A 56,708-nucleotide genomic window follows, 5' to 3' on the forward strand; every position below is an offset into this window, starting at 1 on the left:
CGCAGGAGATGGCCGAGCTGCTCGACCGGCTGGGCCGGGCCTCGCCGCGGCTGCAGCGCTGGTGCTCCGACCTGCAGGCCGCCCCCCGCGCGTTCGCGCTCAACGTCTCCAACGTGCCCGGCCCGAGGCAGCATGTCAGCGTGCTCGGCGTGGACGTCGAGGCGATCCACTCCATCGCGGAGGTGGGGGAGCGTCACGCGCTGCGTGCCGCGGTCGTCTCGGTCGGCGACCGGCTGTGCTTCGGTCTCTGCGCCGACCGCGGGGTGATCGGCGACCTGGACGTGCTGGCCGCAGCCATCGAGCAGGAGGCCGGGATCGTGGTCGAGGCGGCCGGGGCCCTCGCCGACCGGTGACCGGGCGCGGTATGCAGGTGGCCTGAGGACGGGGCGGCTGCGGGGGAGTGACGTGCGGGTCGTGGTGATCGGGGCCGGTGTGGTGGGGGCGGCCGTGGCCGTGGGACTGGCTGAGCGGGGGGCCGAGGTCACCGTGCTGGAGGCTGTCCGGCCCGGAGCGGGCACCACGGGCACGTCCTTCGCGTGGGTGAACTCGGCCAACAAGGAGCCGGAGCACTACCACGCGCTCAACCATGCCGGGGTGCGCGCGCACCACGCGTTCGCCGGGGAGCGGGCACCCTGGTTCTTTCCCACGGGGAACCTCGAGTGGGCGGTCACCGACCGGCATCGCTCGGCGCTCGCCGCGCGGATGGAGCGGTTGCACGGCCGGGACTATCCGGCGCGGTGGCTGACCGCGAGGCAGGCCCAGGAGCTGGAACCGGACCTGGCGGTGCCCGGCGACGACGCCGACTACGCGTTCTTCCCGGAGGAGGGGCACGCGCTGCCCCTGGTGCTGCTGGCCCGGCTGCTGGGCGAGGCCAGGGACCGCGGCGTCCAGGTGCGCGCCGGCAGCGCGGTCGTCGGTGTCGACCGCGCGGGGGCAGGTGCGGTGGTCACCTCCGTCGACGGCGTCCGTCACCCGGCCGACGTCGTCGTGAGCTGCAGCGGACGGCGGACGAGCGGCGTGGCCCGGTGGGCCGGGATCGACGTGCCGCTGGTCGACGCGAACAGGGCGGGCTCGGCGGCCGTGGGCTTCCTGGCCACCACCGAGCCGGTGGCGGTCCGGCTGTCGCGGGTGCTCACCGGGTCGCGCCTGGGCGTTCGCCCCGAGGGCGGTGGCCGGCTGCTGCTCCAGGGGCTGGATCTCGACGCGCGGGCAGATCCGGGCCGGCCTGTCGACGGCGCTGTCGCCGCCGAGCTGCTCGTCCGGCTGGCGGAGGTGCTGCCCGCCACCGCGGGCGTGCCGATGGCGGCCCTGCGGATCGGGCAGCGGGTGCTGCCGGCCGACGGGCTGACGGTCGCGGGCTTCTCCGACCCCGACGCCTGGTTCTACGTGGTGGCCACCCACAGCGGGATCACCCTCGCGCCGCTGCTGCGGCGGCTCGTCGCGGACGAGGTGTTCGGCGAGGAGTCGGCGTTGCTCACCCCGTTCCGCCCGGGCCGGTTCCGCGACGGCGCCGGGGCAGTCGCGCAACCGGCGCGGCAGCCCGGCGAGCAGTGACGGTCAGAAGACGAGGGTCCAGCCCTCGTCACCGGCCTGCTCCGCGGTGTAGGACACCCCGTCCACCTTCAGGCCCTGCGCGTCGAGCAGGGTGATCGTGCCGCCGCCGTTGCCCAGGGTGACCCCGTCGGTGGTCGGGACCACGAGGGTGGATCCGGCGGCGAGCGTCCCCGCGGGCACCGGACAGGTCCGCTGCGACCGGTCGGCGAGCCGCCAACCGGTGAGGTCGACGGGGGAGGGGGAGGCGTTGATCAGGGTGACGGTCTCCGCCTCCGGTGCGGGACCCACCGGGTTCACCAGCGCGGCGACGATCCGGGCCGCGGCGCCCCCGACCGTGGGGCGGGGTTCGGTGCCCGGGAGGGTGTGGCCGGTGGTGTCGTCGGTGTGCCACGCCTGGCTCTGGAAGGCCAGGAAGATCGCCACCCACCGGGACTCCGCCCCCCGGACCTCCGCGCCGAGGTGCAGGAGCAGCCCCCCGTCCTGCCACACCCCGTCGTCGCGCACGAACGACCCGCTGTTGCCCTGGTTCATGTGGACGTCGTGCACGCCGTTGCCGGGCCGGAACCCGAACACCTGGTCGGCTGTGCCCTCCGGGCCCCAGCGTTCCCCGAACACGTACGCCGCGGCCTGCGCGTCGGCGCGGGCGCGCAGGACGTAGTGGTCCAGCAGGTCGGCGAGGTCATTGTCCGGGCCGGTGACATCCGGGGGCAGCAGCCGCATGGCCGCCGGGTCGAACAGGTTGCCGCGGATGTAGTCGAGGTTCGCCCCGCCGGGACCCGACGGCAGTGCCGTCCAGCCCGACCCGGGCGCCGGCAGCGCGGCGGTGACCGGGTGGCGGAAGTCGTCCACGACGAGATAGCGCAGCTCGGAGGGCGCCTGCGCGGACTCCACGTTCACCGCCGCCCGGTAGTGCGTTCCCGCATCGTCGACGAGGTGGATCTGGTAGTGCGGGGAGTCCGACGAGCCTTCCCGGCGCGTGTCCACCACCCGTCCCGCCACCACGCCGTAGGACGTCAATGGCACCGCAGTCCCCCGTTCCGTCGAGCCGGTACCGGCGGGTCCGCCGGCCGCTCCTCCCGATCATGCCCGTCAGGAGACGGTGGCGGCGGGCGGCCTCCGCCACCCGGTGGCGGACGGCCGGGACGCGTGGTGGGCCGCGGTGCGGACGAGGTCGCGGGCCGGCCGCGCGGCGCCGTGCCCACGGATGGCCGGTGCCGACCACCAGGACGAGCTGGTCGTGGGCGACGGTCGATGCGTCGAGCCCGGGGGGAGTGTCCGGGCCCTCCACGAACCCGACGTCGGCGGCGCCGCTGCGGACGTCCGCGGCCGTGTCAGCTTGGTTGTGGGAGGTGAGCCGGACACTGGTGGCGGGGTGCTGCGCCCGGAACGCGGCCAGCCAGCCGGGCAGCAGGTACTCCGCGACGGTCAGGCTCGCCGTGACGCTCAGCCGGGACTCCCTCTGCACCCGGAGCGCGGCGAGTCCGGCGTCCAGGGCGTGTGCGGCGTCGATCGCGGGGCGGGCCCAGTCGACCACCAGCGAGCCCGCCGGGGTGAGCCGCGCGCCGCGTGGTGAGCGTTCGAGCAGCGTCACCCCGAGTGTGGCCTCCAGTGCCCGCAGGCGTGCGCTCACCGCGGGCTGGGAGATCCCGTGCCGGCGGGCGGCCTGGCCGATGCTGCCCGTCTCGGCCACCGAGATGAGCAGGTCGAAGGCCCCGAGATCCGCGACCCGGGCCGGCAGGGTCATAACCTCATCCCATGAGGTGTCGCCGCTGCGGCGCCTCCGGCGCGACGGATCAGTGCTGGTCGACCGCCAGGTCCGCCAGGTAGCGCTCCCGGAGCACGAACTTCTGGATCTTGCCGGACGAGGTCTGCGGGAAGGTCTCCAGGAACCGCCACACCCGCGGTGTCTTGTACGCGGCGAGGCTGCGCCGGCAGAACGCCGCCAGCTCGTCGGCACTCGGGTCCGAACCCGGGGTGGGGCGCACGAAGGCGGCCACCGTCTCGCCCATCTCCGGGTCGGGGAGGCCTACCACCGACACGTCGGCGACCTGCGGATGGGTGAACAGGAGATCCTCGATCTCCCGCGGGTAGATGTTCTCCCCGCCGCGGATGATCATGTCCTTCAGTCGGCCCTCGATGCGGAGGTAGCCGAGACCGTCCATGCTGCCGAGATCGCCGGTGTGCAGCCAGCCGTCGGCGTCCAGGGCGGCGGCAGTGGCCTCCGGGGCGTCGAAGTAGCCCCTCATGACCCCGTACCCGCGCGCGCAGACCTCACCGACGGTACCGAGCGCCACCGGCGCACCACTCGCCGGATCGCTGATGCGGACCTCGCAATGGGGCAGCGGGCGCCCCACCGTGGTGATCCAGTCCGGGTTCGGGTCGTGGGGCAGCGTGTGGGTGATGTAGGGCGAGGCCTCGGTCTGGCCGAAGCCGATGGTCACGGCGACATCCAGCTCCCGCTCCGCCCGGCGCACCAGCTCCGGCGGGACCGGTGCGCCGCCGAGGGTCGACAACCGCCAGCTCGACAGGTCCCGCGGCCGCGCCGACTGCTCGTCGAGCATCCGGATCAGCATCGTCGGCACGCTGAGCAGGATCGTGCCGCGCTCGGCCGCGAAGGCGTCCAGCATGACCCCCGCGTCGAAACCCGGTGGGAGGACGTGCATGCCGCCGGTCTGCATTGCCCCGAGCGTCGCGAGCCCGCAGCCCGCGGTGTGGAACATCGGCATCGGGTTGACCCAGACGTCGTCGGGGCCTGCGCCGTTCACCACGGCGTAGTACCGGCCGACGTTGACCAGGCCCCGGTGGGTGAGCTGGGCGCCCTTGGGGGTGCCCGTGGTGCCGGAGGTGTACTGGATCTGGGCGATGTCGCCGGGGTCCACGGACGGCAGGTCCCTTGCCCCGTCGCCGGACGCCAGGAACTCGTCCCAGCCCGAGAGGGCGACGACCTCACGCAGCGCGGGGAGCCCCGGGCGGGCCTCCTCGACGACCGGCAGCAGGTCGCGGCCGCGGTAGGTGTCCTGCACGAACATCCCGTCGCAGCGGGACTGGCCGAGCACGTGCCCCAGCTCGCCCACCTGGTAGGCCGGGTTGACCGTCACGAGGGTGAGGCCCGCGTACGCGGCGCCCATCTCCAGCAGCACCCACTCCGGGCGGTTCGCCGCCCACACGGCGACGTGCTCGCCCGGACGGAAGCGCTCCAGCATCGCGCGGGCCACCTGGCGCGCCTCCTGCCGCAGCTGGTCGAACGTCCATCGGCGCCCGGCGGTGTCCGGGCCGAACTCGACGAGTGCGGTTCGCGGTCCCCAGTCGGCGGCCGCCAGGTCGAGCGCTGCGCCGACGGTCAGCTCGCGGAGCGGATCGTCCTGCTCGCCCCGCGCGTACGACATCCCCGCCGACAGCCCGTTCCCACCCACGTCAACTCCTCGTCGCCGATGGCCGCGGGCGGACCCCCCGGTCGCCCGCCGCCATTCCTGGGAAAAGCACGAAATGGACATTGTGCGTGGCTGCGGACTCGCCGAGACCCCTCGGGCCACCGCCATAACAAACGTTATAGCACGGCGTGGCCGAGGCCCGTGAACTACTGCTGCAGGCCGCGCATCGCGACATCGACGCCGACGGCATACCGCGCGGCGAGGTCGGCGCGGGGGGCGTTGCCGGTCAGTTCGAGCATCACGAGCCCGTGCCCGGTCGCCCACAGGACGTGCGCGGCGGACTCGGCGTCCGTGACGAGCGGGTGCTGTTCCCCCCAGCGGCGCACCACCGCGATGAACCGCGCGTAGTTCTCGCGAGCCCGTGCGCGGATCTGCCCGGACGGCCGGGGGATCCCGGGCGGCTGGTGGCCGAACATCACCTGGAAGTAACCGGGATGGGCGAGCGCGACCTCGCGGTATGCGAGGCAGGTGTTGCGGACGTCCGCCTCGGGGTCGTCGGTGAACTGCCAGCTGTGCTGAGCGTCGCTCAGGCGCCGGTGTCCCTCGAGGTACAGCGCTTCGAGCAGCCCCTGCTTGCCGTCGAAGTAGTGGTAGACGGCCATCGTCGAGCATCCGGCAGCGGCGGCGATCCGGCGCACGACGAGCCCGCTGAGGCCCTCCGCCGCGAACAGGGCGGCCGCGGCGTCGAGCGTGGCCGCGCGAAGGTCGGCGGACTCGCGAGGCGGCCGGCTCCGGTCCTGCGGCGTGGTTGTCACCACCCGAACGTAACCGTGGCGGCCAGATGGGACATCACGTGACGGACATCGTCGGGCTGCGCCGCCCGCAACCACCCATCGCGGAACATTCCAGGAAATCAATCCCGGGTCTTGTCCCGGCGATCCTGACGAATACGGACATATGATCCGAAAGGGAGAGGGCGGCGGGCGGCGATAGAATGTGTGAGTGAAGCTGGGGGGCGAAACACTGGTGTGCCGTGCGCAATCTCGGACATCTCGGCGGCGGTCCTGATGTCCGCCGACGGAGCGCAGCTCTATCCCGCCGGTCCCGATCCGCGCCGGATGGCCGAACTGTGGTCCGCCGAGCTCGGCGGCCTCGATGTCACCTCGGCCACGGTCGCGGTCACTCTGCAGCGGCTGGCCCAGCACGTGGAACGCGCGGTCGTCGCGATCGCCCGCAGCCACCGCCTGGGTCCCGGCGATCTGAGGGTGCTGCTGGCGCTGCGCCGTGGAGGCCCTCCGTACGCGGTGAGCCCCACGGGGCTGTTCCGGCTCCTGCTGATCACCTCGGGTGCGGTCAGCAAGCAGGTCGACCGGCTCGTCGAGGTGGGCCTGGTGGCCCGCATGCCCGACCCGGAGAAGCTGCGCGGCCTGCTCGTCCGGCTCGAACCGGCGGGGTGCGCGGTCGCCGAGGCCGCGATGAAGGAGATGTCCACGTCGTTCGTGGGGCTCGAACGGCTGAGCGCCGAGCAGAAGCACGAGGTCCTCGACATGCTCGCCCGGCTCCAGGCCGTGATGGAGGGGGCCGCGGCGATGGAGGGCGCGGCGATGGAGGGCGCGGCGGCGCAGAGCGTGGCCGGCCCGGCGCCCGAGGGAGTGCACTGACCACCGGCCCCGCGTCGCGGCCGGGGATCAGCGCTCGCGGTCCTGTGTGCGCCCCGTCAGCGCAGTGCGGCGTTCCCGGCGTCCTGGGCCGCCCGTAACCCCTCCGCCACCGGCACCCGCCCGGCGAACACGTCGTTGAAGATCGGCTCGAACGCGGTCGAACCCGCGCCGAACTTGGGTCCGGAGGGCGCGGGGATGGTGTCGGTGCCCCCTGCGGCGCCGAAGTACCGGGTGTCGACGCCGCGTCCGGCCCAGTAGTCGCTGTAGCCCTGCTGCGCCGCGGTCACGGCGGGGAGGGCGGCGCCCTCCCCGCCGACGAACGAGGCCCCCTGCTCCGAGCCGAGCCAGCGCAGCACCCGCAGGATGGCGTCGCGGCGCGGGCTGTCGGCGTTGCCCGCGGCGATGACGCTGTTCACGACGCTGACGCGGCCGGCGGGCCCGGCGACCAGCGGGGCGATGCCCCAGGCGAAGGTGGCGCCGTCGTCGATGTTCTTGAGGTTGTAGGTGCCCGACTGGAACAGCGCCATCTTCCCCTGCAGGAACTGGTCGCGGCTGAAGTCGGGGTTGGTGTTGGTGGCGGCAGCGGGCGGGGCCACGTGGTGGGTGTTGATCAGGTCGACCAGGTAGGAGAAGGCCTGCTCGCTGCGGGGCTCGGTGAACGCGAACGTGTCGTCGGGGGCCTGGAAGCGGCCCCCGTTCTCGCCGATGAAGTTGTAGTAGATCGCCTGCAGGTCGCGCCCGGCGTTGAAGCCGTACTGCGTGACCGTGCCGGGGTCGAAGCCGGGCTGGTCGGCGGTGCGCCCCGCGGCGTCCCGCGTCAGCTTCTTCGCGGCGGGCAGGAACGTGTCGGCCGCCGGGTCGGTGGGGTTCCACGTCAGGTTCTGCGGGTCGACGCCCGCCGCCTCGACCATCGCCTTGTTGTAGTAGACGACGATGCGTCCGTCGGTGAGCGCCGGCACGCCCCACAACGTCCCGCCGCGGGTGTACTGCGCCACCGCGGCAGGCACCCAGCCGCCCACCTCGTCGGGCAGCGCCTTGCCGACGTCGATCAGCTTCCCGCCGTCGGCGAGCGCGCCGAAGTACAGCGCGTTGAGCCAGTAGATGTCGTCGGCGGTGCCGCTGGCGACGTCGAGGGTCAGACCCGTGAAGTAGTCGGTGTACGCCGCGGTGTTCACCTGCACCCGGATGTCCGGGTTCTGCCTGCTGAACTCCGCGAACGACTTCTCGTAGGCCGCGGCGACCTGGTCGTCCCACAGCCGGACCGTGACGGTGGTGACGCCGTCCGCGGCGGGCGGGTCGTCCGGGCCCGCGGGGGAGCAGGCGGCGAGCACGAACAGTGCGGCCGCCACGGCGGCCAGCCGGCGCAGTCTCATGGGTGCCACTCCTGTGTGTTCAGCGGAAGCCGGTGAGGGTGATCGAGCGGATGACGTGGCGCTGGAAGACCAGGAACAGCACCAGCAGCGGCAGGATCGCGACGGTGGTGGCGGCCATGACGATCGTCCAGTTGCCGTTGTACTGCGACTGCAGGCTCGCGGTGGCCACCGTCAGCACCTGCCACTGCCGGCCGGTGGTGATCACCAGCGGCCACAGGAAGCTGTTCCAGTGCGTGACCACGGTGATGATCGCCAGCGTCGCGAGGATCGGCCTGCTGATCGGGACCACGACGTGCGCCACGGTGCGCAGCGTGCCCGCGCCGTCGAGCTTCGCGGCGTCGAGCAGGTCGGCGGGGATGGTGCGGAAGTACTCGCGCAGCAGGAAGATCGCGTAGGGCGAGCCGAAGAGCTGGGGCAGCACCAGCGCCCAGAACGTGTTGCGCAGTCCGAGATCGGCGAACACCGCGTACAGCGGGATGATCGTGACGGCCTGGGGCACCATCAGCGTGGCCAGGTACACCCAGAACAGCGCGTCGCGCCCGGGGAAACGCAGCCGGGCGAACGCGTAGGCGGCGAACACCGAGAAGAGCAGCTGCCCGATCAGGATCACGGCCACGACCTGCGCGGTCACCACGATCGGCGACACGAAGTCGTAGCGGCCACCGAACAGCTCGCCGAAGTTCGCGACCGTCGGCGGGGCCGGCGGGGCAAGCACCTGCTGGGACGCGAACTGCAGCGGGGTCTTGAGCGCCGTCATCAGGCTGAGGAGGAACGGGGCCAGCGTGAGTACCGCCCCGAGGACGAGCAGCAGGTAGGCGGCTCCGTTGCGCAGGATTCGGGGCACGGTCACGGGGCGCTCACGTCGACAGGTCGTAGGTCGTGCGGCGGGAGAACCACCGCTGCTGCACGAGGGTGATCGCCACCAGCAGTACGAACAGCACCACGGCCATCACCGCCGCCTGCCCGACGGCGCGGGACTCGAACGCCTCGTAGTAGATCCGGCCGGCGACGACGTCGGTGACCCCCTGCGGGCCGCCCTTCGGGGTGAGCGCGTAGACCGAGTCGAAGACCTGGAAGGTCGAGATCACGCCGGTGACCAGCACGAAGAACAGCGTGGGACGCAACAGCGGCAGGGTGATCAGCCGGAACGTCTGCCACGGCCCCGCGCCGTCGAGCAGGGCGGCCTCCAGCAGCGTCGACGGGATCGCGCGCAGCCCGGCGACGAAGAACAGGGCGACGTACCCGACCTGCGTCCACACCGTGACGGCCGCGACGGAGGGCAGCGCGAGCACCGGGTCGCTCAGCCACTCAATGCGGTGCCCGATCAGGGCGTTCAGCGCGCCGTCGGTGGGGGCGAGGATCCAGCGCCACACCACCCCGAGCGCGAGCGGCGCGCAGATCCACGGCAGCACGTACAGCACCCGGAAGACCGCCGAGCCGCGCAGGCCCCGGTTGAGCAGCAGTGCCGCGCCGAGCCCCAGCACGGTCTGCGCCGGGATCACGATCGCCACGAACACGGCGGTGACGAGCAGCGACCGGGCGAACCGGCTGTCCTGCGCGACGGCCACCACGTTGTCGAGGCCGACGAACGTGCGGGGGCCGATCAGGTCCCAGCGCTGCAGGGCCAGCCACACCACGACCAGGATCGGCAGCACCAGGAACGCCGCCACGCCGAACAGGCTGGGTGCGAGCAGCAGGTAGGCCGTGTGGGTGTCGCGCGATCTCATGCCGAGGGTCCGTTCAGCCGGCTTCCCCGTGCGCCCATCCCGCCGGCCCACCCTGTCCTGCCGTCACTGTCGTCCCCCGAGCTGAGTCGTCACCGGAGCCGGATCCCCGGAGTCAAGATCGTCCCACCGCGGATGTCAAGAACCGCCCCCACCCCGTTGCAGCAAAGCCACGTTGACGCAAGCGGATTGGAGCAAAGTGGCTGTGCTGCAATCCGCCGGAGGGAGCTGGTCCACCCGGCACGCGTACGCATTCGTGTACCTTCTGGCTATGCGGCCGCCGGAAGTCCTGTCGTTCCGGGAGTTCCGCGCCGGCCTCGCCGCCACTCTCAAACGTGTCCAGAGCCCGGGCAACGGGCCCGTCTTCGTGGGTGCCCACCGCAGGCCGGAGGCGGTGGTCATGTCCGTCTCCCAGTACGAGGAGCTGGTGGCGGCCGCCGAGCGGCGCGACGCGGTGACCGAGGCGCTGGCGTCGGTCCGGGCCGAGGGCCTCGAGCCCGGCCCCGAGGTGCTGGGGATGTTCACCGCTCTGGCCGCGGGCGCCATGAGTACCGATGAGCTCCGCGAGCAGGTGTTGGCGCGCTATCCGCAGTGAGCTGGGACCCGTACCTCGATCTGGACACCGGGGTCCTGCGCAACCGCCTCGGGATCGGCGACCGTGAGGAGCTGGCGAGGGCCGAGGCAGCCCTGACGGCGTCGCGGCTCTACGACCTGCAGCGCGGCCACCTGCCGGGACGCTACGACCTCGAGCACCTGCGGTCCTTCCACCGCGTGATCTTCGGCGACGTGTACGACTGGGCCGGCGAGCTGCGCACCGTCTCGATCGGGCGCGGCGGCCTGTTCTGCCTGCCGCAGCGGCTCGTCCCGTTCGCGGAGGAGCTGTTCGGGCGGCTCGCCCGCGACCACCACCTGCGCGGACTGGACCGGGACACCTTCGTCGGCCGCCTCGCGGAGCTGCTGGGCGGGATCAACTTCCTGCACCCGTTCCGCGAGGGCAACGGTCGCACGCAGCGCGCCTTCGTCGCCCAGCTCGCCCGCGACGCCGGGTACCGCACCCGTTGGGCGCTGATGGACCCGGCGGCCAACGTGGCGGCGTCGGCGGCCGCGCTCCGCGGCGACACCGGGCCCCTGCGCGAGCTGCTCGACCAGCTGGTGGTCGGCCCCGCCGGCCCGGTGACGGACCCACCCCCACCGCCGCTCCCGTGAGACGGGCGACTCGCGGAGTGATCTCGGGCGACTCGCGCGCGTTTTCCGGGCGACTCGCGCGCAGTTTCCGGGCGACTCGCGGGGCCCCCGCGAGTCGCCCGCTGCGGCTGCGCGAGTCGCCCGGTTCGGTCCGGCGAGTCGCCCCCTCCGCGGGGCGTGCCGTCAGGTGAGGTGGTCGAAGTCGCCCCGGACCCAGCCGATGTGCCGGTCGGCCGAGCGCCGCACGACGGCGCGGGCGTCGGAGGCGATCATGGCCCCGAAGTTGCCGTAGAGCCGCTCGAACTCGAAGCCCTCGACGTGCTGGGCGACCCGCTCGACCACGGCGCCCGACAGCGGGATCCGGTTCGGGTAGCTGCGCATGAAGCTGACCGACGTGCGGTCCGGGTTGGGCATGATCGTGTCGCCGCTGAGCAGCACCCCCGTGCCGTCGGCCCCCGCCGCCCAGTGCGCGACCGCGCTGCCCGGGAAGTGGCCTCCCGGCTGGGTGAGCGTCAGCCCCGGGAGGAGCTCGAGCTTGCCCGACCATGCGCGGATCGCGGGGTCGGGCCGGGCGACCCACTCCATGTCGCGCTCCGCGACCAGCACCGGCGGACCGCCCAGCGCCCGGCTCCACTCCACCTGCACACCGAACATGTGCGGGTGGCTCGCCACGATCGCGACGACCTCGCCCAGCTCACGCACCCGCTGCACGGCGTCGTCGTCCAGGTAGCCGAGGGGGTCCCACAGGAGGTTGCCCGCCGGGGTGCGGACCAGCTTGGAGTGCTGCCCGATGCCGACGGCCGGGGCGCTCGTGAGGGAGTGCAGATCCGGCTCCAGCTCGGTGACCTCGACCCGGTGGCCGGCCGCGGCCAGCTCCTCCAGGGTGGTCCACAGCTGGCCGGCTGCGGGGACGTACTGACGTTCGTCGGCGCAGATCCGGCAGACCTCGACCGCCGCGGTGTGCTCGACCGCGCATGTCCGGCAGATCAAGAAACCCACGGGTGTCCCTCCTCGTCACCGCGACCATCGTGGTCCGTCGACCAGTCTGGTCTGCGTCAGCCGCCGTTCTCGCGCGGGGTGGACGGGGGCGGGAGCGTGGTGGGGGACGGGCGCAACCCGTCGATCAGCAGGGCGAGGTAGCGCCTGCGGTCGGCGCCGTCCGGGTCGCCGGGATGCACCGTGGCCAGGGCCATCATGGTGACGGCGGCCAGGTCACGGGGTAGCAGCTCCGGCCGGACGAGACCCGCGTCGGCGGCGCGCCGCAGGGGCCGGTCCATGGAGTGGACGAAGCGCTGCAGGCTCTCCACGTCCACCGCGTCGGTCTCGCGGGCGAGCGCGAGGACGACCCGGCGCTCGGCGAGCACGTCGACGGTGGCCTCGAGCGAGGTGACGAGGTCGCGCCACGGGTCGTCGGTCTCCACCGCCGTGGCGGGCTCGATCTCGGTGGCGACGACGTGCCGGAAGACGGCGCGTACGAGCTGCTCGCGGTTGCGGAAGCGCCGGTAGACCGTGGCCACCCCGACTCCGGCGCGCCGCGCCACCTCCTCGAGCGTGACGGCCGGCCCGACCTCCTCGAAGGCGCGGTCGGCCGCCACGACGATGCGTTCGTAGTTGCGCGCAGCGTCGGCGCGCAGGCCCTGCCCGTGCGTTGCCGTCATCCGCGCACGCTAACAACCACGCCGCCCGGCGTGTCGCCCTCAGTCCTCCAGCACGCGCAGCGCACCGGACGGGCACAGGGCGACGGCCTGCCGGGCCGCCTCGGCGTCCTGCGGTGGGACGTCCTCGACGAGTAGTTCGACGATACCGTCGTCGTCCTGGTCGTAGACGGCGGGCGCGGTGAGGACACACATCCCGGCCCCGATGCACGTACCGCGGTCCGCGGCGATCTTCATTCCGTCACTCCTGTTCGGTCGGTACGCCGCTCACCACGTGACGGGGAGCGAGCGCAGCCCGTAGATCGCGTTGAAGGTGTGGAAGTCGACCTGGTCGTCGGGCACGGCCAGGGCGAGGTCGGGGAAGCGCCGCAGCAGCGCCGGGAACGCGATGTGCATCTCCATCCGGGCCAGCGGGGCGCCGAGGCAGTGGTGCACACCGTGGCCGAACGCGACGTGACCGGGCGCGCCGCGGCCGATGTCCAGCCGGTCGGGGTCCTCGATGAACGACGGGTCGCGGTTGGCGGCGGGGAGCGCGAGGACCACCAGTTCCCCTGCCGGGATGGTCTGGCCGGCGATCTCCACCTCGGTGGTGGTGGTGCGCGGCACCCCGGAGTGCACGATCGAGATCCACCGCAGCAGCTCCTCGACGGCGGGGGACACCATGTCGGGCTCGTCGCGCACCCGCTTGAGCTGGTCGGGGTGGCGCAGCAGGGCGAGGGTGCCCAGGCCGAGCATGTTGGAGGTGGTCTCGTGCCCGGCGATCAGGAGCAGGGACGCGACGCCGATGAGCTCGTCGTTGCTGAGGTCGTCGCCGTGCTCGCGGATGAGCATGCCCAGCATGTCCTCGCCGGGTGCGGCCTTGGCCCCCTCGACGAGACGGGCCATGTACTTGCGGTTCTCGCGGCTGACCGCGATCCGTTCCTTCATCGGCAGCGACACGTCGAGCAGCCGCCCGGTGCGCTGCTGGAACTCGCCGCGGTCGGCGTAGGGGACACCCAGCAGCTCGCAGATCACCAGCGACGGGATCGGCAGGGCGAACGTGGACACCAGGTCGACCGGCTTGCCGGCCCGCTCCATGTCGTCGAGGGCGGACTCGACGATCTCGACGATGCGCGGCTCCAGGCGGCGCATGCGGCGCACCGTGAACTCGGGCGTGAGCATCCGGCGCAGGCGGGTGTGCTCCGGCGGGTCGAACGCGAGCATCTGCCCGGCCCGCATCTGCTCGAGCTCGTCCTCTGTGAACTGAGGGCCGTCCTCGGTCTCGAACGACCGCGTGCGGGCGTTGCTGAAGTGCTCGGCGTCGGAGAGGACGGCGCGGACGTCCTCGTACCGGGTGACGAGATAGGCGGGCGGCCCACCGAACAGCGACGGCACCATGGTGATGCCCCCGGAGTCCCTGGTCCTGCCGAGCTCGTCGACCGGATCGAACTGATCGCGCTGCATGTGCAGGGGCAACACCGGTGCTTCGGTCATTCGCCTGCTCACCCTCTCTGGCTGACGGACGTTCTCGATGCTAGCACTCAAGTGGAAGTGGGCTATCGGATTGCTGGCCCGTCGCCCGGCCCCAGCTGGGTGAGGAGGTCGGAGATCTCGGCGAGCAGCTGCCCCTGGGCCGTGGTGAGGAAGAAGTGGTCGCCCGGCAGCATGCGCAGCCCGAAACCGCCGCTGGTGTGCTCCGCCCACGCGGCGGCCTCCGACCTCGTGACGTGCGGGTCGGACGCCCCGGAGAACGCGGTGATCGGGCACGGCAGCGGCGGCTCGGGGACGTAGGAGTAGGTCTCGCTGATCGCGAAGTCGGCGCGCAGCAGGGGGAGCGCGAACTCCAGCAGCTCCGGGTGCTGGCGGATCTCCGGGCTGGTCCCGTTCAGCTCCAGGACGGTCTCGAGGAGGTGGTCGTCGTCCATCTTGTGGATGGGGTCGTGATCGCCCGGCATGTGCGGTGGCCTGCGGCCGGACACGAGCAGCTGCTGGGGCAGCGGGCCACCGACCCGCCGGAGGTGGCGGGCCAGCTCGAAGCCGACCAGGGCACCGAGGCTGTGGCCGAAGGTCACGTACGGGACGTCCAGCAGCCCGTCGATCGCCTCGGCGAGCGGTGGCAGCAGGTCGTGCATGCGGGTGAACCCGTCCTCACCCAACCGGGACTCCCGCCCGGGTGGCTGGATCGCGCACACCTCGACGTCGGGTGGGACCAGGCGCGGCCAGTCCCGGTAGACGGTGGCGCCGCCGCCCGCGTACGGGAAGCAGAACAGCCGCAGCCGCGGGTGCGCCACCACCCGCCGCCGCACCACCCACGCGTCGTCCGTGCCCATGCGCTCACCCCTCACCTCTGCGACCCTCCCCGATGGTGCCCCTCGGGGGCGGTTCGGGCGCCGGCTCGACGGGGCGACGTCCTCACCGCACCAGCCTGCCCAGCAGGGACGCTGAGCCCACGATTCCCACCAGGGCGGCGACGACGAGCACGCCGAAGTCGACCCACAGGTCGGCCGGTGCGCCGACGAGCAGGCCGCGCAGGGCGTTCACCAGGTAGGTCAGCGGGTTGACCGTGCTGATCACCTTCAGCCAGCCCGGCATCAGGTCGATCGGGTACAGCGCGTTCGACGCGAAGAAGAGCGGCATCGTCATGAGCTGGCCGATGCCCATCAGCCGGTCGCGGGTCTGGGCGACGCCCGCGATCGCCATCGACAGGCACGCGAAGAAGCCGGCGCCGAGCATCAGGGCCACGGCGGCGCCGAGCAGCTTGAGCGGGTTGACCGTGATGGAGACGCCGAGCAGCAGCGCCACCGGCACGAGCACCACCACGGGCGCGAGCCCGCGCACCCCGGCCGAGAAGGCCTTGGCCAGCACGATCGCGGCGCGCGGCGTGGGCGTCACCATGACCTTGGTGAGGATCCCGGCGTCGCGGTCCCAGATGATCTGGATGCCGAGGAAGATCGCGATGAACAGGGCCGACTGGGCGAGGATCCCCGGTGTCAGGTACTCGAGGTAGGTCAGGTTGCCGGTGGGGATCGCCCGGATCCGGTTGAAGATCTGCCCGAAGACCAGCAGCCAGAGCACCGGCTGCGCCATGCGCGTGAACAGCTCGGTGTAGTCGGCGCGGAGCTTCTGCATCTCCACCAGGCTGAGCGTGACGGTCCGCGAGAAGAGCATGCGGACCGGCTCACCCCAGCTTGCGCGCGGTGGTGCGACTGCGACGGACATCCCTCACCCCCTTCTGCTCCTCCGTCACGGCCAGGTCGGCGCCTGCGTGACGGCGGAAGACGTCGTCCAGCGTGGCGTCGGGCCCGATGTCGGCGCGCAGCGCCGCGGGGGAGCCGACGGCCCGCAGTCTGCCGCGGTGCATGAGCGCGACGACGTCACACAGCTCGTCGGCCTCGTCCATGTAGTGCGTGGTCAGCAGCACGGTCATGCCGTAGTCGGCGCGCATCTGCTGCACCCGCTCCCAGACGCCCTCGCGGGCGATCGGGTCGAGGCCGACCGTCGGCTCGTCGAGCACGAGCAGTGCGGGGTGGTTGACCAGCGCCTGCGCGAGCTCCAGCCGGCGGATCATGCCGCCGGAGTAGGTCCCCGCCTTGCGGTCGGCGACCGCGAGCAGGTCCATCGCGTCGAGTGCCTCGTCGACCCGTGTCGCGCGTTCGGCGCGCGGCACGTCGAACAGCCGGGCGAACCACATCACGTTCTGCCTGCCGGTGAGGGCCGCCTCGATGGAGAGCTGCTGGGGCACGTAGCCGAGCCGGCGGCGCACGTCCGTGGCGCGGCGCCGGACGTCGAGCCCGAACACGCGGACGGTGCCCTCCTGCACGGGGAGCAGGGTGTTCAGCACGCGGATGGTGGTGGTCTTGCCCGCGCCGTTGGGGCCGAGCAGCCCGAACACCTCGCCGGTCTCGATCCGCAGGTCGAGGTGGTCGACCGCGACGGTCTCGCCGAATCGGTGCACCAGGCCGGTGCACTCGAGCGCGGCCGCCGGACCCTCCGGCACCGCCGCCGGGCTCCCGCCGGGCCGGGTCATGGAGTCGCTCACTCGTTCACCGCCCCGCTCGTGCGCTCCAGGGCGCGCAGCTCCTCGGCCAGCGCCCCCAGCGCGTCGATGCCGGCCGCGAGGTCTGCCACCTGCTCCGGCGTGAGCCGGTCGAGCGCCTCGTGCAGCACGCCGCGCCGCCGCTCGCGGAGACGGGAGAGCCGCTCCTGCGCCCGCTGGGTGAGGGTGAGGCGCCCGACCCGCCGGTCGTGCGGGTCGGTCGCCCGCACGACCATGCCCGTCCCCACGAGCTGCGTGACGATCGTCGAGACGCTGTTGGGGGCCAGCCCCAGCTCCTCGGCGATGTCCGCGACGGGGCTGCCGGGGCGCCTCCCGACGACCGCGAGGACCTCACGCTGGGACGTGGAGAGGCTGTCGCCGTTGGGCATCGGCCCGGTCGCCCGTCGCAGCAGCCTGCGCAGGGCGCCGACCGCGGGCATCAGGGCCTCGGACACCGCATCGACTGTGGTGGGTGTGCGCGGAGGGGGCATGACGGGATCATATCTCTGCTACAGAGCAAATCTGGCCCGGAGGCAGTCGGGTCAGCGGATGAGCGCCCCGCCGAGCAGCGGCAGCACGGCGCCCCCGGCGATCCCGAGCAGCACCGACACGGCGGCGGCGGTGAGCGCCGCGAGCCTCGACCGGCTGTGCACGACCTCCGCACTCCCGGCAGCGGGGTCGCCGCTGCGGAGGGCGGGGGCGATCCAGCGCAGGTAGTAGAAGACGCTGGCCACGGTGTTGACCACCGCGAGGACGGCGAGCCAGCCGAAGCCGCCGTCGACGGCCGCGGTGAAGACGGTGAGCTTTCCGAGGAACACCGCGGTCGGCGGCGTCCCGACCAGCCCCAGCAGACACACGACGAGCGCCGCGGCCAGTGCGGGCCTGCGCCGGGCCAGGCCCCGGTAGTCGTCGAGGGTGCGGGCCGCAGGCAACGCGGCGACCACGGCGAACGCGCCGAGGTTCGTCACCGCGTAGCCAGCGAGGTAGAACAGCAGGCCCGGCAGCGCCTCGGCGGACCGTCCGGCGACGGCCACGGCAATCAGCAGGTACCCGACCTGCGAGATCGTGGAGTAGGCGAGCAGCCGCTGCACCGAGGTCTGGAAGAACGCCGCGAGGTTGCCCAGGGTCATCGACACGGCGGCGATCACGGCCGGCAGGAGTGGCCAGTCGACGACCTGGACGGGGATCGCGCCGAGCAGGAGCCGGTAGGCACCTACCAGCGCGCCGATCTTGGGGATCGTGGTGACGACGGCGGCCACCGCGGCCGGCGTGCCGTCGGTGACGTCGGGTACCCAGAAGTGCGCGGGCGCGGCGCCGGCCTTGAACATCGGTCCGGCGAGCACGGCGACCAGGCCGACCGCGGCGGCGCCTGCCGGACCGGCGCCGAGACCCTCGTGCAGCGCGGCATAACCGGTGGCGCCGCCCGCCCCGTAGAGCACGGCCGTGCCGGTGAGCATGACGACCCCGGCGAACGCGCCGGAGAGGTAGTACTTCATCGCGGCTTCGCCGGTCCGTCCGGTGCCCGCCCACCCGGCCAGGCCGTAGAACGGGACGCTGGCCAGCAGGAACGCCGCGAACAGCAGCAGCAGGTCGTTCGCGCCGGCGAGCAGGATCGAGCCGAGTGCCCCGAGCTGCAGCAGAACGACGAACTCGCTCTCCCGGCGGTGCCCGTCCACGGTGTCGATCGACAGCCACAGCGCGAGCAGGGTGGCGGTGAGCACGATCGCGCGGGTGGCCTGCGTGGCGGTGTCCACCGCGTAGGCGGCGCCGAACACGATCTGCGCGGGCGTGGTGGCTGTGGTGATGACGGTGGCGCCGAGCCCGACCAGGCAGGCCGCGCCGGCCAGCGCCCGCACCGGCCACTGGCGCCGCCGCGGCAGCCACGCCCCGGCGAGCAGCCCGAGCACGGCCCCGGCCAGCAGCGCCAGCTCGGGGATCAGTGCGGCCGGGTTCTCGTTCGTCATCACGCCGGTTGCCGCCCGCGCATCACCGGGCGACCAGCTGGTTGAGCGTGCTCGCGGCGGGCTCGATCACGTCGAGCAGGAACCGGGGGGCCAGGCCGATCACGGTGGCCAGCACGAGCAACGGGACGATCGCGAGGGCCTCACCCGCGTGCAGGTCGGCGAACGGCCGGGGCGCGCCGGGGGCGTCCGGTATCCGCAGCGGGCCCAGGAACAGCCGCTGCAGCGCGACGAGGAAGAGCGCGGCGGTGAGCACGATGCCGGTGACCGCCACCGCGGTGGGGATCGGCGCGGGGGCCAGTGCCCCGGTGAGGATCTGGAACTCGGCGATGAAGCCGGAGAACCCGGGCAGCCCGAGCGAGGCGAACGCGGCCACCGCGAACAGCCCGGCGAAGCGGGGGGTGCGCGCCGAGAGCCCGGAGTAGGCGCCCATGTCGTAGGTGTGGCCGCGGCCGTGGAGCACCCCGGTCAGCAGGAACAGCGCGCCGGTGATCAGACCGTGGGACACCATCTGGGTCACCGCGCCGGTGGTCGCGAGCTGGCGGGCCTGCTCGTCGGTCCCCGGGGCGAGCCCGGCCGCCCCCACCCCGAGCAGGACGTAGCCCATGTGGTTGATCGACGTATAGGCGATCATGCGTTTGACGTCGGTCTGGGCGAGCGCGACCAGCGCTCCGTACACCACCGACACCACCCCGACGACCACCACGACGAGTGCGTAGTCGCGCCAGGTGGCGGGCAGGATCGGCATGGCGATCCGCACGAACCCGTAGGTGCCCATCTTCAGCAGCACCCCGGCGAGGATCGCCGAGCCGGTGGCGGGCGCCTCGGTGTGGGCGGGTGGCAGCCAGGTGTGGAACGGGACGGTCGGGGTCTTGACCGCCAGCCCGATCCCGATCGCGAGCAGCGCCAGGCCGGCGGCGGCCCCGCCCCCGGCGAGCGGGTTCGCGGTCACGAGCGTCGGGATGTCGAACGTGTGCGGGTCGGCCGCGAGGAACACCACGATGAACCCGAGCAGCAGGGCCAGTGACCCGAGGAACGTGTAGAGGAAGAACTTCAGCGCCGCCGCCCGCCCCCGCTCGCCGTGGCCCCACCCGGCGATCAGGAAGTACATGGCGACGATCGACAGGTCGAAGAACAGGAAGAACAGGATCAGGTCGAGCGCGACGAACACGCCGAGACACACCGTCTGGAGCCCGAGGAACAGCACCACGTACGCCTTGACGCGGCGGGTCTCCCGCAGCGCGAACACCGCGCACGCGGTGAACAGCACGGCGGTGAGCGCGAGCAGCGGGAGCGACAGCCCGTCCACCCCGACGTGGTAGGAGATCCCCGCGCTCGGGATCCACGGCAGCCGCTCCTCGAAGCTGAACCCGCCGGAGGCGGGCAGCCCCGTCCAGACGGCGACGATCAGGCCGAGATCGGCGAGCCCGGTGGCGATCCACGTGCCGACGAACACCCGGCCCGGGACCCGGGAGGGCACGCAGAGCAGCGCCGCCGCGACCACGGCGGGCAGGAACACGATCAGCGACAGCACCACGCTCACCGCACCGCGATCATCACGACGGCGAGCGCGGCCAGTACGGCGAACCCGACGGACGCCTGCGCGTAGTACTGGTGCAGCTGCCCGGTCTGCGGGCGGCGGGCCCACCGGCCGAGCGCCCGGGCGCCGGCGGCGATGCCCGCGACGCCCGCGTCGAGCGGGTGCTCGCCGCGACGGTCGAGCGCCCGCGCCGCGCGGACCGTGGTGCGCGCGGCGCCGTCGACCGCCCGGTCGAGGACCTGGTCGTCGAACCGGGCCAGTGCCGAGGCCAGGGCGAGAGTCGGGCGCACCACCAGCGCGTGCGCGGCGCGTTCGATGCCGAGCCACCCGGCCAGGACCGCCGGCGCGGGCAGCCGGTCGGCGAGGCGCCAGGTGAGGACGGCGGCGGCGAGGGCGAGCACGGCGGAGAGCGCGAGCTCCCACGCGTCCGGCGCCGGGGCCGGGGCGAGCACGCCCGTGCCGAGCAGCGGCAGCAGGCCCAGACCCGCGGCGAGCAGGGCGAGCACGGCCAGCGGCGGGCGCGCCACCGCGGCCACCCGGCCGCTGGGCTCCTGCTCGGGCCGGACCGCGTGGGGTGCGGCCGGCTGCCAGACGAACCACAGGGCCTTCGCGCTGTAGACGGCGGCGACGGCCGCGGCCGCGAGCCCGACGCCGTAGAGCGCGGGGGAGCGGTCGAGGGCCGCGGCCAGCACGGCGTCCTTCGTCACCCACAGCGAGAGGGGCGCGATCCCGGCCAGCGACAGCGCGCCGACGCTGAACGTGACACCGACCAGCGGGAACCGCCGCGCCGCGCCGCGCAGCCCGTCGAGCTGCCGGGTGCCCAGCCCCACCAGCCAGGCCCCGGCAGCGAGGAACAGCAGGCTCTTCGTGGCGGCGTGCGCGACGAGCTGCACGGTGCCGGCGGCCGTACCGCCCGCCCCCGCGGCGAGCACCATGTAGCCGATCTGGGCGCAGGTGGAGGCGGCGAGCAGCTGCTTGAGGTCGGTCTGGGCGACCGCGACGAGCCCGAGCACCAGCGCGGTGGCGGCGCCCACCCACGCGACGGTCGGCGCCGCCCACCCGGCGGCGTCGAGCAGCGGGGCCAGGCGCAGCAGCAGGTAGGCGCCCGCGGCGACCATGGTCGCCGAGTGCAGCAGCGCCGACACCGGGCTCGGGCCGCGCATCGCGCCGGAGAGCCAGAAGCTGAACGGCAGCTGCGCCGACTTGCCCAGCGCCGCCACCACCACCCCCGCGGTGACGACGTGCAGCCACGCTCCCCGGGTGCCGGGCAGCTCCGCGAGGCCGAGCGAGCCGATCCCGCCGGCCACGGCGGCGCCCGCCGCCAGGTACAGGCCGAGGTCGGCGGTACGGGTGGTGAGGAACGCGGTGTGCGCGGCCCGGACCGCGGCCGCGTCGCGCCGGTGGTAGGCGATCAGCGCCCAGCTCGTCGCCCCCATCACCTCCCACGCCATGAGCAGGACGGCGAGCGTGGTGGCGGTGACCGTCACCAGCATCGCCCCGGCGAACAGCAGCATCAGCCCGGCGAACCGGCCCGTGCGCAGCCCGGGCTCGCCCGCGGCCACCAGCAGCACCCCGAGCAGGACCCCACCGACGGTGAGCACCAGCGTCGCGGACAGCCCGTCGACCGCCAGCCCCGCGCGGATCCCGGCCACGAGCGGCGCGTCGAGGGCCGGACGGAGCACCGCGGCGGCGCCGGCGAGGGCCAGCACCACGGCCGCGAGCACCACCGAGACGGGCGCGGCGAGCCGGTCGGCCCGGCGGCCGGCGAGCGCGAGGAGTGCGCCCGCCGCGAGCGGGACCGCGACCAGCGCCACCAGCAGGGCCGGGTATCCGGAGGGCATCCGCTCAGCCCCGCAGGTCCGACGCGCCGTCGGTCATGTCGACCTGACGCGACCGGTAGATCGCGGTGACCACGGCGAACCCGGCCGCCATCTCGACCGCCATCGCCGTGATGATCACGACGATGAGGACCTGCCCGTCCGAGCCGCCGGGGGTGAGGAAGTACCAGAACGCCGCCGTGGCGAGGATGACCCCGTTGAGCATCAGCTCCAGGCCCATCATCAGCATGACGATCGACTGCTGGGACAGCGCTCCGTAGAGGCCGATCGCGAACAGCCCGGCCGCGGCGAGGAGGAACAGCTGGAGCGTCACCGCCCGTCGCCTCCTGCCGGTCCGCTGCGCAGGTCGTCGCCGAACCGGTCGTAGCGACCGCGGTTCGTGGCCAGGACCACGCAGGTGACGATCGTGGCGAACAACGCCACCCCGAGCGTCATCATCGTCAGCATCTGGCCGCTCATCAGCGCCTCCCCGAGCGCGAACGTCGGGTCCGGCGGCGGCACGCCGCGGCGCACCGGCCAGTGGACGAGCAGGATCCCGGCGGCGAGCACGGCGAAGGTCCCGACGGCGATCGTCATCGACCCGGCCTTGTTGTGGTACATCGCCATCGGCATCAACCCGGCCGGGTTCATCATGTACATGATCATGAACACGGCCATGATCACCATCTCGATCACCATCATCAGCGCGATGACCACGCCGAGGTAGCCCAGGCCGAGCAGCAGCACGAGCCCGGCCACGGCCAGGAACGAGGCGAGCAGCGCGAACGTCACCTGCGCCATCGAGCCCAGCCGGAACACCGCGAAGCCGAAGCCCACCGCGGCGACCGCGAGCACCCAGAACAGCACGGTCGCGGCCATTCACATCCCTCCTCCGCCGCCGAGCACGACCAGCGCGACCACCAGCGCCTGGGCGATCATCAGCGGAACCAGCACGATCCAGGAGAACTCGGTCCACCGGTCCATCCGGACGGTGGGGAGCCGGTGGCGCAGCCACACCATCGCGGCCAGCACCGCCGCGGTCTTGACCGCCACCCACAGCCAGGCGGGCAGCCAGGGCCCGGTCCCGCCGCCGAGGAACAGCGGCACCGCCATGGCCGCTGTGACCACGGTCAGCAGCCACCGGCCGCCCGCGAACACCAGCCGGTCCACGCCGGACAGCTCCGCGGCGGCCCCGCCGGCGAGGTCGCGGCCCACTGGCGCGTCGAACGGAGCCCAGAACGCCATGGCCGCGGCGGAGACCAGGTACACCACGAACGCCACCGGCATGATCGCCACGAACCAGAGGTCCTCCTGGGCGGCGACGATGTCGGTGATCCGCAGGCTCTCCGCGCCCAGCGCCGCCGTGATGATGGCGAACATGTGCGGCAGCTCGTAGGCCAGGCCCTGGGCGACGAAGCGGTAGCCGCCGACCAGGCTCAGAGCGCTGTTGGCGCCCCACCCGGCCATCCAGACGGCGGCCCAGGCCAGCACCTCCATGGCGTTGAACCAGACGACCCCGACGGAGAGATCGGCCACCGGCCGTGACCCCAGCGGCAGCACCGCCGCGGCGAGCACCGCGGCCACCGGCAGCACCGCGGCGCCCAGCCGCCACAGCACCCGGTCCGCGGCAAGCGTGCGGCGCCGCTGCCCGACCAGCAGCCGCGCCGACTCGCGCACCGGAGTCAGCGCGGCGGTGACCGGCCCGATCGGCCGGCCGGACGCGCGGGCGGTGACGGCGGAGTCCAGCGCGGTGGTCGCCCACGCCGCGAGACCGACCAGCACCGGCAGCAGCAGCACCCACCACAGGGGCAGCGCGTCGGGCGCCGCCGGGAGAGGGACCGGCTCACCCACGGTGCACGTGTCCGGGGTGGTCGGTCGGCAGGCGGTCGGTGTCCGGGTCGACGGCCGCGACGATCAACCGCGCGGCGGCGAGCTCGGCCCCGACGAGCAGCTCGGCCAGCTCGTCGATCCCCGGCTCGCCCGCTCCCCACCCGGCGCCTCCCACCGGGCTCGTCGGCCGGTCGAGGTCGGTCGCTGCAGACTCCAGCGCGGAGAGGCGGGCGCCAAGGAGTGTGTCGACGCCGGCGGCGCCGCGTCCGAGCCCCCGCAGCATCCGGCGCAGGGTGCGCGAGCGCCGCACCGTCGCCACCAGGGCCTCGGTACGGAGCCGCAGCGGGCCCACCGGGGCGCCCGAGAGCAGCTCGTCGCGCAGATGGCGGGCCGTGGCCGCCGGGTCGGCCCAGCCCGCCGTGCCGAGAAGGCGGGCCAGACCGTCGAGATGACGGGCCGCGGCACGGCGGGCGCGGTCGGCGTCGGGCGCGTCCCAGAACGACCCCTGCGCCTGCCCGGCCCGATCCAGGATCCGCGCGGTGGCCTCCTGCACGACGTCGCCCTGCAGGACCACCTCGACGACCAGCCCGGCCGGCCAGTCCGGCAGCACGGGGCCGAGCGGGACCCGCAACCGGTCGAGGGTCAGGCCGTCACGGTCCGGTCCCACGTCCGCCATCGGCAGGCCGCCCGGCATCCCCATCCCGCCGCCGTGGTCGTGGCTGCCGTGGTCGTGGCTGTCGTGCTGGTGCTCGGAGTGCTGGTGCTCGGCGTGCTGCCGGGGCCGGACGTCGGTGGCGGGGGAGGGCCGCTGCGGGGTGGGGTCGCGGCGTTGCCGGACCGGGTCGGCGAGGAGGGCCACGGCCTGGTCGAGCACCGCCCCCACCACGGCGGTCTCGGGGACGTCGGCCCGGGCGCGGGGGGCCGGGACCTGCTGCCACAACGACTCGATGACGGGCGCGAGCTCCGGTCCGGGGACACCGGCCACCACCAGCACGTCGGTGTCGGCCGGGCTCATGGCGGCGGGCCAGCCCCGGCGGGCGAGCTCGGCCTCGACGGCCAGGCGCTCGGCGGTGTGGCCGGCGGCCGCCACGACCAGCACGTGCGGGCGGGCGGCGGCGAAGCGCAGCAGGCGGGCGGTCAGGTCCACCGCAGCGCGCCCTCCCGCCACGCGTAGACCACCCCGGCCAGGAGGATCGCCAGGAACGCGAACATCTCGATCACCGCGGCCGGCCCGACCCGCGACACGACCAGCGTCCACGGGTACATGAACACCATCTCCATGTCGAAGGCCAGGAAGACCATCGTCACCGGGTACCAGCGGACGTGGAAGCGTGAGAAGGCGTGCTGGGCCGGGGGTAGCCCTCCGGTGAACGGGGCGACCTCCAGCGCCGTGCGGCGCACGGCGAGGACCCGGGCCACGCCGTAGGTCAGCACCACCCCGGCGACCACCACGCCGAGCAGGACGAGCACCGGCCAGAACTCGTTCACCCCGGCCTCCTCCACGGTCATCGACGGCACGCCCATACCTATACCCCGCACGGGCATCCTGACCCAGCCCGGCGGCACTGTCCACCCTGAGCGCTCGTCCGGGTGTTCGCCCGACGGGTGAGGGCGTTGCACCCGCGGGGCAGCCGGCGTTGATCGCTGCGAGATGAGGGTTTCCGCCCTTCGCAGGGCGAACACGTGGATCTCGCGGCGATCAACGGCCCCGCCGGCGGGGGAAGCTCCCTGCACACGGTGTCGGGCGACTCGTGCGGCGGCCGTCCGTCCGCGCGGAACGGGCGACTCGCAGGGCGGAACCGGGCGACTCGCGGGCCCGGAACGGGCGACTCGCGGGCGCGGAACGGGCGACTCGCGGGCGGGCGGGCGGGTGGCGGCCGCGGGGGCGGGGCGGCGCGGTCAGGTGCGGGTGCCGTAGAGCGCGTCGTAGTTGTCGCAGAGGATGCGCTGCTTGAGCTCGTCGCTGACCGGGGCGCCGTAGATCTTCCAGTACTCGCTCCAGAAGTCGCTCCACGGCTCGTCGGAGGCGAAGAGCACGCGGTCCTCACCGAGGCCGCGGCGTTCGATCTCGGTCATGAGCCAGCGGGCCCCGAAGCCGATGGTCCAGGTGGTGTCGCAGTAGACCTGGTAGCCCTGCTCCACCCAGTCGAGGAAGCGGGGGACGAGCTTGATGTGGCCGCTCACGCCGCCACCGAAGTGGACCAGGTAGATCTTGACGCGCTTGCCGTAGGCCTCGACGAGCGGGACGAAGTTGTCGATGTCGGAGGCGCCGCCGGGGCTGGTGTGGAAGTGGAAGACCAGCCCGTGGCGCTCCGCGGCGTCGAAGCAGGCCTCGGCGACCGCGCGCGTCTCCTCGTCCCATGTGGTCGGGTCCGGGTTGCCGCCGAGCAGGAACGTCGTCTTGAGCGCGACGATGCCGTCGGTGCCCGCCTGCTCGAGGGCCCGCAGTGTCATGTCCCGGTTCTGCGGGAGGAAGGAGACCCAGAGACCGCCGACGAGCCGTTCGTTGTCGGTGACCGCATCGAGCACCAGGTCGTTGAGCGAGAAGGCGTGCTCCTGCACGGGGATGCCGTAGTTGGGCAGCACCAGCCCGCGTTCGACCCCGAGCCCGTCGAGGTGGCTCAGGTAGTCCTTGGCCCGGGGGAACTCGTAGACAGTGGGCTTGACCGGCTCCTTCAGGTCGTAGAACTGCCAGGCGTCCATCGTGCCGATGTGGCTGTGGGCGTCGACCACGCGGCCGCGAACCTTTTCCGACGACGCCATCGAACCTTCTCCTTCATACGATCGTGAGCGGGCGTGTCGGATAGTAACTCCTGGGCGGGAGCGCCGCTGCGGTGTCGCCTTCCATCGCCGATGTCCGATCTCCAACGGCATGGTGACGGTTTTCATGTCGATGTGGTCGGCCATCTGGGCGGTGAATGCCGGAGGACCCCCAACTCGTCACCTAGGCTCGTTGTTTCTTCCGGACGAGGAGCTGATGGCATGATCGGCGGTTTCCTGGGCAGAGCGACAGGTCTGGTGGCCAGCGGTGTGGTGGGCGCGGTCGCCTACGACGGGGTCAAGAAGCTGGTCCGCGGCGACGTGATCCACGGGGCCGCGGTCACCGTCACGTCCTGGGGGCTGCGCGGGGCGCGTGTCGCCGAGACGGGGGCCGAGAAGGCGCGGCTCACGACGGCGGACATCGTCAGCGAGGCCAGGGGGAAGCTCGGAGAGCAGTCCCCTCCGCCGGGCTCGGCGGCGTCGGCGAACAACCACGAGCACTAGCCCGGGCGCCGCGTGTCGATCACCGTGGTCTCGGACGCGGCGGGCCGCGTCCGGTTTGCGACCCCTGAGCTGACCGGTTGCTCCGCTCTCGCCGTGGCGGTGGAGGACGCCGTCGACGCCGTGCCGCACGTGCGGCAGGTGCACGCCTACCCGCGCACCGGCAACGTCGTCGTCTGGTTCGACCCCCAGCGCTGCGACCGCACCGAGGTCGTCGAGGCGATCGGCAAAGGGCTGGGCGCCGACCCGCAGGCCACGGCCGAGCGGTCGCCCCGCTCCGCCGACGTGACCAACGGTGACCTGGTCCGGCTCGTCGTGGGCGGGGTCGCGCTGGCAGCGCTCGGCCTGCGCCGTTACGGGCTGCGCAGGCCGCCGATGCTGGGGCCCACCAGCCGCACGGTGGCCACCGGCGTCACGATCTTCACCGGCTACCCGTTCCTGCGCGGCGCGGTGCGCTCGCTGGGACGCGGCAAGGGAGCCGGCACCGACGCCCTCGTCTCGGCCGCCACCGTGGCGAGCCTCGTGCTGCGCGAGAACGTCGTCGCGCTGACGGTGCTGTGGCTGCTCAACATCGGCGAGTACCTGCAGGACCTGACGCTGCGCCGGAGCCGGCGCGCGATCGCCGAGCTGCTCACCGGCGCCCGTACCAGGACGTGGATCCGGCTCGCCGACGGCACCGAACTCGAGGTCGACATCGACCAGCTCGGGATCGGCGACGACGTCGTCGTGCACGAGCGCGTCGTGCTGCCCGTCGACGGCGAGGTCGTCGAAGGTGATGGCATCGTCGACCAGGCGGCGATCACCGGGGAGCAGCTGCCCGTCTCCGTCACGGTCGGCGCGCAGCTGCCCGCCGGCACGGTGCTGCTGCGTGGACGGCTGGTCGTGCGGGCGTCGGCGGTGGGGTCCGACACCGCGATCGGCCGGATCATCAACCGGGTCGAGCAGGCCCAGCACGACCGGGCGCCGATCCAGACCGTGGGGGAGAACTTCTCCCGCCGGTTCGTGCCCACCTCGTTCGCCCTGTCGGCGTTGACACTGCTGGTCACCCGCGACGTCCGCCGGGCCATGACGATGCTGCTCGTCGCCTGCCCGTGCGCGGTCGGGCTGGCCACGCCGACGGCGATCAGCGCGGCCATCGGCAACGGCGCGCGGCGCGGGATCCTGATCAAGGGCGGCGCGCACCTCGAGGCCGCGGGCCGGATGGACGCGCTCATCGTCGACAAGACCGGCACCCTGACCATGGGCCGTCCCGTGGTCACCAACGTCATCTCCTTCCGCGACGACTGGACGCCCGAGCAGGTGCTCGCCCACGCTGCCAGCTCCGAGATCCATTCGCGGCATCCGCTGGCCCAGGCCGTCATCCGCTCCACCGAGGAACGGCTCATCACGATCCCGCCGCACGAGGAGTGCGAGGTGCTGCTCGGGCAGGGGATGCGGGTGGAGTCCGACGGCCGGATCCTGCTGATCGGGAGCCGCGAGCTGCTGCGCCGGGAGAAGGTGCCGATCAGCCGCAGGGCGCACGACTGGGTGCGCAAGCTGCAGCGGGCGACCGAGACGCCGTTGCTGCTGGCCGTGGACGGCACGCTGGTGGGGCTGGTGTCGTTGCGGGACACGGTGCGCCCGGAGTCGCGCCAGGTGCTCGACGCCCTGCGCGCGGACGGGGTGCGCCGCGTCGTGCTCCTGACCGGTGACCATCCCGCGACGGCCGCGGCGGTGGCCGCCGAGCTGGGGATCGAGGAGTTCCAGGCCCAGGTCTCGCCGGAGGCGAAGCAGGACCTCGTCCGGTCGCTGCAGCGCGAGGGGTACACGGTCGCCATGGTGGGGGACGGCACCAACGACGCCCCGGCGCTGGCGCTGGCCGACATCGGCATCGCGATGGGGGTGGCGGGCACCGACGTTGCGGTCGAGACGGCCGACGTGGCGCTGGCCGGTGACGATCTGCGCAAGCTGCTCGACCTGCGCGACCTCGGTCGGCGCAGCATCGGCCTCATCCGGCAGAACTACGGGATGTCGATCGCGGTCAACGCGGCGGGCCTGCTCGTCTCCGCCGGGGGAGCGATGAGCCCGGTGGTAGCGGCGATCCTGCACAACGCCTCGTCCGTAGCCGTGGTGGGCAACAGCTCCCGGCTGATCCGCTACCGCCTGGAGCGCTAGTGTCCCCCGCCGGAAGTCTGGTGCGTATATCGGCGGATCCAGGTTTCTGCTGGGTGCGCCGGTGGACGGTCCTCGTACCGGGTGTACTCGGGCCGGTCGCCGGTGCGGCCGGCGGGGAGCTGGGCCGTCGAGATATGTGGTGGACTTCCGGCGGGGGACGCTAGTTTCACGCACCCGCCAGGAGCCCCCGAGCGCCGAGGGTGTGCGTCGCGGGTTTGGGGGCGAAGGGTGAGCGGGCACGGCAGGACTCGGGCCCCGTCCCGGCGGGCGATCCTGCGGGCGATGATGCTGGCGCCCCTGGCCGGCTGCGCACCCCGTGCGGGCGCGCCGTCCGCCGCCGTGCCCCCGCCGCCCGGCCCGGCCCCCGTGCGCCCGGCCGCCCTGGAGCGCTTCGCCGAGCTGGACGCCGCTTCGACGCCCGGCTCGGGGTGTACGCCGTGCACACGGGCACGGGGCAGGAGCTGACCCACCGGGCGGACGAGCGGGAGCCCGACCTCAACAGCGCGGTGCCCGGGGACGAGCGCGCCACCATCAGCCCGCGGGCGCTCGCGACCGACGCGCGGGAACTGGTGCTCGGGGAACGGCTGGACGGGCCCGACCGCGCACTGCTCACCGACTGGCTGGTCCGCAACACCACGGGCGACACCCGGATCCGCGCGGGGCTGCCCGCGGGTGGCGGGTCGGGGACAAGACCGGCACGGGAAGTTACGGCACCGTCAACGACGTCGCGGTCGTCCGGCCCCCGGCGGGGCCGCCCCTCGTGGTGGCGATCCTGTCGAGCCGGTCAGCCGCCGATGCGTCCACCGACGACGCCCTGCTCGCGCAGGCGGCAACCGCGGTGGCCGGGGAGCTCGGCTGAGCCCCGTGGCTGATCATCGGGTGTAACACAGCCATTATCGCAAGGAAACCGACCGGGCCGAGTGCTGACACATACTCGCTGAAGAGGGCAGCACGAATACTCGGAGGTCAGCGCGTGTCACCAGAACCGTCGCTCGTTGCGACCGAAACAACCGCGGCCACCGATGTCGGTACCGCCGCAAAAGAGACACTGGAGGACTATACGCTGCGTTTCGCCCCGCGCAGCTACCGAAAATGGTCGCCCGGCGTCGTGGCGGTTTCGGCGCTCGGTGGGATCGCCTACCTGGCCGATTTCTCCATCGGTGCGAACATCGGGATCTCCTACGGCACGACGAATGCCCTGTGGGGCATTCTGGTCTTCGCCGTCGTCATCTTCGCCACCGGTTTCCCGCTCGCGTTCTACGCGGCCCGGTACAATCTTGACCTCGATCTGATCACGCGCGGCAGCGGGTTCGGGTACTACGGATCGGTGGTCACGAACGTCATCTTCGCGACGTTCACGTTCATCTTCTTCGCGCTCGAGGGCTCGATCATGGCCCAGGGTCTCCAGCTCGGCCTGGGCATCCCGCTGTGGCTCGGGTACGCGATATCGACGCTGATCATCTTCCCGCTCGTGGTCTACGGGATGTCCCTGCTGTCGAAGCTGCAGCTCTGGACGACGCCGATCTGGCTGGTCCTGATGGTGCTGCCGTTCGCCTACCTGTTGATCACCCATCCGGAGTCGGTCAACTCGTTCTTCGCCTACCAGGGTGCGAACGGCCAGGGTGCGCCCAGCCTCGCATCGATCATGCTCGCCGCCGGCGTGTGCCTGTCGCTCATCGCGCAGATCGCCGAGCAGATCGACTACCTGCGGTTCATGCCCCCCAAGACGCCGGAGAACTCGCGGCGCTGGTGGGCCGCCATGATCCTCGCCGGGCCCGGCTGGGTGATCTTCGGCGCGATCAAGCAGGTGATCGGGCTCTTCCTCGCCGTCTACATCATCGCCAACATCGCAGGCGGCACGGCCGTGGCCAACCAGCCGGTGCACCAGTTCCTGGAGATCTACCAGGACATCATGCCCGGCTGGGCCGCGTTGACCCTCGCCGTGGTGCTCGTCGTGATCAGCCAGATCAAGATCAACGTGACCAACGCGTACTCCGGTTCGCTGGCGTGGACCAACTCCTACACCCGCGTCACCAAGCACTACCCGGGCCGGTTGGTGTTCCTCGGCGTCAACCTCCTGATCGCGTTGATCCTGATGGAAGCGAACATGTTCGACTTCCTCAACACGATCCTGGGCTTCTACGCGAACTGCGGCATCGCCTGGGTCGTCGTGGTCGCCTCGGACATCGCGATCAACAAGTACCTGCTGAAGATCTCGCCGAAGGAGCCCGAGTTCCGGCGCGGGATGATCTACTCGTTCAACCCGGTCGGTTTCGGCTCGATGCTGATTGCCGCCGGCGTGTCGATCCTGGCCTTCTTCGGGGCGCTCGGATCGGGGATCCAGCCGTTCTCGCCTCTCGTCGCCATCGGTCTGGGCCTCGTTCTCCCGCCCGTCATCGCGCTGGCCACCAAGGGGAAGTACTACCTGCGGCGCACCGATGACGGCATCGACCTGCCGATGTACGACGAGCACGGCAACCCGTCCGGTGAGGTGCTCGGCTGCCACGTCTGCCGTCAGGACTTCGAGCGGCCCGACATGGTCGCGTGCCACACGCACGACGCCCACGTCTGCTCGCTCTGCCTGAGCACCGACAAGGTCGGCGACCACGTGCTCCCGGCGACGCGCCCTTGACCCCCGGCCCTTCCGGGGCACGACCGCAACCCGGGGCGGGGCTACTCCGCGGCCCGGCCTCCTACCCGGTGGGCGATCGCCCGCGCCGTCCGCTTCACCTCGTCGACGCGCTCGTCGTGGTGGGCGGCGGTGGGGTGGCGGGGGAAGGTGATGGCCACGCTGGCGATCGGGTAGCGGGCGTGGTCGAGCACGGCCACGGCCACGGAGACGAAGCCGGGCGTCACCTCGCCGTCCTCGACGGCATAGCCGCGGCGGCGGGTCTCCACGAGCAGCCTGCGGAGCGCGGAGAGTGACCGGGGACCGCTGTCGTTGCGCGTGACGAACGCGTCGGGCTGCGGGAAGAGCGCCCGGATCTGCGCTGCGGGCAGCGCGGCGAGCATCGCCCGGCCGCTGGCGGTGAGGTGGGCGGGCAGCCGCACTCCGACGTCGGTGACCAGGGGTGGCCGGCCGGGGGCGCGCTCCTCGATGACGTAGACGACCTCCCGGCCGTGCAGGACGGCCAGGTGCGCGGTGTCGCCCGTCCGGTCCACGAGCCGGCCGAGCGGCACCCGCGCGATGCGCTGCAGCGGCGCCTGGCGCACGTAGCCGGTGCCGAGCTCGTAGGCGGCCACCCCGAGGCTGTAGCGCCGTTCGTCCGCCAGGTGCACGACGTACCCGCTCTCGGCCAGCGTGGTGAGCAGCTGGTACGTGGTGGACCGGGGGAGCTCCAGGTCGCGGGTGATCGCCGCCGCGGGCACGGGACCGGCCTGCCGGGCGAGATAGCCCAGAACGGCCAGCACCTGGTGCGCCGCGGGCACCTTCAGTGGATGGCCGGGCACCCGAGGACGCTAGCAACTGTCCGGCATCCCGGACAGAGTTCGCCGACGGCCTGTGGTGGCCGGGCCGGGGGCGGGTGTCCCATGCACTGATGCATGCAGTCACCGTCGGAATCGCTCCGTTATCGCCCGAAGACGTCCTCGCCGTGGCCCGGGAGGGGGCGGATGTCGTCCTCTCCGCCGACGCGGAGAACGAGATCGCCGCCAGCCGCAAGATCGTCGAGTCGCTGGCGGAGGACGTCCGGCCGCACTACGGGGTGTCGACGGGGTTCGGGGCGTTGGCCACGCGGCACATTCCGCTGGATCGGCGGGCTGCGCTGCAGCGCAGCCTGGTGCGGTCGCACGCGGCGGGGTCGGGCCCGGAGGTGGAGCGCGAGGTCGTGCGGGCCCTGATGGTGCTGCGGCTCTCCACGCTGGCGACGGGCCGCACAGGGGTGCGGGTGGAGACCGCGCGCGTGTACGCCGCGATGCTGTCCGCCGGGATCACGCCCGTCGTGCACGAGTACGGGTCGCTGGGGTGTTCGGGGGACCTCGCGCCGCTCGCGCACTGCGCGCTGGCCGCCATGGGCGAGGGCACGGTCCGCGACGGGTCGGGTGAGCTGGTGCCCGCCGCGCAGGCGTTGGCCGCGGCGGGGATCACGCCGGTCGTCCTGGAGGAGAAGGAAGGTCTGGCGCTGATCAACGGCACCGACGGCATGCTGGGGATGCTGGTGCTGGCCTGCCACGACCTGCGACGGCTGCTGCGCAGCGCCGACCTCGCGGCGGCGATGAGCGTGGAGGCCCTGCTGGGCACGGATGCGGTGTTCGCGGCGGATCTGCAGGCGCTGCGTCCCCATCCCGGGCAGGCGGCGTCGGCGTCGAACATGCGGGTGCTGCTGGCGGGTTCCGCGGTCATGGCGAGCCACCGGACGCCGGAATGCACGCGCGTGCAGGATGCGTACTCGTTGCGATGTGCACCGCAGGTGCACGGTGCCGCCCGCGACACCGTGGCCCACGCGGAGTCGGTGGCCGGTCGTGAGCTGTCCGCCGCGGTCGACAACCCGGTGGTCACGGTGGACGGGCGGCTGGAGAGCAACGGCAACTTCCATGGTGCGCCGCTGGGTTACGTGCTGGATTTCCTGGCGATCGCGGTGGCGGACCTGGCGTCGATGAGTGAGCGGCGGACGGACCGGTTCCTGGATGTGGCGCGCAGTCAGGGGTTGCCGGCGTTCCTCGCCGATGATCCCGGCGTGGACTCCGGACACATGATCGCGCAGTACATGCAGGCCTCGGTGGTGGCGGAGCTGAAGCGGCTGGCGGTTCCCGCGTCGGTGGACTCGATTCCGACGAGTGCGATGCAGGAGGACCACGTCTCGATGGGATGGGCGGCGGCACGGAAGCTGCGTCGGGGGATCGACGGGTTGGCCCGGGTGCTGGGGGTCGAGCTGCTGACGGCGGCGCGGGCGCTGGATCTGCGGGCTCCGCTGGTGCCGGCGGCGGCGACCGGGGCGGTGCGTGACCTGGTGCGTGAGCAGGTTCCCGGGCCGGGCCCGGACCGCTACCTGGCCCCGGAGATCGAGGCGGCGGTGGAGCTGGTCGCGTCCGGTGCCGCCGTGGCGGCGGCCGAGACGGTCACCGGACCCCTGCACTGACCCAAGCTGGTCCGAGGCCCGAAGGAGGCCCGCCATGGAAGGCGCCCGTCCCGTCCGAGCCGCCCGCGGCACGACCCTGACCGCACGCTCCTGGCAGACCGAGGCGCCGCTGCGGATGCTCTGCAACAACCTCGACCCCGAGGTGGCCGAGCGGCCGGACGACCTCGTCGTCTACGGCGGCACCGGCCGCGCGGCGCGGGACTGGGCGTCCTTCGACGCCATGGTGCGCACGCTCACCACGCTGGCCGACGACGAGACGATGCTGGTGCAGTCCGGCCGTCCGGTCGGGGTGCTGCGTACCCACGAGTGGGCGCCGCGGGTGCTGATCGCCAACTCGAACCTCGTCGGCGACTGGGCCACCTGGCCGGAGTTCCGGCGGCTGGAACGGCTCGGCCTCACCATGTACGGGCAGATGACGGCGGGGTCGTGGATCTACATCGGCACCCAGGGCATCCTGCAGGGCACCTACGAGACGTTCGCCGCCGTGGCCGCCAAGCGGTTCGGCGGCACGTTGGCCGGCACGCTCACCGTCACCGGGGGCTGCGGGGGCATGGGTGGTGCGCAGCCGCTGGCCGTCACCCTCAACGGCGGGGTCTGCCTGGTCGTCGACGTCGACGCGGCCCGGCTGCGCAGGCGGGTGGAGCACCGCTACCTCGACGAGCTGGCCACCGGCCTCGACGACGCGGTGGCCCGCTGCGAGGCGGCCCGCCGGGAGCGCAGGGCGTGGTCGGTCGGGGTGGTCGGCAACTGCGCCGCGGTGCTGCCGGAACTGCTGCGCCGCGGCGTCGAGGTGGACGTCGTCACCGACCAGACCTCGGCCCACGACCCGCTGTCCTACCTGCCCGACGGTGTCGACCTCGAGGACTGGCCGGAGTACGCGGCCGCGAAGCCGGAGGAGTTCACCGAGCGGGCGCGCGAGTCGATGGCGCGCCACGTCGAGGCGATGGTGGGGTTCCTGGACGCGGGTGCCGAGGTGTTCGACTACGGCAACTCGTTGCGTGACGAGGCCCGCCAGGGCGGCTACGAGCGCGCGTTCGCGTTCCCCGGGTTCGTCCCGGCCTACATCCGGCCCCTGTTCTGCGAGGGGAAGGGGCCGTTCCGGTGGGCCGCGCTGTCGGGCGACCCGGCCGACATCCACGCCACCGACGAGGCCGTGCTGGAGCTGTTCCCCGACGACGACCGGCTGCACCGCTGGATCCGGGCGGCGCGCGAGCGGGTCGCGTTCCAGGGACTGCCGGCCCGGATCTGCTGGCTCGGGCAGGGGGAGCGCGACCGCGCCGGGCTGCGGTTCAACGACATGGTCGCCTCGGGTGCGCTGTCGGCGCCCGTCGTGATCGGCCGCGACCACCTGGACACGGGGTCGGTGGCCTCGCCCTACCGGGAGACCGAGGCGATGGCCGACGGTTCCGACGCGATCGCCGACTGGCCACTGCTCAACGCGCTGGTCACCACCGCGTCCGGGGCGAGCTGGGTGTCGATCCACCACGGCGGTGGCGTCGGGATCGGGCGGTCGCTGCACGCCGGGCAGGTCACCGTGGCCGACGGCACCGAGCTCGCCGCCCGCAAGATCGAGCGCGTGCTCACCAACGACCCGGCCAGCGGGGTGCTGCGCCACGTCGACGCCGGGTACGAGACGGCCGCCGAGGTGGCCCACGCCCACCACCTGCGCGTTCCGATGCAGGAACACGCATGACCGCCCAGCCCCCACCCGGGTTGCAGCAAAGCCACGTTGCGGCAACGAGATGGCATGAAAGTGGCTTTGCTGCAACGGGGGCGGCCGCCTTCGACGCCCTCTGGGGCGAGCTCGCGCCGGTCGGGCGGCACGCGCGGACCGGCGGGTACCGGCGCTTCGCGTGGACAGCGGCGGACGCGGCGCTGCGGGAGTGGTTCGTGGGCGCGGCGCAGCGGCGCGGGCTCGACGTCACCTCCGACCGGGCGGGGAACCTCTGGGCGTGGTGGGGCGATCCCGACGCCGACGGGCCCGGGCTGGTGGTCGGCAGCCACCTCGACTCGGTGCCCGACGGCGGGGCGTTCGACGGTCCGCTGGGGGTGGTGTCGGCGCTGGCGGCTCTGGACGTGCTGCGCGCCGCGGGCCGGCGACCGCGGCGCCCGCTGGGCGTCGCCGTCTTCTCCGACGAGGAGGGCGCGCGGTTCGGGGTGGCGTGCGCCGGGAGCCGGATCATCACCGGGGCGCTCCCGGCCGACCGCGCCCGCTCGCTCACCGACGCGGACGGCACCACCATGGCCGAGGCGATGGCCGCCGGCGGCCACGACCCGCACCAGGTGGGCCCCGACGCCGAGACGCTGCGCCGCATCGGGACCTTCGTCGAGCTGCACGTCGAGCAGGGCAAGGGCCTGGTCGACGAGGAGCACGGCGAGGGTGCGGCCGTCGGCGTGGCGAGCGCGATCTGGCCGCACGGGCGGTGGCGGCTCGACCTGCGCGGCCGCGCCGACCACGCCGGCACCACCCGGCTGGCCGACCGCGACGACCCGATGCTCGCGCTGGCCGCGGCGGTGGCCACCGCACGGAGTGCGGCGGAACGGCACGAGGCCCTGGCCACGATCGGCAAGCTGCGGGTGGAACCGAACGGGGTGAACGCCATCCCGTCGGCCGTCACGGCGTGGCTGGACGCGCGCGGGCCTGCGGAGCGCGGCGTGCGGTCGGTGGTCGCCGCGGTCGGCGCGGCGGCCGGAGCCGACCCGGTGGAGGAGTCCTTCACCCCGGCGACGGACTTCGACGTGGTCCTGCGTGACCGGCTCGCCGTCCTGCTCGGTGAGGTCCTGTTCGGCGACGCCGGGCGGCCCGCGCCGGTGCTGCCGACCGGGGCGGGCCACGACGCCGGGATCCTCTCCGCCGCCGGTGTGCCCACGGCGATGCTGTTCGTGCGCAACCCGACGGGCGTGTCCCACTCCCCGCACGAGCACGCCGAGACCGATGACTGCCACCGCGGCGTCGCGGCCCTCGCCCGGGTCGTGGAGGAGCTGGGGTGACCCCACCCTCGACCCGGCCCCCGCCGGGGCGGTCGTTCTGGTGCGAGCTGGCCTGGCTCGCGCCGGGTCCGGTGCCCCGGGTCCGCATCGCCGTCGCCGACGGCCGGATCGCCGCGGTCGAGACCGGGGTGGCGCCCGCGCCCGGCGACGAGCGGCTGCCCGGTCTCGTGCTGCCCGGGTTCGCCAACGCCCACAGCCACGCCTTCCACCGGGCGCTGCGCGGCCGCACCCACGACCGGGGCGGCACGTTCTGGACGTGGCGCAGGCTGATGTACGCCGTCGCGGCCCGGCTGGACCCGGACTCCTACCTCGCGCTGGCCCGGGCGGCGTACGCGGAGATGGCGCTGGCCGGCGTCACCGCCGTCGGGGAGTTCCACTACCTGCACCACGGCCCGCGCGGCGTGCCGTACGCCGATCCGAACGCGATGGGGCACGCGCTGATCCGGGCGGCCACCGAGGCCGGGGTGCGGCTCACGCTGCTCGACGCCTGCTACCTGTCCGGGGGGCTGGACGACGCCGGCCACACCGCGCCCGACGAGGTGCAGGCCCGGTTCTCCGACGGGGACGCGGCCGGCTGGGCCGCGCGGCTCGCCGGGCTCGCCGACGGCGCCGGGCTCGCCGACGGCGCGGTGCGCATCGGCGCCGCGATCCACTCGGTCCGCGCGGTCCCCGCGGCGCAGCTGCCGCTCGTCGTGGCGGCCGCCGCCGGCCGCCCGCTGCACGTGCACCTGTCCGAGCAACCGGGGGAGAACGCGGCGTGCCAGGCGTTCTACGGGGCCACCCCCACGGAGTTGCTCGCCGGGCACGGCGTGCTCGGTGCCGCCACGACGGCCGTCCACGCCACCCACCTGACCGGGCGGGACATCGCGCTGCTCGGCGGCTCGCGCACCACCGTCTGCGCGTGCCCGAGCACCGAGGCGGACCTCGCCGACGGGATCGGCCCGTTCCGGGCGCTCCGCGACGCCGGCTCGCCGCTCGCGGTGGGCAGCGACCAGCACGTCAGCACCGATCTGCTGGCCGAGGCCCGGCTGGTGGAGTCGCACGAGCGGCTCGCGCGCGGGGAGCGGGGCCGGTTCCCGCCCGCCGAGCTGGTCGACGCCCTCACCGCGGCGGGTCACGCCTGCCTCGGCCGGCCGGACGCCGGCCGGATCGCCCCGGGGCAGCGGGCCGACCTGGTCGCCGTGCGCCTCGACGGTCCCCGCACCGCGGGAGCCGCTCCCGAGCAGGTGGTGCTGGTGGCCGGCGCGGCGGACGTCGACACCGTGCTGGTCGGCGGCGTCCCGGTCGTGACGGGCGGCGTCCACCGGCTGGGCGACGTCGGAGCACTGCTACGCCAGGCGATCGAGCCCCTCTGGAGCGCGTCATGACCAGCGTCGAGACGGCCACCGGCACGATGTCGCACGCCGCCACCCTGATCACGGGGGTCGGTGAGCTCGTCACCAACGATCCCTCCCTCGGTGCCGGTCCGCTCGGGCTGGTGCCCGATGCCGCTCTCGTGGTGCAGGGCGGTGCGGTGGCCTGGGTCGGCCCGGCCGCCGCGGCTCCCGCCGCGGACGAGCGCGTCGACGTCGGCGGCCGGGCCGTGCTGCCCGGGTTCGTCGACAGCCACGCCCACCTCGTGTTCGCGGGGGAGCGCTCGGCGGAGTTCGAGGCCCGGATGTCCGGTGTCCCCTACGACGGCGGTGGGATCGCCTCGACCGTCCGGGCCACCCGCGAGGCGGACGAGGATCAGCTGCGCGCGCGCCTGCGGGGGCTCGTCGCGGAGATGCGCGCCCAGGGCACGACCACCGTCGAGATCAAGAGCGGGTACGGGCTGACCGTGGCCGACGAGGAGCGCGCCCTGCGGCTCGCCCGGGAGGTCACCGACGAGACGACCTTCCTCGGCGCGCACGTCGTGCCCGCGGAGTACGCGGGCCGGGTCGACGAGTACGTCGCGCTGGTCACCGGTCCGATGCTGGCGGCCTGTGCCCCGCACGCGCGCTGGATCGACGTGTTCTGCGAACCCGCGTCACCGCACGCCTTCGACGGCGCGGCCTCCCGCGCGGTGCTGACGGCCGGCCGGGACGCCGGGCTCGGCCTGCGGGTGCACGGCAACCAGCTGGGCCCGGGGCCGGGCGTGCAGCTCGCGGTGGAGCTGGGCGCCGCCAGCGTCGACCATTGCACCCACCTGACCGAGGCTGACGTCGCGGCCCTGGCGTCGGGCATCACGGTCGCGACGCTGCTCCCCGGCGTCGAGTTCTCGACCCGCCAGCCCTACCCCGACGCCCGCCGCCTGCTCGACGCCGGTGTCACCCTCGCGCTGGCCACCGACTGCAACCCCGGCACGTGCTTCTCCTCGTCCATGGCGCTGTGCGTGGCGCTGGCGGTCCGGGAGATGGCGATGACCCCGGCGGAGGCCGTACTGGCGGCCACCGCCGGTGGCGCGGCGGCGCTGCGCCGCGACGACGTCGGCCACCTGGGTGTCGGTGCCCGTGCCGACCTTGCCGTGCTCGACGCGCCGTCCTACCGATATCTGGCATATCGGCCCGGTGTCCCGCTCACCGGCACGCTCGACATCACCTGATCGACCTGGATCAGGCGTTCCGGGAAACCCTGAGAATCCTGTGAACCGCCGGAACCACCCTCACGTGATCACCACCGGGCGCTGCGACAAGGCGCGCCCGTCGGTGCACGGCGACCGGCCGCGATCCCGCGGAGGCCCGTGTTCTCGACCTGATCACGAGGAGTTCCCATGGGTCCGCACGCTGCTCGGCGGTTCACCGTCGGCCTGATGTTCGCCGCGATCGGCCTGGTCTCGGCCTGTTCGGTGCCCGGGGTCTCCGTCACCCCGGCCGCCGCCAACGTGCCGTCCGCCCAGGTCCCGGCCGCGCAGGTCCCGGCGGCCCAGGACACGTCCGGGCTGGTGCCGCTGGCGCCGCCGGTGACCGTGGTGGAGCAGGGCGCGCCGGCCACCCACCACTCCACTGCGAAGGCCCCCAAGGCCGCTGCGGCTCCCGCGCCGAGTGGCTACGACAGCGGGACGAAGTCCTACTCCGGGTCCAGCGGTGACGCGGTGAACTGCGGCAAGGTCGGCCCCAAGGGCGGCAAGCAGGTGGACCTGATCGCCGAGGAGACCTCGGCCGGCATCGTCGGGTGCACCGAGGCGATCGACGTCATCACCGAGTACTACCAGGAGGCCCCGACGAAGTCGCAGGGCACGGCGCACGTCCTCAACGTGCAGGGGTGGAACTGCCTGGCCGACACCGGCGCGTACGGCAGCGGGTCGATCGGTTGCGACAAGAACGGCTTCGCCTTCCGCACCAAGCCGTGACCCGGGAGCGCTGACCTCTCACCTGGGGTCACCGGATGTGAGATGCGCATCACGGGTTGGCGCCCCGCGGCGGCCGAAGCTGCTCAGATCGTCGGAACACGCACTGCGACCTGCCTCCACACCGCCGTCGGGCTCGTCCCCGGTGTGTGCCGTCAGCGCCGGCATCGACCGGCGGGTGGATGGTGGTGGGTGTGGACCTGGACACGGTGACGGAGATCCGGAGCGCCCGGGAGCTCGACGGGTGGCGACGGGGTGATGCGTGGCTGGCGGGCGGGACGTTCCTGTTCTCCGAGCCGCAGCCGCACCTCACCCGGCTGCTGGACCTGAGCGACATGGGGTGGGCTCCGCTGGAGGTGACGGACCGTGGCCTGGAGATCGCGGCGACGTGCACCGTTGCCGACCTGGCGCGGTTCGTCCCGCCCGCCGGGTGGACCGCGGTCCGGCCGGCGACGGGCCCGTCCCTGGTCGAGCAGTGCTGCCGCTCGTTCGTGGCCTCGTTCAAGATCTGGACGATGGCCACGGTGGGCGGCAACATCTGCAACGCGCTGCCCGCGGGCCCGATGATCTCCCTGACCGCGGCGCTGGAGGGCACCGCCACCCTGGTCGCACCCGACGGTGCCCGGCGGTTCGTGCCGGTCGCCGACGTCGTCACCGGGGTGGGCACCACGGTGCTGTCGGACGGGGAGCTCCTGCGGTCGGTGACCCTGCCGACCTCCGCGCTGCGGAGCAGGACGGCGTTCCGCCAGGCCTCGCTGTATCCCGTCGGGCGGTCCGGGGCCCTGCTCATCGGCCGGCTCGACCCGCTCGAGGGCTCGCTCACCCTCACCGTCACCGCATCGACGGTCCGGCCGGTGCAGCTGCGCTTCGGCCGGGCTCCGGACGCGGGCACCCTCGCCGATGCCGTGGCGGAGGCGATCCCGGCGCAGGCCTACGTCGACGACGTCCACGGGCTACCGGCCTGGCGGCGGCACATGACGCGGCGGCTGGCCGAGGAGATCCGCCGCGAGCTGGAGGAGGGGACCCGCTGATGGGCGTGGTGGTGAACGGGCGCGAGTTCGCGGAGCGGCCCCGGCCGGGCCAGTGCCTGCGAACCTACCTGCGGGAGCGCGGCTGGTTCGGGGTGAAGAAGGGCTGCGACGCGGGGGACTGCGGCGCCTGCACCGTGCTCGTCGACGGGGAGCCGGTGCACAGCTGCGTCTACCCGGCACACCGCGCGCAGGGACACGAGGTCACCACGATCGAGGGGCTGGCAGCCGGCGGCGAGCTGCACCCGGCGCAGCAACGGTTCCTGGACGCGCAGGGCTTCCAGTGCGGGTTCTGCACGGCCGGGTTCATCATGACCACCGCGACCCTGGACGAGGAACAGCTGAACGACCTGCCGCGCGCGTTCAAGGGCAACCTGTGCCGCTGCACCGGCTACCGCGCGATCGAGGACGCCGTGCGTGGGGTCCGGCGTGTCGACGAGCCCGCTCCGGGGCAGGCCGTGGGCTGCAGCGTGGCCGCCCCCGCCGGGCCACAGATCGTCACCGGGACCGCCCGCTACACGTTCGACGTCGAGGTTCCTGGGCTGCGCCACATCAAGCTCCTGCGCTCCCCGCACGCCCACGCGCGGATCGCCGGCATCGACACGGGGCCGGCCATGGCGGTGCCGGGGGTGGTCGCCGTCCTCACCCACCATGACGCCCCGATCGGACTGTTCTCCTCGGCTCGCCACGAGCACCCGGAGGAGGACCCCGCCGACACCCGGGTGCTGGACGACGTGGTTCGCCACATCGGGCAGCGCGTCGCCGTGGTGGTGGCCGAGACCGAAGCCGCGGCCGCTGAGGGCTGCCGCCGGGTCCGCGTGGACTACGAGGTGCTGCCCGCCGTGACCGACCCGGAGCGGGCCATGTCGCCGGGCGCGCCCGTCATCCACCCGGGGAAGGGCCCGGAGACCCGGATCGCCCGGCCGCAGGACAACGTCGTCGGCGAGATGCACGAGGAGATCGGCGACGTCGAGCAGGCGTTCGCGCAGGCCGACGTGGTCTACGAGGGGACCTTCGGCTCGCAGCGGGTGCAGCCGGCGCACCTGGAGACCCACGGAGCCGTCGCCTGGTTCGAGGAGGACGGCAGGCTCACCGTCCGCAGCAGCACGCAGACGCCGTTCCTGACCCGCAGGGTCCTGTGCGACCTGTTCGACCTGCCGGAGGACCGGCTGCGTGTGGTCGCCGGGCGCGTCGGCGGCGGCTTCGGCGGGAAGCAGGAGATGCTGGTGGAGGACGTCGTGGTGCTCGCCGCGCTGCACACCGGCGGCCCGGTGAAGCTCGAGTACACCCGCGACGAGCAGTTCACCGCGTCCACCACCCGCCACCCCTTCTCCGTCCGCATGACGGTGGGCGGGCGCCGCGACGGCACGCTCACCGGCATGGCGCTGCGGGTCGTCGCGGACGCGGGCGCCTACGGCAACCACTCGCCGTCGGTGCTGTTCCACAGCTGTTCGGAGCCACTGGCGCTCTACCGCTGCCCGAACCGCAGGGTGGACGGCTTCGCCGTCTACACCACCACCGTCCCCTCCGGTGCGTTCCGCGGCTACGGGCTCAGCCAGGTGACGTTCGCCGTGGAGTCGGCGCTGGACGAGCTGGCGCGGCGGCTGGGCATCGAGCCGGCTGCGTTCCGCGAACGCAACATCATCGCCTCGGGTGATCCCGTGGTCGATCCCGGCGGCCCGAAACAGGACCTGGAGATGGGCAGCTACGGGCTCGATCAGTGCCTCTCGGTCGTCCGGGACGCCGCCTCCGACGACAAGGCAGGCGCGCCGGCACCCGATGGCTGGCTGGTCGGGCACGGCATGGCGCTGTCCATGATCGCCACCGGGCCCCCCGGTGGCCACTTCGCCGACGCCCGACTCACGCTGCTGGAGGACGGCTGTTACGACCTGGCCGTCGGCAGCGTCGAGTTCGGCAACGGCCTCGCCACCGTGCACAGCCAGATCGCGGCCGCCACCCTGGGCACCACGGTGGACCACATCGGCGTCCGGCAGGCCGACACCGACGTCGTCGGCCACGACACGGGTGTCTTCGCCTCCGCGGGCATCGTCGTCGGGGGGAAGGCGGTGCTGCGCGCGGCCGAGGCCCTGCGGGCGGCGCTGCTCGCCGGTGCGGCCGCCTGCACCGGAACGGAGCCGGGACGGTGCCACCTGGAGCCGGACGCCGTGAACTGCGGGGGGCAGCGGCTGCCGTTGCCGAAGCTGTGGGCGGCGATGCGCGACGCCGGGCACGAACCGGCCGCGGACGGCCACTCGGACGGCACCCCGCGCTCGGTGGCCTTCAACGCGCAGTGGTTCCGCGTCGCGGTCGACCCCGACACCGGGGAGATCCGGATCCTGCGCAGCGTCCACGCGGCCGACGCCGGCGTCGTCATGAACCCGTTGCAGCTGCGCGGCCAGGTGGAGGGCGGGGTCGCCCAAGCCCTCGGCGCCGCCCTGTACGAGCAGGTCCGGATCGAGGAGAACGGGCAGGTCAGCACCCCGGACTTCCGCCGCTACCACCTGCCCGCCTTCGCCGACGTGCCGCGCACGGAGGTCCACTTCTCCCGCACCGCCGACGCGATGGGCCCGCTCGGGGCGAAGTCGATGAGCGAGAGCCCCTTCATCCCCGTCGCACCGGCGCTGGCCAACGCGCTGCGGGACGCGACCGGGGTCCGCTTCGCCCGGCTCCCGTTCACCCGCGACAGGGTGTGGCTCACCTACAGGGACGCCGTGGGTGAGGCGGCCGAGGGTCAGCCGTGACCCGCGTCCGGTCGCCGGTCCATCCGCCGTGACAGGTGCGCGAAGGCGGCCGGCGCGACGCCGTGCACGCGCGCGCCGACGGTGAGCCAGCGCGGCACGAACACCTCGGCACGGTCGCGGCGCACCGCGTCGACCAGCGCGCCGGCCACCCGCTCCGGGCTGACCGCACGCGGGAAGCGCCGGTGGTAGGGCTGCCCGCGCCGCTCGTAGTACGGGGTCGCGACGGCGCCGGGCAGGACGGTGGTGACGCCGATGTCCGACTCCACGCGCAGTGCGTCGGCGAACCCGCGCAGGCCTGCCTTGGTCGCCGAGTACGCGGCCTCGTACGCCACCCCGATCGCCGCGACGGAGGCGACGAACACCACGTGGCCGCGGGCGGTGCGCAGCGTCGGCAGCAGGGCCCGGGTGAGCTGCACGGGAGCGACGAGGTTGACGGTCAGCAGCTCGTCGACGACCTCGGCGGGTGTGTCGGCCAGCGGTCCGGCGGCGCCGACCCCGGCCCCGTGGACCAGCAGCTGCGCCCAGCCGTCCGCGGCGTCGGACACGGCCGCGACCCCGGCGGGTTCCCGCAGGTCCGCCACCAGCGCACGGCCCCCGCTGCGGAGGGCGACGGCGTCGAGCCGGTCCCGGTCCCGGCCCACGAGCAACAGCCGGCAGCCGTGGTGGGCGAGGCGTTCCGCCACCGCGGCCCCGATTCCGGACGAGGCACCGGTGACCACGGCGTTGCGGGGCAGCGAGGTCATCCGCAGCAGAGGGACGTCATCGGGCGACGGGTCCCGCGCCGCGGCGCATCACGAGCGGGCGGTCGGCCATGATCTCCCGGCGCTGCAGCAGGTGGTGGCCGCGCATGGCGATCAGCGCGATCGAGCCGATGACCACGGCTGCGGCGAGGTACTGGCCCATGAGCAGCGACGGGGAGCTGTCCAGCCGCTCGCCGAGCCAGCTCACGCCGATGAGGACACCGATCACCGGGTCGACACTCGTGATCACGGCCACGGCCGGTGCCACGAGCTGCCCGGCCTGGAAGGTGTTCTGGCTCAGCAGGAAGCCCATCGGGCCGATGATGCAGACCACGTACAGCACCGGGTGGCGGAACGGTTCGTCCAGCCCGACCCGTAGCTGCCCGGTGATGACCTTCATCAGCCCGGCGGTGACGCCGTAGAGGACGCCGGTGGCCAGCGCCAGTGCCAGGACCCGCGAGGAGTGCTCCACGGTGGCCGCGTAGAGGACGCAGCCGAGCACCAGTACGGCCAGTGCTATCGCCAACGGCAGCCCGGCCATGAGGTTGAACTCGCCGCCGGTGCTGCCTTCGGTGGGCCGGGCGAGCAGCAGGAACGCCGAGAGCCCGGCCGCGCAGAGCAGCGCACCGAGCAGGATCAGCGCGTCGGGCCGCCGCCCGTTCATCAGCGCGGCGAACACGGAGGCGAAGGCGACCCCGGTGACGAGCAGCGGCTGCACCACCGCGAGCGGCCCGAAGGCCAGCGCGACGATCTGCAGGGCGAGGGCGACGATCGTGGCCACCAGGCCGAGCAGCCACATCGGACGGGCGAGCAGCTCGACGATCAGCCGCGGGCTGAGGGTCGGAGCGACCGCCACCTCGTGCGTCGCCCGTTGCTGCGCGGCGCTGGCCAGCCCGAACCCGGCAGCGCCCAGCACTGCGGCCGGCACGGCGATCACCAACGCTGTTCCCGAGTCCATCACCACCTCCAGCCCCCAGCCCCCTCAGTCAACTCGGTCCACACGATCCTGCACAGCGCTTAACGACGCCCTGACCCGGTCGGGAATTCCCCCGATCTCGGGTATCAGCCCTGGATCAGCGGTGATCCCGATCGCTGTGGTGCGGCCCCAGTGGAGCGCGCCGACGGCCAGCCCCACCCCGTCGGCCAACGGCAGCACCGGGTACACCTCGCGGATCAGGCCGCCGCGCGAGTGCAACGGGCGCCGCGAGCCCGGCATGACCGAGGCCAGTGCGTGGAAGAACCGCCGCCCGTAGGCGAGGCGCACCAGCTGGGCCTGCAGCCGCCACGGTAGCAGTCCGAGTACGCGCAGCACTGCGGCCGCGCCATCGGGCTGCCCGGCCGACGAGCCCGCTGCCAGCGCTTTCTCCACCCGCCCGACGCGTTCGGCCGGGGACATCGGGCCCGTCGGCAGGTCGATCGAGACGGCGGCGGTGCGGTTGCCCAGCGCGCGGCTGCCCACCGTGGCGCTGGTGCGGGTGGTCATCGGCACCATGGTGCGCACCGCCGCGGGCACGGCCTGCGGGTCGCGCTCGGTGAGCAGCGTGTGCAGGGTCTCGGCCACGACGGCCAGCAGCAGGACGGTGGTGCCGACGCCGTGCGCCCGCGCCGCCGCACGCACCTGCGCGCCGTCCAGGCACACGCCGGCGCGCCGGTGGGCCGTGCCGGCGACGCGCCCTGCCAGCGGTGACGCCCCGGCGCCACCGACGAGGGCGAGGCTCGCGACCCCCCGGACGACCACGGCGGCGCGGCGCAGCCGGTGGGCCACGCCCGCCGGCTCGTCCGGGGTGCTCCGGGGCCGGTCGGGGGTGGCCGGGGTGATCTCGTCGCTCAACAGCCGGATCAGCGCGTCGGTGACGGCGAGACCGTCACCCAGCGCGTGGTGCACCTTGGCCAGCACGGCGATCTCGCCGGCCGCCCGGTCGCGGGCCACCTGCAGCTCCCACCCGGTCGCCACCGGGTCGACCACCGTGGCGAAGAACGCCGTGAGGGCGTCGTCCCAGGTGGGGGCGGTGCCGTCGGCCCCGATCTCGACGATGCCGGGCCGCACGTGCCGGCCGGGGTCGGGCGTGTCGTCGACGAGCCAGCGCAACGGCCGTCCGGGCCGGGGGCGCAGCAGACGCCGGCGCAGCAGCGGGATGTCCGGGACCCGGTCGCGGATGAGTCCGGCCAGTGCCTCGGGCCAGTCGTCGCGGCCGTCGGGGTCCTCGATGAGGATGCGCGCGCCCACCTGCTGGGGTACCTCGGGCGTTGCGGCGTGCAGGAACAACGCGTCCTGCGAGCGCACCCGCGGATGCCGTGGGCCCGGCGTGGCCCGTGGCTGTGCCCGGAGCCGGGCGAGGTCGGCGAGCGCCGCGACGTCGGCGGTGAGGTCGGTGCCGGCGAGGCGGGCGAGCAGCGACGCGACGAGGGCCTCGCGGTGGCCGTCGCGGGCGAGGTCGGCGAGCGCCGCCGTGAGGTCGGCCGGTGCCGGGCACACGCGGGCGAGCCCGGCGTCGGCGAGCAGCGCGGCGGTGGCGCGGCCGTGCCCGGCGATCGGTGCGAACAGCAGGAGCGGGCGTGCGCACGCGAGCGCCTCGAGCGTGGTGGCGCCGCCGGCGTTGGCCACGACGACGTCGCAGTCCCGGGTGGCCGCAGCGGGGTCGTCGACCCAGTCGACCACCCGCATCGCCGCCCCGCGCGGGTGGGCGCGGCCGACGGCGCACAGCCTGCGCCGCACAGTGGCGTTGCGGCCGCTGCTCACGAGCACGTCCGCACCGGCGTCGAGGACGGCGGCGCACGCCGCCGCGACGTCGCCGAACGCCATCGAGCCGCAGGACACGTACACCTGCGGGCGCGCTCGGGCAGCCTCGACGGGTGGTGGGGTGAACCGGCTCGAGACGGGCAGGGCCGCCACCCGGGCCCGGGCGTCCGGGGCGGCGCGGCGCACCAGTGCCGCTGCCGCGTCGGTGGACACCAGGTGCAGGTCCAGGCCGGGGTCCACCCAGAGCGGGTGCGGCGCCGGGTCGGCCATCACGGCGACGGCGGGCATCGGCAGCCTGCCGCGGCGGCGCAGCGCGCCGAGTCCCGTGATGCCCTCGGGGAAGGTGGCCACGACGAGGTCGGGGGAGTGGCGGGCCAGCTGGCGGGCGAGGCCGCGGCCGCTCCACGCCCCGATCACGGCCCGGGTGCCGGCGCGGAACGGGCGCACGTGCCAGAGCAGCCAGAAGTACAGCTCGTAGAGCCAGGAGAACCGCCGCATGCAGCCGGCGTAGATCGCCCGGAAGACGGGCCCGGTGCCCCGGCCCATCCCGTCGAGGGTGTCGGTCCACACGACCTCGACGCCCGGCCACGCGCGCCGGGCCCGTTCCTCGACGGCCCGGGCGGCGGCGTGATGGCCCTCGCCGATGCCGCCGGTGACCAGCAGGACCCGCCGCGGGTGTGCCGGGCCGGGCCCCGGGGCGGGTCCGGTCCGGGTGCTCGTCGCCGTGGTCGTGGGGGTGTCCGTGTTCATGCCACCCCACCGGGGAGTCGATGCGCCGCTAGCGTGCGCTTGTGGACGATGCAGGAGGAGCGGGTGGGTCGGGCGGCCCGGGGCGGGTGCTGCTGCTCTCCGCGCCGGTCGGCGAGGGGCACGTCGCCGCCGCGCGGGCACTGGCGGCGCGGATGCGCGTGCTCTGGCCGGACGCCGAGGTGCTCGAGGTCGAGAGCACCGGCCGCGGGTCGCGGGACGCTCTGCTGCGGGTCTCCTACCGGCTGACCCTGCGGTTCGTCCCGCGGCTCTACGGGATCGGCTACGACCTGCTGGTCCGGTTCCCGAAGGCCGCCGAGGTGTTCAAGGCGATGTCCGCAGGCGGCATCGGCCGGTCGCTCGAACCGGTCATCGCGGCGGCGTCCCCCGACCTGGTCGTCTCGACCTACCCGATGATCTCCGGAGGGCTGGCCTGGCTGCGGCGGCGGGGCCGGCTGCCGGGCCGCGCGGTCGCGGTGGTGACCGACGTGGCCGTGCACCCGTTCTGGGTGTGGCCCGACCTCGACGAGACCTGGACGCTGCTGCCCGCCTCCCGGGAGCAGGCGCGGGCCGTCGCTCCGCTGGCTGAGGTGCGGGTGGTGCCCGCGGCGGTCGACCGGCGCTTCCGGCCGGGTGACCCGAGCGCGGCCCGGGCCGCCACCGGCCTGCGCACGGACGCGTTCGTCGTGCTGGTCACCGGGGGGTCGCTGGGCTTCGGAGGCCTCGAGCGGGTGGTGGACGCGGTACTGGCCGGTGGGGAGGACGTGCAGGCGGTGGTCCTGTGCGCCCGCAACGAGCGGCTGCGGGCCCGGCTGCTCGCGCGCGGCCTGCCGTCCGACCGGCTGGTCGCCCGCGGCTGGACCGACCGGGTGGCCGAGGAGATCACCGCGGCGGACCTCGTGGTCACCACGGCGGGCGGGGTGATCGCGACCGAGGCCCTGGCCGTCGGGCGTGCCGTGCTGTTCGCCGCCCCCATCCCCGGCCACGGGCGGGCCGGAGCGGCGATGACGGCGGCGGCCGGGCTCGCGGTGGTCTGCCGGACCCCCGCCGAGGTGACCGCCGCGGTGCGCAGGCTCCGGGAGGACCCCGGCGCGCGGGCTGCACTGGCCGCCCGCGCGGCCGAGTTCGGCCGCGCCGATCTCGACGACGAGCTGGCCGCGCTCGCCCAGCGGGTCTGACCGCTGGGCGGTGCGCGGCCGGAGCGGTGTCAGGCCGCGGCGGGTGCGCCGATCCGCAGCCGGATGCCCTCGCCCGCCAGCGACCGGCGGAACCACCAGAGCGACAGCCCGATGCCCAGCGCCACCATCGAGTACGACCCGGCGGTGGAGACCACGAGGTAGTTGCCGACGGTCTGGGTGGCGAGCACGGCGAGCGTGGTGGCGCCGTTCACCAGGAACACGCACGCCCACAGCAGCGACACGCGCTTGAAGAAGCGCTTGATGCGCGGGTGCCCGGTCAGTGCCTCCGGGAACGGGCAGAAGTCGTCGGCCAGCTTCGCCAGCAGCGGACGCTCGAAGCCCAGGGTGACGAGCAACGCCACGGCGAACACGAAGTTCTGCACCGTGGGCTGCAGGAAGTAGAGGAAGGCGCTGCCCGTCCACAGGCCCACCACGGTGCGCACGACCAGCAGCATCGTGCTCATGAGCAGGACCACCGGGACCCGCTGGCGCATGACCAGCCTGCGGCCGATCGCCAGCCCGGACCAGCCCAGCGCGGCGTACAGCCCTGCGTCGAACCCGGCCTGGGTGAACAGCACCCAGAACAGGGCCAGCGGGATCAGTGTGGACTCCAGCAGCGGGATGCCCGCATGCCGTAACAACGACCCGACCGGGGGAAGGTGGACCGTAATGCGGTGTTGCAACATGCTCTGCCTCTCCGGCTGACCACGGGGTGCAAGCAGTGTAGTGACACCGGTAACGAGGCGATAACGGGCTCATCGTCCGATTCGACCGGCCCCCCGTAATCAGGTACCCGCTGCGGCGCGCAGCGACTCGCGCAGCGAGCCGAGAGTTGCGAAGACCGCCGAGGGCTCGTACCCGCAGTGGGCCATGCAGTTCTCGCAGCGCGGGTCGTTGCCCCGTCCGAAGGCCGACCAGTCCGTGTCCTCCACCAGTTCCTTGTAGGTCTGCACGTAGCCGTCGTCGAGCAGGTAGCAGGGGCGCTGCCAGCCCAGCAGCGAGTAGGACGGGATCGCCCACGCGGTGCAGGCGAGGTCGACCTTGCCCTCGAGGAAGTCGAGGAAGATCGGGGAGTGGTTGAGCCGCCACTTCTTGCGCCTGCCCCCGTCGAAGGCCTTGCGGAACAGCTCGCGGGTCTGCTCGACGCCCAGCCAGTGCTCCTGGTCGGGGGCCTTCTCGTAGGCGTAGGCCGGCGAGATCTGCATGTTGTCGATGCCGAGCTCGTCGTTGAGGTAGTCGAGGACGTCGATCACGTCCTGCGGCGTGTCGGTGTTGAAGAAGGTGGTGTTCGTGTTGACCCGGAACCCTTTCTCCTTCGCCAGCTTGATCGCGTCGACCGCCTGGTCGAACACCCCGTCCTTGCACACCGAGGCGTCGTGGCGGTCGCGCAGGCCGTCGATGTGCACCATCCACGCGAAGTTCTTGTGCGGGGTGAAGCGGTGCAGGTGCTTGGGCAGCAGCACCGCGTTCGTGCAGAGGAAGACGATCTTCCCGCGGGCGAGCAGCTGACGGACGATCTCGTCGATCTCCTTGTGCATCAGCGGCTCGCCACCGGCGATGGAGACCATCGGTGCGCCGCTCTCCTCGATGGCGCCGACCGCCTGCTCGACGGACATCCGCTGCTTCAGCAGCGATGCGGGCTGTTCGATCTTCCCGCAGCCGGCGCACTTGAGGTTGCACGCGAACAGCGGCTCCAGCTCGACCAGGAGCGGGAACTTCTCCACCCGCTTGATCTTCTGCTTCATCAGGTACGTGGCGAGTCGAATGGACTGGCGCATGGGCATGGGCATGGTCAGCTCACCTCCTTGGGCAGGGTGAATGTGATGGACTCGGTCCCGGTGGTGGCCGTCGTGACGGTCACCGGTCCGAGACCGGACAGGCAGGACACCACCTCGTCGACGAGGTGGTCGGGCGCGGACGCGCCGGCGGTGACACCGACGCGGTGCACCCCGGCGAGCCAGCGCAGGTCGAGCTCGCCGACGTCGTCGACGAGGTGGGCTGGCACGCCGTCGCGGCCGGCGACCTCCGCCAGCCGTCGCGAGTTCGAGGAGTTGGGCGAGCCGACCACCAGCACCAGGTCCGCGGTGGCGGCGACGGTGCGCACCGCGCGCTGGCGGTTGGTCGTGGCGTAGCAGATGTCGTCGCGCCGGGGCCCGGCCAGGCCGGGGAACCGCCTGCGCAGCACGTCGGCGATCTCCTCGGCCTCGTCGACGGCGAGCGTGGTCTGCATCGCGTACGCCACCCGGCCCGCGTCGCGGGGCTGCACCGTCCTGGCGGCGGCGACGTCCTCGACCACGACGACGTCGTCCGGCGCCTCCCCGACGGTGCCCTCGACCTCCTCGTGGTCGGAGTGGCCGATCAGGAACACGGTGTTGCCGCGGTCGGAGTACCGGCGGACCTCGGTGTGCACCTTGGCGACCAGCGGACAGGTCGCGTCGATCACCGACAGGTCGCGCACCCTGGCCTCGTCGCGTACCGCGGGGGCGACCCCGTGGGCGGCGAGCACGGCGACCGCCCCACGGGGGATCTCCTCGACCTCCTGGACGAACACCGCCCCGCGGCTCTCCAGCCCGCGCACCACGTGGGCGTTGTGCACGATCTGGCGGCGCACGTAGACCGGCGCCCCGAAGCGGACCAGCGCCCGGTCGACGACCTCGATGGCGCGCTCGACCCCCGCGCAGAACGACCGCGGCTCGGCGAGCTCGACGGTCCGCGGCCCGGTGGCGGCCAGCCAGTCGCGCAGCGCGGGCGCCGCGCGGCGCAGGGACCGCAGGGCGGCCACCCCGCGCACGACCGTGCCGGGGCGGTACAGGGCCGCCGACGGCGTGTCGACCACGGCGCGGACCACCGCGAACGGTCCACCGCCTGCTCCGGCCGCGAGCCAGGCCGACTCGGTGTCGACGGTCAGCGCGCCACTGCGGGCGAGCTCGGCGCGGCGGGCCCCCTCCACCACGACGGGGCTGGAGAGGACCGGGCCGACGTGGACGCGCAGCCCGCTCCGGCGCAGTGCCGCCGCCAGCGGGGCCGCGGTCGGCACCGGGACGGGGTCATGCCCGTCGCGCCGCACCTCGTCGGCGACCACGAGGTCGCCGGGGCGCAGCCGGTCGTCGAGCGCGCCGGCGACCCCCACGACGAGGACGGGACGCGGCCCGGTCGCCGCGAGCGCGGCCGCCGCGGTGGCCGCCCGGCGCGGGCCGAACCCCGTGCGGAGGACCTCGGTGGCGCCGAGCGGCGCGGCGACGGCGGCCCGCTCCACCCGCAGCGGGGTGCACACGACGGGGGTGGTCATCGTTGTCCGCCCAGGTACCGGCCGAGCGCCGAGACCGGGAACACCATGCGGTAGAGGTGGTAGCGGATGTAGAAGGCGCCGGGGAACCCCGTGCCGGTGAACTCCGGCTCGTCCCACGAGCCGTCGTCGAGCTGCGTGTCGACCAGCCACCGCACCCCGCGCTCGACGGTGTCCGAACGCTCCCCGGCCGCGAGCAGCGCGAGCAGCGCCCACGCCGTCTGGGACGCGGTGGACGTTCCCCGCCCGGACCAGGCCGGGTCGGCGTAGGACCGGATGTCCTCGCCCCAGCCGCCGTCGGGGTTCTGGTGGAGCTCCAGCCAGCGCACCGCGCCCCGGATCGCGGGCGACGACTCGGGCACCCCGGCGGCGATGAGGGCCGGGACCACCCCGCCCGTGCCGTAGACGTAGTTGGCCCCCCACCGGCCGAACCACGACCCGTCCTGCTCCTGGGCGGCCAGCAGCCACGCGACTCCGCGGCGGCAGGCCTGCGACCCCGAGAGCCCCTCGGCCACGAGCATCTCCACCACGTGGGCGGTGACGTCGGCCGACGGCGGGTCGATCACCGCGCCGAAGTCGCAGAAGGGCAGTTTCGTGATGAGCTCGCGGGTGTTGTCGGCGTCGAACGCGCCCCAGCCGCCGTCCCGCGACTGCATGCCCACGGTCCAGTCCACCCCGCGGTCGATCGCCGCGCGCATCCGCGCGGGCTCGGGGTGCGCGACGCGGCGCAGCGCCAGCACGACCTCGGCCGTGTCGTCGATGTCCGGGTAACCGTCGTTGTCGAACTCGAACGCCCACCCGCCCGGCGCCAGCTGCGGCCTGCGCACCGCCCAGTCGCCGGTGACGCGGACCTCCTCGACGAGCATCCAGTCCGCGGCGCGCACCACGGCCGGGTCGTCGGGAGCGACACCGGCGTCCAGCAGGGCCGTGACGGCCAGGCAGGTGTCCCACACCGGCGACTGGCAGGCCTCCAGCCTGCGGACCCACCCGTCGGGGGTGTGCTCGCGGACCAGGAAGCGGTCGAGCCCCGTGATGCCGGCCTTCATCGCGGGATGGTCCATCGGGTAGCCGAGGAGGTGCAGGCAGAGCAGCGAGTACACCCACGGCGGCTGGATGCCGCCCCAGGAGCCGTCGGCCTCCTGACGGGCGAGCACCCACTCGGCGGCGCGGCGCATCGCCAGCCTGCGCAGCGGCCGCATCGGGTGGCGGGAGTAGCGGTGCAGCACCGTGTCGAGACGCTGGAACGCCCCCGCCCAGGACCACAGCGGGGCCCGGCGCGGCCGGGCGGCCTGCCGCTGCCCCGGGGTCAGCCGTTCCTGCGGGCAGCGCAGCTCGTCGATGCCGAACGGCAACGGCCGTGCCGGGCGCAGGGTGGCCACGACCGTCAGCGGCACCACGGTCTGGCGGGCCCAGCAGGCCCAGTCGTAGACGTTGAGCGGGAACCAGCGCGGCAGGAACACCATCTCCGGCGGCATGTCGGGCAGCTCGTCCCACGACCACAGCCCGAACAGCGCGAGCCAGATCCTGGTGAAGACCCGGCTGTTCTCCACCCCGCCCCACGCGAGCACGAACTTCTGCGCGCGCTGCATGTGCTCGGCGTCCGGCGGGTCGCCTGCCAGCCGCAGCGCCACCCAGGCCTCGATGGTGGTCGAGAGGTCGCCGGGACCGCCACGGAAGTTCGCCCAGGTTCCGTCGGCCCGTTGCTGGGAACGGATCCAGCGGGCGGCCTCCTCGGTCTCCTGGTCCTCACGGATACCGAGGAACTCCCGAAGCAGGAGGTCCTCGGCGTCCATCGTCACGTTCGTCTCGAGCTCGCCCTTCCACCAGCCCTGCTCGTCCTGCTGGGACCGGAGGAACCCGACGGCGGCGTCGAGTGCCGAGTGCAGACTGCGTGAGGTGGTCTCCGGCGCGGTGAGGGTCATCAGAACTCCCGGTCGGTGAGGTGACGGCCGAGTGCGACGAGCTCGGCGCGGGTGACGTCGGGAAGCTCGACGCCCGCGAGTGCCTTCTCGGCGAGCGACATCCGCCTGCGTGCCTCGGCCGCGGCCCAGTCGCGGCCTCCGCCGGACTCGACGAGGGCGGCCGCGCGGCGCAGCTCGGGCTCGGTGTCCGTGCCGGTTCCGGTGAGCCAGCGCGCCAGGTCACGCCCCGCCGTCCCCCCGTGGTGCACGGCGTAGGTCACCGGCAGCGACTTCTTGCGCGAGCGCAGGTCCGACAGCACGGGCTTGCCGGTCACCGCGGGGTCGCCCCAGATCCCGAGCAGGTCGTCGACGAGCTGGAACGCGGCCCCGAGCTCGGCACCGTAGGTGCGCAGTGCCGCGGTGAGCGCAGCATCGGCGCCTGCGAGCACCGCCCCGACCTCCGCGCTCACGGCGAGCAGCGCGCCGGTCTTGCCCGCGGCCATCGCGAGGCACTCGTCCACCGCGACGTCCGTGCGCCGCTCGAACGCGATGTCCTCGGCCTGGCCGCGGATCAGCTCGCGGGTGGTGCCGGTGACCAGCCAGGCCGCGCGGGACGCGTGTGGCGACTCGGCTTCCAGCAGCACCTCGACGGCGAGCGCGAGCAGCGCGTCACCCGTGAGGATCGCCGAGGGGGCACCCCACTGCGCCCACACCGTGCGGCGGTGCCTGCGCTCCGTGTCACCGTCCATCAGGTCGTCGTGCAGGAGCGAGAAGTTGTGCACGAGCTCGACGGCGACCGCACCGGGCAGGCCCGCCGCGGCCGTCGCGCCTGCCGCCTCGGCCGACAGCAGCGCGAGCGCGGGCCGCACGGCCTTCCCGCCGCCGTTGCCGGGCGAACCGTCCAGCTCGGTCCAGCCCAGGTGGTAGGACGCCTGCTCGCGGCTCGCGGGATCGAGCCGGGCGACGGCCGCCTGCAGCCCGGGGGTGACGATCTCGCGGCACCGCCGGAGCACGGCGGTGGCGGTGTCGGTGGCGGTGGACGCGGTCATATCGCGACCCCTTCCGCGCGGGCCGGCGTGCCGGCACCGGCGAGCACGGCGTCGGCCGCGGCGTTCCCGCTGCGTACCGCGCCCTCCATCGTGGCGGGCCACCCGGTGGCGGTCCACGATCCGGCGAGGAACAGGCCGGCGGCCCTGGTGGCGGGGGGCGGGCGCAACGCACCGGAACCCGGCGCCGGGCGGAACGTGGCGTGCGGTTCCCGCGTCACGAAGAAGTCCAGCACCCGCGCGTCGCGGGCGGCGGGCAGCAGCGCCGCCAGCGCAGGCAGCATCTGCTCCCGCAACCGGGCGGTCGGCGTGCGGATCAGGTCGTCCGCCGCCGACAGGGACACCGCGACGTACTGCGCGGGCGCGGGGTGCACCCGGCGCAGCCCGGACTGCTCCGTGCGGTCGAACACCCACTGCAGCGGGCTGTCGACGGCCGCCAGGAAGGGAACGTCGAGCACCCGCCGGTCGTAAACGACGTGCACGTTGACGATCGGCGAGCTGCCCAGCTCAGCGGACCACCCGTCCGGCAGGTCCAGCACCCCCTCCGGCACCAGCCGTTCCGTTGCCGCGGGCGGCACGGCGCAGATCATCTGATCGACCACGGTCTCCTCCACCCTCTCGCCCTCCCGTTCGGAGCTGAGCTGCCAGCCGTCCGCCGTCCGCTCCAGCGCGCGGACCTTCGTCGAGATGCGGACCCGCACCCCGGCCGCGCGCAGTGCGCGTCCCGCCGCGTCGTCGTGCAACCGGCCCAGCGGCACCCGGGACCAGCCGATGTCACCTGCCGCCGCGTCGGTGAGCAGCCCGAGCTGGAAGACGGTGGCGGC

The 56,708-nt window shown here is 73.6% G+C and carries 50 protein-coding genes and 2 pseudogenes (2 of these 52 running past the window's edge); 18 read left to right on the forward strand and 34 right to left on the reverse strand.

The window, feature by feature from the left end; translation table 11 throughout:
* Positions 1–353: the 3' end of a wax ester/triacylglycerol synthase domain-containing protein gene (locus tag ACQPZA_RS16350; RefSeq protein ID WP_433281964.1), read on the forward strand. Its footprint begins 925 nt before the window's first position; only the last 353 of its 1,278 coding nucleotides appear in the window; the start codon falls outside the window, past its left edge; its stop codon occupies positions 351–353.
* A 52-nt stretch (positions 354–405) separates the two neighbouring features.
* Positions 406–1,554, forward strand: a complete 1,149-nt coding sequence (locus ACQPZA_RS16355) for an NAD(P)/FAD-dependent oxidoreductase (RefSeq protein WP_433281965.1) — start codon at positions 406–408, stop codon at positions 1,552–1,554.
* Positions 1,555–1,557: 3 nt separating this feature from the next.
* Here ACQPZA_RS16355 and ACQPZA_RS16360 read toward each other — a convergent pair whose 3' ends face one another.
* The 4 genes and pseudogenes from ACQPZA_RS16360 to ACQPZA_RS16375 all read right to left on the reverse strand — a co-directional run bounded on the left by ACQPZA_RS16360 (position 1,558) and on the right by ACQPZA_RS16375 (position 5,740).
* Positions 1,558–2,577: a DUF2278 family protein gene (locus ACQPZA_RS16360; RefSeq protein ID WP_433281967.1), complete on the reverse strand. Its 1,020-nt coding sequence runs from the start codon at positions 2,575–2,577 to the stop codon at positions 1,558–1,560.
* Positions 2,578–2,797: 220 nt separating this feature from the next.
* A pseudogene (locus ACQPZA_RS16365) lies at positions 2,798–3,298 on the reverse strand (LysR family transcriptional regulator); the annotation flags it as partial.
* Positions 3,299–3,347: 49 nt separating this feature from the next.
* Positions 3,348–4,967, reverse strand: coding sequence for an AMP-binding protein (locus tag ACQPZA_RS16370; protein WP_433281969.1), 1,620 nt, complete (start codon positions 4,965–4,967; stop codon positions 3,348–3,350).
* A 164-nt stretch (positions 4,968–5,131) separates the two neighbouring features.
* Positions 5,132–5,740, reverse strand: a complete 609-nt coding sequence (locus ACQPZA_RS16375) for a TetR/AcrR family transcriptional regulator (protein ID WP_433281971.1) — start codon at positions 5,738–5,740, stop codon at positions 5,132–5,134.
* 252 nt (positions 5,741–5,992) lie between these two features.
* Between ACQPZA_RS16375 and ACQPZA_RS16380 the strand changes: the two genes are divergently transcribed.
* Positions 5,993–6,586 carry a MarR family winged helix-turn-helix transcriptional regulator gene (locus ACQPZA_RS16380; RefSeq protein WP_433281973.1) on the forward strand — a complete coding sequence of 198 codons (594 nt, stop codon included), beginning with the start codon at positions 5,993–5,995 and terminating at the stop codon, positions 6,584–6,586.
* Positions 6,587–6,642: 56 nt separating this feature from the next.
* Here ACQPZA_RS16380 and ACQPZA_RS16385 read toward each other — a convergent pair whose 3' ends face one another.
* Genes ACQPZA_RS16385 through ACQPZA_RS16395 form a run of 3 tightly spaced genes read right to left on the reverse strand, consistent with a single transcriptional unit; the run spans position 6,643 to position 9,686 of the window.
* A complete protein-coding gene (locus ACQPZA_RS16385) occupies positions 6,643–7,959 on the reverse strand; it encodes an ABC transporter substrate-binding protein (protein ID WP_433281975.1) in 1,317 nt (438 codons plus the stop codon).
* Between the two features lie 19 nt (positions 7,960–7,978).
* Complete coding sequence (locus ACQPZA_RS16390; protein WP_433281977.1) at positions 7,979–8,809, reverse strand: carbohydrate ABC transporter permease; 831 nt, start codon at positions 8,807–8,809, stop codon at positions 7,979–7,981.
* A gap of 7 nt (positions 8,810–8,816) precedes the next feature.
* On the reverse strand, positions 8,817–9,686 hold the full coding sequence (locus ACQPZA_RS16395; RefSeq protein ID WP_433281979.1) for a carbohydrate ABC transporter permease: 870 nt from the start codon (positions 9,684–9,686) through the stop codon (positions 8,817–8,819).
* Between the two features lie 268 nt (positions 9,687–9,954).
* Between ACQPZA_RS16395 and ACQPZA_RS16400 the strand changes: the two genes are divergently transcribed.
* Entirely contained in the window at positions 9,955–10,278 is a 324-nt protein-coding gene (locus ACQPZA_RS16400) for a hypothetical protein (protein ID WP_211174858.1), read from the forward strand.
* The gene (locus ACQPZA_RS16405; protein WP_433281982.1) at positions 10,275–10,889 is read left to right on the forward strand and encodes a Fic/DOC family protein; all 615 of its coding nucleotides are present in this window, start codon (positions 10,275–10,277) and stop codon (positions 10,887–10,889) included. Before ACQPZA_RS16400 ends, ACQPZA_RS16405 begins: the two co-directional genes overlap by 4 nt.
* A 162-nt stretch (positions 10,890–11,051) precedes the next feature.
* On the opposite strand, the gene ACQPZA_RS16410 is transcribed toward ACQPZA_RS16405, so the two are convergent.
* From ACQPZA_RS16410 to ACQPZA_RS16490, 17 genes are all read right to left on the reverse strand, one after another.
* On the reverse strand, positions 11,052–11,867 hold the full coding sequence (locus tag ACQPZA_RS16410; protein ID WP_433281984.1) for an MBL fold metallo-hydrolase: 816 nt from the start codon (positions 11,865–11,867) through the stop codon (positions 11,052–11,054).
* 56 nt (positions 11,868–11,923) lie between these two features.
* A complete protein-coding gene (locus tag ACQPZA_RS16415) occupies positions 11,924–12,526 on the reverse strand; it encodes a TetR/AcrR family transcriptional regulator (RefSeq protein WP_344016628.1) in 603 nt (200 codons plus the stop codon).
* 39 nt (positions 12,527–12,565) lie between these two features.
* Positions 12,566–12,760, reverse strand: a complete 195-nt coding sequence (locus ACQPZA_RS16420) for a ferredoxin (RefSeq protein ID WP_169400011.1) — start codon at positions 12,758–12,760, stop codon at positions 12,566–12,568.
* A 30-nt stretch (positions 12,761–12,790) separates the two neighbouring features.
* Positions 12,791–13,996 (reverse strand): cytochrome P450, encoded by a 1,206-nt coding sequence (locus ACQPZA_RS16425; protein ID WP_433281987.1) that lies wholly within the window; start codon positions 13,994–13,996, stop codon positions 12,791–12,793.
* Positions 13,997–14,058: 62 nt separating this feature from the next.
* Positions 14,059–14,832: a thioesterase II family protein gene (locus ACQPZA_RS16430; RefSeq protein ID WP_433281989.1), complete on the reverse strand. Its 774-nt coding sequence runs from the start codon at positions 14,830–14,832 to the stop codon at positions 14,059–14,061.
* Between the two features lie 82 nt (positions 14,833–14,914).
* Positions 14,915–15,721 carry an ABC transporter permease gene (locus tag ACQPZA_RS16435; RefSeq protein ID WP_169400014.1) on the reverse strand — a complete coding sequence of 269 codons (807 nt, stop codon included), beginning with the start codon at positions 15,719–15,721 and terminating at the stop codon, positions 14,915–14,917.
* Complete coding sequence (locus ACQPZA_RS16440) at positions 15,681–16,541, reverse strand: ABC transporter ATP-binding protein (RefSeq protein WP_433281991.1); 861 nt, start codon at positions 16,539–16,541, stop codon at positions 15,681–15,683. Before ACQPZA_RS16440 ends, ACQPZA_RS16435 begins: the two co-directional genes overlap by 41 nt.
* Positions 16,538–16,993: a MarR family winged helix-turn-helix transcriptional regulator gene (locus tag ACQPZA_RS16445; RefSeq protein WP_433281993.1), complete on the reverse strand. Its 456-nt coding sequence runs from the start codon at positions 16,991–16,993 to the stop codon at positions 16,538–16,540. Before ACQPZA_RS16445 ends, ACQPZA_RS16440 begins: the two co-directional genes overlap by 4 nt.
* An 87-nt stretch (positions 16,994–17,080) precedes the next feature.
* Complete coding sequence (locus ACQPZA_RS16450) at positions 17,081–18,502, reverse strand: NADH-quinone oxidoreductase subunit N (protein ID WP_433281995.1); 1,422 nt, start codon at positions 18,500–18,502, stop codon at positions 17,081–17,083.
* A gap of 22 nt (positions 18,503–18,524) precedes the next feature.
* On the reverse strand, positions 18,525–20,033 hold the full coding sequence (locus tag ACQPZA_RS16455) for a complex I subunit 4 family protein (protein WP_433282832.1): 1,509 nt from the start codon (positions 20,031–20,033) through the stop codon (positions 18,525–18,527).
* Between the two features lie 5 nt (positions 20,034–20,038).
* On the reverse strand, positions 20,039–21,880 hold the full coding sequence (locus ACQPZA_RS16460; RefSeq protein ID WP_433281997.1) for a proton-conducting transporter transmembrane domain-containing protein: 1,842 nt from the start codon (positions 21,878–21,880) through the stop codon (positions 20,039–20,041).
* Between the two features lie 4 nt (positions 21,881–21,884).
* Complete coding sequence (gene nuoK / locus ACQPZA_RS16465; protein WP_169400019.1) at positions 21,885–22,190, reverse strand: NADH-quinone oxidoreductase subunit NuoK; 306 nt, start codon at positions 22,188–22,190, stop codon at positions 21,885–21,887.
* Positions 22,187–22,735 carry an NADH-quinone oxidoreductase subunit J gene (locus ACQPZA_RS16470; protein ID WP_169400020.1) on the reverse strand — a complete coding sequence of 183 codons (549 nt, stop codon included), beginning with the start codon at positions 22,733–22,735 and terminating at the stop codon, positions 22,187–22,189. The genes nuoK and ACQPZA_RS16470 overlap by 4 nt, the downstream gene beginning before the upstream one ends.
* Positions 22,736–23,707 (reverse strand): complex I subunit 1 family protein, encoded by a 972-nt coding sequence (locus ACQPZA_RS16475; RefSeq protein ID WP_433282000.1) that lies wholly within the window; start codon positions 23,705–23,707, stop codon positions 22,736–22,738. It lies immediately after the preceding gene.
* The gene (locus ACQPZA_RS16480) at positions 23,700–24,833 is read right to left on the reverse strand and encodes a hypothetical protein (protein WP_433282002.1); all 1,134 of its coding nucleotides are present in this window, start codon (positions 24,831–24,833) and stop codon (positions 23,700–23,702) included. Before ACQPZA_RS16480 ends, ACQPZA_RS16475 begins: the two co-directional genes overlap by 8 nt.
* Positions 24,824–25,195: an NADH-quinone oxidoreductase subunit A gene (locus ACQPZA_RS16485; protein WP_433282834.1), complete on the reverse strand. Its 372-nt coding sequence runs from the start codon at positions 25,193–25,195 to the stop codon at positions 24,824–24,826. Before ACQPZA_RS16485 ends, ACQPZA_RS16480 begins: the two co-directional genes overlap by 10 nt.
* A 390-nt stretch (positions 25,196–25,585) precedes the next feature.
* Positions 25,586–26,449, reverse strand: a complete 864-nt coding sequence (locus ACQPZA_RS16490) for an amidohydrolase family protein (RefSeq protein WP_169400564.1) — start codon at positions 26,447–26,449, stop codon at positions 25,586–25,588.
* A 219-nt stretch (positions 26,450–26,668) separates the two neighbouring features.
* Between ACQPZA_RS16490 and ACQPZA_RS16495 the strand changes: the two genes are divergently transcribed.
* From ACQPZA_RS16495 to ACQPZA_RS16510, 4 genes and pseudogenes are all read left to right on the forward strand, one after another.
* Positions 26,669–26,950, forward strand: a complete 282-nt coding sequence (locus ACQPZA_RS16495) for a DUF1490 family protein (RefSeq protein WP_433282004.1) — start codon at positions 26,669–26,671, stop codon at positions 26,948–26,950.
* A gap of 12 nt (positions 26,951–26,962) precedes the next feature.
* The gene (locus ACQPZA_RS16500) at positions 26,963–29,101 is read left to right on the forward strand and encodes a heavy metal translocating P-type ATPase (protein ID WP_433282006.1); all 2,139 of its coding nucleotides are present in this window, start codon (positions 26,963–26,965) and stop codon (positions 29,099–29,101) included.
* A 316-nt stretch (positions 29,102–29,417) separates the two neighbouring features.
* Positions 29,418–29,816, forward strand: a pseudogene (locus ACQPZA_RS16505) (hypothetical protein); the annotation flags it as partial.
* Positions 29,817–30,074: 258 nt separating this feature from the next.
* The gene (locus ACQPZA_RS16510) at positions 30,075–31,733 is read left to right on the forward strand and encodes a purine-cytosine permease family protein (RefSeq protein ID WP_433282008.1); all 1,659 of its coding nucleotides are present in this window, start codon (positions 30,075–30,077) and stop codon (positions 31,731–31,733) included.
* Between the two features lie 41 nt (positions 31,734–31,774).
* On the opposite strand, the gene ACQPZA_RS16515 is transcribed toward ACQPZA_RS16510, so the two are convergent.
* On the reverse strand, positions 31,775–32,551 hold the full coding sequence (locus ACQPZA_RS16515) for an IclR family transcriptional regulator (RefSeq protein WP_433282009.1): 777 nt from the start codon (positions 32,549–32,551) through the stop codon (positions 31,775–31,777).
* Positions 32,552–32,640: 89 nt separating this feature from the next.
* Between ACQPZA_RS16515 and hutH the strand changes: the two genes are divergently transcribed.
* The 8 genes from hutH to ACQPZA_RS16555 all read left to right on the forward strand — a co-directional run bounded on the left by hutH (position 32,641) and on the right by ACQPZA_RS16555 (position 44,246).
* A complete protein-coding gene (hutH, locus tag ACQPZA_RS16520) occupies positions 32,641–34,179 on the forward strand; it encodes a histidine ammonia-lyase (RefSeq protein WP_433282011.1) in 1,539 nt (512 codons plus the stop codon).
* Between the two features lie 34 nt (positions 34,180–34,213).
* The gene (hutU, locus tag ACQPZA_RS16525; protein ID WP_433282012.1) at positions 34,214–35,872 is read left to right on the forward strand and encodes a urocanate hydratase; all 1,659 of its coding nucleotides are present in this window, start codon (positions 34,214–34,216) and stop codon (positions 35,870–35,872) included.
* Positions 35,869–37,170 carry an allantoate amidohydrolase gene (locus ACQPZA_RS16530; protein WP_433282013.1) on the forward strand — a complete coding sequence of 434 codons (1,302 nt, stop codon included), beginning with the start codon at positions 35,869–35,871 and terminating at the stop codon, positions 37,168–37,170. The genes hutU and ACQPZA_RS16530 overlap by 4 nt, the downstream gene beginning before the upstream one ends.
* Positions 37,167–38,537 (forward strand): formimidoylglutamate deiminase, encoded by a 1,371-nt coding sequence (locus ACQPZA_RS16535; protein ID WP_433282015.1) that lies wholly within the window; start codon positions 37,167–37,169, stop codon positions 38,535–38,537. Before ACQPZA_RS16530 ends, ACQPZA_RS16535 begins: the two co-directional genes overlap by 4 nt.
* Before the next feature lie 26 nt (positions 38,538–38,563).
* Entirely contained in the window at positions 38,564–39,733 is a 1,170-nt protein-coding gene (gene hutI / locus ACQPZA_RS16540) for an imidazolonepropionase (RefSeq protein ID WP_433282836.1), read from the forward strand.
* Positions 39,734–39,901: 168 nt separating this feature from the next.
* The gene (locus ACQPZA_RS16545; protein ID WP_169396991.1) at positions 39,902–40,480 is read left to right on the forward strand and encodes a hypothetical protein; all 579 of its coding nucleotides are present in this window, start codon (positions 39,902–39,904) and stop codon (positions 40,478–40,480) included.
* 191 nt (positions 40,481–40,671) lie between these two features.
* Positions 40,672–41,508, forward strand: coding sequence for an FAD binding domain-containing protein (locus ACQPZA_RS16550; RefSeq protein WP_433282017.1), 837 nt, complete (start codon positions 40,672–40,674; stop codon positions 41,506–41,508).
* Positions 41,508–44,246: a molybdopterin-dependent oxidoreductase gene (locus ACQPZA_RS16555; RefSeq protein ID WP_433282020.1), complete on the forward strand. Its 2,739-nt coding sequence runs from the start codon at positions 41,508–41,510 to the stop codon at positions 44,244–44,246. Before ACQPZA_RS16550 ends, ACQPZA_RS16555 begins: the two co-directional genes overlap by 1 nt.
* On the opposite strand, the gene ACQPZA_RS16560 is transcribed toward ACQPZA_RS16555, so the two are convergent.
* From ACQPZA_RS16560 to ACQPZA_RS16570, 3 genes are read right to left on the reverse strand one after another with little or no spacing between them, the layout of a single operon-like run.
* Positions 44,237–44,989, reverse strand: a complete 753-nt coding sequence (locus tag ACQPZA_RS16560; protein ID WP_433282022.1) for an SDR family NAD(P)-dependent oxidoreductase — start codon at positions 44,987–44,989, stop codon at positions 44,237–44,239. The two genes, ACQPZA_RS16555 and ACQPZA_RS16560, sit on opposite strands and share 10 nt — an antisense overlap.
* A 16-nt stretch (positions 44,990–45,005) precedes the next feature.
* Positions 45,006–45,944, reverse strand: coding sequence for a DMT family transporter (locus ACQPZA_RS16565; RefSeq protein ID WP_433282024.1), 939 nt, complete (start codon positions 45,942–45,944; stop codon positions 45,006–45,008).
* A gap of 24 nt (positions 45,945–45,968) precedes the next feature.
* On the reverse strand, positions 45,969–48,476 hold the full coding sequence (locus tag ACQPZA_RS16570; protein WP_433282026.1) for a wax ester/triacylglycerol synthase domain-containing protein: 2,508 nt from the start codon (positions 48,474–48,476) through the stop codon (positions 45,969–45,971).
* Between the two features lie 41 nt (positions 48,477–48,517).
* Between ACQPZA_RS16570 and ACQPZA_RS16575 the strand changes: the two genes are divergently transcribed.
* The gene (locus tag ACQPZA_RS16575; RefSeq protein ID WP_433282028.1) at positions 48,518–49,651 is read left to right on the forward strand and encodes an MGDG synthase family glycosyltransferase; all 1,134 of its coding nucleotides are present in this window, start codon (positions 48,518–48,520) and stop codon (positions 49,649–49,651) included.
* A 29-nt stretch (positions 49,652–49,680) separates the two neighbouring features.
* Here ACQPZA_RS16575 and ACQPZA_RS16580 read toward each other — a convergent pair whose 3' ends face one another.
* From ACQPZA_RS16580 to hpnE, 6 genes are all read right to left on the reverse strand, one after another.
* A complete protein-coding gene (locus ACQPZA_RS16580) occupies positions 49,681–50,292 on the reverse strand; it encodes a VC0807 family protein (protein WP_433282030.1) in 612 nt (203 codons plus the stop codon).
* Between the two features lie 144 nt (positions 50,293–50,436).
* Positions 50,437–51,441 carry an adenosyl-hopene transferase HpnH gene (gene hpnH / locus ACQPZA_RS16585; protein WP_169396998.1) on the reverse strand — a complete coding sequence of 335 codons (1,005 nt, stop codon included), beginning with the start codon at positions 51,439–51,441 and terminating at the stop codon, positions 50,437–50,439.
* A gap of 2 nt (positions 51,442–51,443) precedes the next feature.
* The gene (gene ispH, locus ACQPZA_RS16590) at positions 51,444–52,940 is read right to left on the reverse strand and encodes a 4-hydroxy-3-methylbut-2-enyl diphosphate reductase (protein ID WP_433282032.1); all 1,497 of its coding nucleotides are present in this window, start codon (positions 52,938–52,940) and stop codon (positions 51,444–51,446) included.
* Positions 52,937–54,859 (reverse strand): squalene--hopene cyclase, encoded by a 1,923-nt coding sequence (gene shc / locus ACQPZA_RS16595; protein ID WP_433282034.1) that lies wholly within the window; start codon positions 54,857–54,859, stop codon positions 52,937–52,939. The genes ispH and shc overlap by 4 nt, the downstream gene beginning before the upstream one ends.
* Positions 54,859–55,887, reverse strand: a complete 1,029-nt coding sequence (locus ACQPZA_RS16600) for a polyprenyl synthetase family protein (protein WP_433282037.1) — start codon at positions 55,885–55,887, stop codon at positions 54,859–54,861. The genes shc and ACQPZA_RS16600 overlap by 1 nt, the downstream gene beginning before the upstream one ends.
* Positions 55,884–56,708 carry the 3' portion of a hydroxysqualene dehydroxylase HpnE gene (gene hpnE / locus ACQPZA_RS16605; RefSeq protein WP_433282040.1) on the reverse strand. 564 nt of this gene lie beyond the right edge of the window, so 825 of the gene's 1,389 nt are visible here — the last part of the coding sequence; its start codon lies off the right edge, out of view; the stop codon is at positions 55,884–55,886. Before hpnE ends, ACQPZA_RS16600 begins: the two co-directional genes overlap by 4 nt.

The organism is Pseudonocardia xinjiangensis, assembly GCF_050948425.1.
Lineage (GTDB): Bacteria > Actinomycetota > Actinomycetes > Mycobacteriales > Pseudonocardiaceae > Pseudonocardia > Pseudonocardia xinjiangensis.

What these genes read in the sequence shown, in the direction of transcription:
- ACQPZA_RS16380 (WP_433281973.1), top strand. Translation starts at nt 5,993, where the DNA reads ATGTCCGCCGACGGAGCGCAGCTCTATCCCGCCGGTCCCGATCCGCGC.
- ACQPZA_RS16385 (WP_433281975.1), bottom strand. Translation starts at nt 7,959, where the DNA reads ATGAGACTGCGCCGGCTGGCCGCCGTGGCGGCCGCACTGTTCGTGCTC.
- ACQPZA_RS16395 (WP_433281979.1), bottom strand. Translation starts at nt 9,686, where the DNA reads ATGAGATCGCGCGACACCCACACGGCCTACCTGCTGCTCGCACCCAGC.
- ACQPZA_RS16400 (WP_211174858.1), top strand. Translation starts at nt 9,955, where the DNA reads ATGCGGCCGCCGGAAGTCCTGTCGTTCCGGGAGTTCCGCGCCGGCCTC.
- ACQPZA_RS16415 (WP_344016628.1), bottom strand. Translation starts at nt 12,526, where the DNA reads ATGACGGCAACGCACGGGCAGGGCCTGCGCGCCGACGCTGCGCGCAAC.
- ACQPZA_RS16420 (WP_169400011.1), bottom strand. Translation starts at nt 12,760, where the DNA reads ATGAAGATCGCCGCGGACCGCGGTACGTGCATCGGGGCCGGGATGTGT.
- ACQPZA_RS16425 (WP_433281987.1), bottom strand. Translation starts at nt 13,996, where the DNA reads ATGACCGAAGCACCGGTGTTGCCCCTGCACATGCAGCGCGATCAGTTC.
- ACQPZA_RS16430 (WP_433281989.1), bottom strand. Translation starts at nt 14,832, where the DNA reads ATGGGCACGGACGACGCGTGGGTGGTGCGGCGGCGGGTGGTGGCGCAC.
- ACQPZA_RS16435 (WP_169400014.1), bottom strand. Translation starts at nt 15,721, where the DNA reads ATGTCCGTCGCAGTCGCACCACCGCGCGCAAGCTGGGGTGAGCCGGTC.
- ACQPZA_RS16450 (WP_433281995.1), bottom strand. Translation starts at nt 18,502, where the DNA reads ATGACGAACGAGAACCCGGCCGCACTGATCCCCGAGCTGGCGCTGCTG.
- ACQPZA_RS16460 (WP_433281997.1), bottom strand. Translation starts at nt 21,880, where the DNA reads ATGCCCTCCGGATACCCGGCCCTGCTGGTGGCGCTGGTCGCGGTCCCG.
- ACQPZA_RS16470 (WP_169400020.1), bottom strand. Translation starts at nt 22,735, where the DNA reads ATGGCCGCGACCGTGCTGTTCTGGGTGCTCGCGGTCGCCGCGGTGGGC.
- ACQPZA_RS16485 (WP_433282834.1), bottom strand. Translation starts at nt 25,195, where the DNA reads ATGACCGTGGAGGAGGCCGGGGTGAACGAGTTCTGGCCGGTGCTCGTC.
- ACQPZA_RS16490 (WP_169400564.1), bottom strand. Translation starts at nt 26,449, where the DNA reads ATGGCGTCGTCGGAAAAGGTTCGCGGCCGCGTGGTCGACGCCCACAGC.
- ACQPZA_RS16495 (WP_433282004.1), top strand. Translation starts at nt 26,669, where the DNA reads ATGATCGGCGGTTTCCTGGGCAGAGCGACAGGTCTGGTGGCCAGCGGT.
- hutH (WP_433282011.1), top strand. Translation starts at nt 32,641, where the DNA reads ATGCATGCAGTCACCGTCGGAATCGCTCCGTTATCGCCCGAAGACGTC.
- hutU (WP_433282012.1), top strand. Translation starts at nt 34,214, where the DNA reads ATGGAAGGCGCCCGTCCCGTCCGAGCCGCCCGCGGCACGACCCTGACC.
- ACQPZA_RS16530 (WP_433282013.1), top strand. Translation starts at nt 35,869, where the DNA reads ATGACCGCCCAGCCCCCACCCGGGTTGCAGCAAAGCCACGTTGCGGCA.
- hutI (WP_433282836.1), top strand. Translation starts at nt 38,564, where the DNA reads ATGTCGCACGCCGCCACCCTGATCACGGGGGTCGGTGAGCTCGTCACC.
- ACQPZA_RS16545 (WP_169396991.1), top strand. Translation starts at nt 39,902, where the DNA reads ATGGGTCCGCACGCTGCTCGGCGGTTCACCGTCGGCCTGATGTTCGCC.
- ACQPZA_RS16555 (WP_433282020.1), top strand. Translation starts at nt 41,508, where the DNA reads ATGGGCGTGGTGGTGAACGGGCGCGAGTTCGCGGAGCGGCCCCGGCCG.
- ACQPZA_RS16560 (WP_433282022.1), bottom strand. Translation starts at nt 44,989, where the DNA reads ATGACCTCGCTGCCCCGCAACGCCGTGGTCACCGGTGCCTCGTCCGGA.
- ACQPZA_RS16565 (WP_433282024.1), bottom strand. Translation starts at nt 45,944, where the DNA reads ATGGACTCGGGAACAGCGTTGGTGATCGCCGTGCCGGCCGCAGTGCTG.
- ACQPZA_RS16570 (WP_433282026.1), bottom strand. Translation starts at nt 48,476, where the DNA reads ATGAACACGGACACCCCCACGACCACGGCGACGAGCACCCGGACCGGA.
- hpnH (WP_169396998.1), bottom strand. Translation starts at nt 51,441, where the DNA reads ATGCCCATGCCCATGCGCCAGTCCATTCGACTCGCCACGTACCTGATG.
- ispH (WP_433282032.1), bottom strand. Translation starts at nt 52,940, where the DNA reads ATGACCACCCCCGTCGTGTGCACCCCGCTGCGGGTGGAGCGGGCCGCC.
- shc (WP_433282034.1), bottom strand. Translation starts at nt 54,859, where the DNA reads ATGACCCTCACCGCGCCGGAGACCACCTCACGCAGTCTGCACTCGGCA.
- ACQPZA_RS16600 (WP_433282037.1), bottom strand. Translation starts at nt 55,887, where the DNA reads ATGACCGCGTCCACCGCCACCGACACCGCCACCGCCGTGCTCCGGCGG.